42 protein-coding genes and 16 pseudogenes (2 of these 58 running past the window's edge) are annotated in these 57,671 nt (G+C 59.4%); 26 read left to right on the forward strand and 32 right to left on the reverse strand.

Annotation, left to right across the window (positions count from 1 at the left end):
- From H9K75_RS08285 to sbcD, 17 genes and pseudogenes are all read right to left on the reverse strand, one after another.
- Window positions 1-279, reverse strand: the 5' portion of a protein-coding gene (locus tag H9K75_RS08285) for a hypothetical protein (RefSeq protein ID WP_187725409.1). Its footprint begins 1,329 nt before the window's first position; the window shows 279 of its 1,608 coding nt (coding positions 1-279); it begins with the start codon at window positions 277-279; the stop codon falls past the left edge of the window.
- A gap of 7 nt (window positions 280-286) precedes the next feature.
- Window positions 287-952, reverse strand: coding sequence for a class I SAM-dependent methyltransferase (locus H9K75_RS08290; protein ID WP_187725410.1), 666 nt, complete (start codon window positions 950-952; stop codon window positions 287-289).
- The gene (locus H9K75_RS08295; protein WP_264293990.1) at window positions 942-1,832 is read right to left on the reverse strand and encodes a glycosyltransferase; all 891 of its coding nucleotides are present in this window, start codon (window positions 1,830-1,832) and stop codon (window positions 942-944) included. The genes H9K75_RS08290 and H9K75_RS08295 overlap by 11 nt, the downstream gene beginning before the upstream one ends.
- A gap of 84 nt (window positions 1,833-1,916) precedes the next feature.
- The gene (locus H9K75_RS08300) at window positions 1,917-2,567 is read right to left on the reverse strand and encodes a class I SAM-dependent methyltransferase (RefSeq protein WP_187725412.1); all 651 of its coding nucleotides are present in this window, start codon (window positions 2,565-2,567) and stop codon (window positions 1,917-1,919) included.
- Between the two features lie 7 nt (window positions 2,568-2,574).
- Window positions 2,575-2,970, reverse strand: coding sequence for a GtrA family protein (locus tag H9K75_RS08305; RefSeq protein WP_187725413.1), 396 nt, complete (start codon window positions 2,968-2,970; stop codon window positions 2,575-2,577).
- Between the two features lie 2 nt (window positions 2,971-2,972).
- Window positions 2,973-3,665, reverse strand: coding sequence for an NAD(P)-dependent oxidoreductase (locus H9K75_RS08310; RefSeq protein ID WP_187725414.1), 693 nt, complete (start codon window positions 3,663-3,665; stop codon window positions 2,973-2,975).
- Between the two features lie 20 nt (window positions 3,666-3,685).
- Window positions 3,686-6,691: a glycosyltransferase gene (locus H9K75_RS08315; protein ID WP_187725415.1), complete on the reverse strand. Its 3,006-nt coding sequence runs from the start codon at window positions 6,689-6,691 to the stop codon at window positions 3,686-3,688.
- Entirely contained in the window at window positions 6,675-7,559 is an 885-nt protein-coding gene (locus H9K75_RS08320; RefSeq protein WP_226858604.1) for a hypothetical protein, read from the reverse strand. Before H9K75_RS08320 ends, H9K75_RS08315 begins: the two co-directional genes overlap by 17 nt.
- An 8-nt stretch (window positions 7,560-7,567) precedes the next feature.
- Complete coding sequence (locus tag H9K75_RS23735) at window positions 7,568-7,858, reverse strand: FkbM family methyltransferase (protein ID WP_264293991.1); 291 nt, start codon at window positions 7,856-7,858, stop codon at window positions 7,568-7,570.
- Window positions 7,859-7,997: 139 nt separating this feature from the next.
- Window positions 7,998-8,894 (reverse strand): ABC transporter ATP-binding protein, encoded by an 897-nt coding sequence (locus H9K75_RS08325; protein WP_319016898.1) that lies wholly within the window; start codon window positions 8,892-8,894, stop codon window positions 7,998-8,000.
- On the reverse strand, window positions 8,894-9,214 hold the full coding sequence (locus tag H9K75_RS25095) for an ATP-binding cassette domain-containing protein (protein WP_319016899.1): 321 nt from the start codon (window positions 9,212-9,214) through the stop codon (window positions 8,894-8,896). The genes H9K75_RS08325 and H9K75_RS25095 overlap by 1 nt, the downstream gene beginning before the upstream one ends.
- Complete coding sequence (locus H9K75_RS08330) at window positions 9,214-10,017, reverse strand: ABC transporter permease (RefSeq protein WP_226858605.1); 804 nt, start codon at window positions 10,015-10,017, stop codon at window positions 9,214-9,216. Before H9K75_RS08330 ends, H9K75_RS25095 begins: the two co-directional genes overlap by 1 nt.
- Before the next feature lie 9 nt (window positions 10,018-10,026).
- Entirely contained in the window at window positions 10,027-11,493 is a 1,467-nt protein-coding gene (locus H9K75_RS08335) for a mannose-1-phosphate guanylyltransferase/mannose-6-phosphate isomerase (RefSeq protein ID WP_187725416.1), read from the reverse strand.
- On the reverse strand, window positions 11,486-11,869 hold the full coding sequence (locus tag H9K75_RS08340) for a DUF2304 domain-containing protein (protein ID WP_187725965.1): 384 nt from the start codon (window positions 11,867-11,869) through the stop codon (window positions 11,486-11,488). The genes H9K75_RS08335 and H9K75_RS08340 overlap by 8 nt, the downstream gene beginning before the upstream one ends.
- Before the next feature lie 482 nt (window positions 11,870-12,351).
- Complete coding sequence (locus H9K75_RS23740; RefSeq protein WP_226858606.1) at window positions 12,352-12,672, reverse strand: SbcC/MukB-like Walker B domain-containing protein; 321 nt, start codon at window positions 12,670-12,672, stop codon at window positions 12,352-12,354.
- Window positions 12,673-15,260: 2,588 nt separating this feature from the next.
- Window positions 15,261-15,809 (reverse strand): annotated as a pseudogene (locus tag H9K75_RS23745) (AAA family ATPase); the annotation flags it as partial.
- A pseudogene (sbcD, locus tag H9K75_RS25475) lies at window positions 15,806-17,072 on the reverse strand (exonuclease subunit SbcD). The pseudogenes H9K75_RS23745 and sbcD, both read right to left, overlap by 4 nt.
- 278 nt (window positions 17,073-17,350) lie before the next feature.
- On the opposite strand from sbcD, the pseudogene H9K75_RS08355 reads away from it, so the two are divergent.
- A pseudogene (locus tag H9K75_RS08355) lies at window positions 17,351-17,640 on the forward strand (co-chaperone GroES).
- A 111-nt stretch (window positions 17,641-17,751) separates the two neighbouring features.
- Window positions 17,752-19,397: pseudogene (gene groL / locus H9K75_RS08360) on the forward strand (chaperonin GroEL).
- Between the two features lie 169 nt (window positions 19,398-19,566).
- On the opposite strand, the gene H9K75_RS08365 reads toward groL, so the two are convergent.
- From H9K75_RS08365 to tal, 3 genes and pseudogenes are all read right to left on the reverse strand, one after another.
- Window positions 19,567-20,484 carry a transporter substrate-binding domain-containing protein gene (locus H9K75_RS08365; RefSeq protein ID WP_187725417.1) on the reverse strand — a complete coding sequence of 306 codons (918 nt, stop codon included), beginning with the start codon at window positions 20,482-20,484 and terminating at the stop codon, window positions 19,567-19,569.
- 169 nt (window positions 20,485-20,653) lie between these two features.
- Window positions 20,654-22,254: pseudogene (gene pgi, locus H9K75_RS08370) on the reverse strand (glucose-6-phosphate isomerase).
- A pseudogene (tal, locus tag H9K75_RS08375) lies at window positions 22,254-23,203 on the reverse strand (transaldolase). Before tal ends, pgi begins: the two co-directional pseudogenes overlap by 1 nt.
- 262 nt (window positions 23,204-23,465) lie before the next feature.
- Between tal and zwf the strand changes: the two are divergent.
- Window positions 23,466-24,932: a glucose-6-phosphate dehydrogenase gene (zwf, locus tag H9K75_RS08380; protein ID WP_187725418.1), complete on the forward strand. Its 1,467-nt coding sequence runs from the start codon at window positions 23,466-23,468 to the stop codon at window positions 24,930-24,932.
- Window positions 24,926-25,769, forward strand: a pseudogene (locus tag H9K75_RS08385) (MurR/RpiR family transcriptional regulator). Before zwf ends, H9K75_RS08385 begins: the two are co-directional and overlap by 7 nt.
- 33 nt (window positions 25,770-25,802) lie before the next feature.
- Here H9K75_RS08385 and H9K75_RS08390 read toward each other — a convergent pair.
- The 8 genes and pseudogenes from H9K75_RS08390 to H9K75_RS08425 all read right to left on the reverse strand — a co-directional run bounded on the left by H9K75_RS08390 (window position 25,803) and on the right by H9K75_RS08425 (window position 35,100).
- Window positions 25,803-26,306 (reverse strand): YbhB/YbcL family Raf kinase inhibitor-like protein, encoded by a 504-nt coding sequence (locus tag H9K75_RS08390; protein WP_187725419.1) that lies wholly within the window; start codon window positions 26,304-26,306, stop codon window positions 25,803-25,805.
- Window positions 26,307-26,459: 153 nt separating this feature from the next.
- Window positions 26,460-28,359 (reverse strand): annotated as a pseudogene (locus tag H9K75_RS08395) (bifunctional metallophosphatase/5'-nucleotidase).
- A gap of 167 nt (window positions 28,360-28,526) precedes the next feature.
- Complete coding sequence (locus H9K75_RS08400) at window positions 28,527-29,588, reverse strand: ABC transporter ATP-binding protein (protein WP_187725420.1); 1,062 nt, start codon at window positions 29,586-29,588, stop codon at window positions 28,527-28,529.
- The gene (locus H9K75_RS08405) at window positions 29,585-30,571 is read right to left on the reverse strand and encodes an ABC transporter ATP-binding protein (RefSeq protein WP_187725421.1); all 987 of its coding nucleotides are present in this window, start codon (window positions 30,569-30,571) and stop codon (window positions 29,585-29,587) included. The genes H9K75_RS08400 and H9K75_RS08405 overlap by 4 nt, the downstream gene beginning before the upstream one ends.
- 11 nt (window positions 30,572-30,582) lie before the next feature.
- Window positions 30,583-31,503 carry an ABC transporter permease gene (locus H9K75_RS08410; protein ID WP_187725966.1) on the reverse strand — a complete coding sequence of 307 codons (921 nt, stop codon included), beginning with the start codon at window positions 31,501-31,503 and terminating at the stop codon, window positions 30,583-30,585.
- A 35-nt stretch (window positions 31,504-31,538) separates the two neighbouring features.
- Window positions 31,539-32,759 carry a M20 aminoacylase family protein gene (locus H9K75_RS08415; RefSeq protein ID WP_187725422.1) on the reverse strand — a complete coding sequence of 407 codons (1,221 nt, stop codon included), beginning with the start codon at window positions 32,757-32,759 and terminating at the stop codon, window positions 31,539-31,541.
- 1 nt (window position 32,760) lies between these two features.
- A pseudogene (locus tag H9K75_RS08420) lies at window positions 32,761-33,743 on the reverse strand (ABC transporter permease).
- Between the two features lie 319 nt (window positions 33,744-34,062).
- Entirely contained in the window at window positions 34,063-35,100 is a 1,038-nt protein-coding gene (locus tag H9K75_RS08425) for a porin (protein WP_187725423.1), read from the reverse strand.
- Between the two features lie 307 nt (window positions 35,101-35,407).
- Here H9K75_RS08425 and coq7 point away from each other — a divergent pair.
- A pseudogene (coq7, locus tag H9K75_RS08430) lies at window positions 35,408-36,023 on the forward strand (2-polyprenyl-3-methyl-6-methoxy-1,4-benzoquinone monooxygenase).
- A 25-nt stretch (window positions 36,024-36,048) separates the two neighbouring features.
- Here coq7 and H9K75_RS08435 read toward each other — a convergent pair.
- A complete protein-coding gene (locus H9K75_RS08435; protein ID WP_187725424.1) occupies window positions 36,049-36,498 on the reverse strand; it encodes an OsmC family protein in 450 nt (149 codons plus the stop codon).
- A 308-nt stretch (window positions 36,499-36,806) separates the two neighbouring features.
- On the opposite strand from H9K75_RS08435, the gene ilvA reads away from it, so the two are divergent.
- From ilvA to H9K75_RS08450, 3 genes and pseudogenes are all read left to right on the forward strand, one after another.
- Window positions 36,807-38,384, forward strand: coding sequence for a threonine ammonia-lyase, biosynthetic (gene ilvA / locus H9K75_RS08440; RefSeq protein WP_187725425.1), 1,578 nt, complete (start codon window positions 36,807-36,809; stop codon window positions 38,382-38,384).
- Between the two features lie 27 nt (window positions 38,385-38,411).
- Window positions 38,412-39,253, forward strand: a pseudogene (gene cobS / locus H9K75_RS08445) (adenosylcobinamide-GDP ribazoletransferase).
- Between the two features lie 47 nt (window positions 39,254-39,300).
- Window positions 39,301-39,824, forward strand: a pseudogene (locus tag H9K75_RS08450) (histidine phosphatase family protein).
- Window positions 39,825-40,136: 312 nt separating this feature from the next.
- Here H9K75_RS08450 and H9K75_RS25480 read toward each other — a convergent pair.
- A pseudogene (locus H9K75_RS25480) lies at window positions 40,137-40,445 on the reverse strand (type II secretion system protein N); the annotation flags it as partial.
- Between the two features lie 50 nt (window positions 40,446-40,495).
- On the opposite strand from H9K75_RS25480, the gene gspG reads away from it, so the two are divergent.
- The 12 genes from gspG to H9K75_RS08505 all read left to right on the forward strand — a co-directional run bounded on the left by gspG (window position 40,496) and on the right by H9K75_RS08505 (window position 50,039).
- On the forward strand, window positions 40,496-40,948 hold the full coding sequence (gspG, locus tag H9K75_RS08460; protein WP_187725427.1) for a type II secretion system major pseudopilin GspG: 453 nt from the start codon (window positions 40,496-40,498) through the stop codon (window positions 40,946-40,948).
- Window positions 40,949-41,008: 60 nt separating this feature from the next.
- On the forward strand, window positions 41,009-41,434 hold the full coding sequence (locus H9K75_RS08465) for a prepilin-type N-terminal cleavage/methylation domain-containing protein (protein WP_187725428.1): 426 nt from the start codon (window positions 41,009-41,011) through the stop codon (window positions 41,432-41,434).
- Window positions 41,431-41,799, forward strand: coding sequence for a type II secretion system minor pseudopilin GspI (gene gspI / locus H9K75_RS08470; protein ID WP_187725429.1), 369 nt, complete (start codon window positions 41,431-41,433; stop codon window positions 41,797-41,799). Before H9K75_RS08465 ends, gspI begins: the two co-directional genes overlap by 4 nt.
- Before the next feature lie 6 nt (window positions 41,800-41,805).
- A complete protein-coding gene (locus tag H9K75_RS08475; RefSeq protein ID WP_187725430.1) occupies window positions 41,806-42,513 on the forward strand; it encodes a PulJ/GspJ family protein in 708 nt (235 codons plus the stop codon).
- A complete protein-coding gene (gspK, locus tag H9K75_RS08480) occupies window positions 42,513-43,220 on the forward strand; it encodes a type II secretion system minor pseudopilin GspK (RefSeq protein WP_319016900.1) in 708 nt (235 codons plus the stop codon). Before H9K75_RS08475 ends, gspK begins: the two co-directional genes overlap by 1 nt.
- Window positions 43,127-43,525, forward strand: a complete 399-nt coding sequence (locus H9K75_RS25100; protein WP_319016901.1) for a type II secretion system protein GspK — start codon at window positions 43,127-43,129, stop codon at window positions 43,523-43,525. The genes gspK and H9K75_RS25100 overlap by 94 nt, the downstream gene beginning before the upstream one ends.
- 67 nt (window positions 43,526-43,592) lie before the next feature.
- Window positions 43,593-44,081: a type II secretion system protein GspL gene (gene gspL, locus H9K75_RS25105; RefSeq protein ID WP_319016902.1), complete on the forward strand. Its 489-nt coding sequence runs from the start codon at window positions 43,593-43,595 to the stop codon at window positions 44,079-44,081.
- Window positions 44,078-44,824, forward strand: coding sequence for a GspL/Epsl periplasmic domain-containing protein (locus H9K75_RS25110; protein ID WP_319016903.1), 747 nt, complete (start codon window positions 44,078-44,080; stop codon window positions 44,822-44,824). The genes gspL and H9K75_RS25110 overlap by 4 nt, the downstream gene beginning before the upstream one ends.
- Entirely contained in the window at window positions 44,821-45,381 is a 561-nt protein-coding gene (gene gspM / locus H9K75_RS08490; RefSeq protein ID WP_187725431.1) for a type II secretion system protein GspM, read from the forward strand. The genes H9K75_RS25110 and gspM overlap by 4 nt, the downstream gene beginning before the upstream one ends.
- 42 nt (window positions 45,382-45,423) lie before the next feature.
- Entirely contained in the window at window positions 45,424-46,233 is an 810-nt protein-coding gene (gspN, locus tag H9K75_RS08495; protein ID WP_187725432.1) for a type II secretion system protein N, read from the forward strand.
- 7 nt (window positions 46,234-46,240) lie between these two features.
- A complete protein-coding gene (gspD, locus tag H9K75_RS08500) occupies window positions 46,241-48,613 on the forward strand; it encodes a type II secretion system secretin GspD (protein ID WP_187725433.1) in 2,373 nt (790 codons plus the stop codon).
- 64 nt (window positions 48,614-48,677) lie between these two features.
- Entirely contained in the window at window positions 48,678-50,039 is a 1,362-nt protein-coding gene (locus H9K75_RS08505) for a GspE/PulE family protein (protein WP_187725434.1), read from the forward strand.
- Window positions 50,040-50,056: 17 nt separating this feature from the next.
- Here the strand turns inward: H9K75_RS08505 and H9K75_RS08510 are convergent, their stop codons facing one another.
- A complete protein-coding gene (locus tag H9K75_RS08510; protein WP_226858610.1) occupies window positions 50,057-50,617 on the reverse strand; it encodes a CZB domain-containing protein in 561 nt (186 codons plus the stop codon).
- A 327-nt stretch (window positions 50,618-50,944) separates the two neighbouring features.
- Here H9K75_RS08510 and H9K75_RS08515 point away from each other — a divergent pair, with 327 nt between their 5' ends.
- From H9K75_RS08515 to H9K75_RS08525, 3 genes are all read left to right on the forward strand, one after another.
- A complete protein-coding gene (locus H9K75_RS08515; RefSeq protein WP_187725435.1) occupies window positions 50,945-51,946 on the forward strand; it encodes an LLM class flavin-dependent oxidoreductase in 1,002 nt (333 codons plus the stop codon).
- Between the two features lie 112 nt (window positions 51,947-52,058).
- Window positions 52,059-53,288: a type II secretion system inner membrane protein GspF gene (gspF, locus tag H9K75_RS08520; RefSeq protein WP_187725436.1), complete on the forward strand. Its 1,230-nt coding sequence runs from the start codon at window positions 52,059-52,061 to the stop codon at window positions 53,286-53,288.
- 24 nt (window positions 53,289-53,312) lie between these two features.
- A complete protein-coding gene (locus tag H9K75_RS08525) occupies window positions 53,313-54,209 on the forward strand; it encodes a 5'-nucleotidase (RefSeq protein ID WP_187725437.1) in 897 nt (298 codons plus the stop codon).
- 404 nt (window positions 54,210-54,613) lie between these two features.
- Here the strand turns inward: H9K75_RS08525 and H9K75_RS08530 are convergent, their stop codons facing one another.
- A complete protein-coding gene (locus tag H9K75_RS08530) occupies window positions 54,614-55,504 on the reverse strand; it encodes a LysR family transcriptional regulator (protein ID WP_187725438.1) in 891 nt (296 codons plus the stop codon).
- Window positions 55,505-55,607: 103 nt separating this feature from the next.
- Between H9K75_RS08530 and H9K75_RS08535 the strand changes: the two are divergent.
- The 3 pseudogenes from H9K75_RS08535 to H9K75_RS08545 all read left to right on the forward strand — a co-directional run.
- Window positions 55,608-56,527 (forward strand): annotated as a pseudogene (locus tag H9K75_RS08535) (Bug family tripartite tricarboxylate transporter substrate binding protein).
- Between the two features lie 27 nt (window positions 56,528-56,554).
- A pseudogene (locus H9K75_RS08540) lies at window positions 56,555-57,268 on the forward strand (HpcH/HpaI aldolase/citrate lyase family protein); the annotation flags it as partial.
- A 284-nt stretch (window positions 57,269-57,552) separates the two neighbouring features.
- Window positions 57,553-57,671: pseudogene (locus tag H9K75_RS08545) on the forward strand (CaiB/BaiF CoA transferase family protein) (it continues 1,098 nt past the right edge of the window).

Here is a 57,671-nt window from a genome sequence, read left to right on the forward strand (position 1 = left end):
ATTATTTGGAAAGAAATTCAGCAATGCCGCAATAATCAATGTTCCAGATGGCAACATCAAATCGCCATTTGCGGTAATCCAGTTTCGAGGGAAGACGCTACCATGCTGATAGATCTCACGCCCCAACATATTAAGAACAGCTTCGTCGGATGTGAAGTTTTGCGTAGACTCGATCGCCAAATATTTCAGAAACAAAACCGCCAGAAATAACAGGCAACTGAAACCAAAGTATTTGAATGCCAACGGTAAAAATTCACTAGGTAAGGACTTGGAACTCATTTGTATATTAATCGCTCTTTAATGCCAAATAGTACTGAGCCCCAAGAGGGAGCCAGCCGATAAACCGCTCGAGCGGCGCCAGTACTTTGAGCGGACCTGGGAAAAATAGCGTATATTTTGAAGCTCGCTTATTAAATCCAGCTGCCTTCGCGAGTTTCAAAAAATTTGCTTGCCCAATCATTACGGCATCTTGATCAAATATACAGCGCCTGAAAACCATCCGGGTCAGTGGATTGACAGGATTATGTTCGAATATCACAAGGCAGCCGTCAGGATTCAACTGATCCTTAAGCCGACCCAACCATAAAATATGATCTTGCGGATCAATGTGGTGAAATACATTCGATGTAAAAATCAAATCATATTTACGATTTGCTATCTCATTCCACTCCGCACTAAAACTTGCTTGAGGAAGTCTTTCGCGAGCAATAGCTAACGACTCTTCTGAAACATCAAATCCAAAAATTTGAGACCCTGCGAAATCACGTACCAAATATTGCGAGCACTGCCCGACGCCGCAACCAAAATCGAGAATGCATTTTGGTTTGTTCCCTGCCAGCTGTCTCGCCAACTTTACCTTATAGGTGGAGAAATACTCGATTGTTCTCAATCCTGCGGGAATGGAGTTTTTTAAATCCTCTGAATAAGAATCGGCATATTTATCAAATTCCATTTGAGATCTCCTTTTCAGACTTCTGAAAACCTGCAATCTCCCGAATTACATACTGGGGTTTTTTGTTGGAATTAAGATAGAGTCGGCCGATATATTCTCCAATCAAACCCAGAAAAAGCATTTGCACCCCAGATACCGCCAAAATTATAGCCACAATCGACGTCCAGCCTGGCTGCACATTCGGATTCACTATTTTTTCAAAAACCACGTAAACGACCAATAAGAAACTAATAACACCAAATGCGACACCTACAAATATCGCAAGCCGCAACGGTGCGACAGAAAATCCGGTCGCCATTTTCATAAGCAGGGAAACAGATCGCGCCAGGTTATAATTACCTTTACCCGAATAGCGCTCATGATGGACGGCATCAATCACCTGAATACGATTGGTGCTACGTAAAATCAGCCCATCAATATATGGATAAGGGCCTTCATACTGGGCAATAGCATCGCGAATATGTTTGCGAAATGCCTTGAAAGAAGACAAATATAGATCTTTTGGCTTGCTGACCAAATAGCTAGCCAACAAATTATTAAAATTGCTCCCTACTATTTTCCAACCTTCATGTTGACGTTTCTCAAAACGTACAAAACATACATCAGCTTTTTCAAGCGATTGAATCAATTTCCCAATATACGCCGGTGAATGCTGTAAATCGTCATCCATCAAAACCACAAAATCTCCGGTAGCAACACGCAACCCGGCCATTATTGCGTTGTGTTGACCAAAATTCTTTGCAAGATTCAACGCTTTCAAATTGTCATGCTGAAACGTCAATGCTCTCAGGGTTTCCCAACTCTTGTCTGGACTTGCATCGTTTAACAAAATCAATTCTGAATCGTTCCTCAAACCGAGTTTTTCGAGTTCCGAATTCAACTGACGTAGCAACTCAGGTAAAATTTCCGCGCTTCTGTAAACAGGAATGACTATGGAGCATTTCATAATTAATACTGGTTGTATTTATGATTTAAAACATGTCATGACAATCCCAGTATATGGAATTCGCAAGGGGCTTTCGTCGACTAGGATATTTGGCGACGAAAAATATTGTTCCGCTAATTTGAGATATTCATTATCCGTACGTACAGCCTGTCCGCGATCTTTACTCACGACGTACTTCGCAAAACTGGACTGATCTCTCGTGTAAACCGGATCGAGTGTAAGAAGCATCCCGCCACTGGTCAATGCACCTCGCGCAGTCTCGAAAAGCTCTGATGAAATACCGTCGTCCAAATGATGAAGAATACCAATGGCCAGCACTATGTCGAACTGCGCGTGTCCAGCAATGGAATTTTTATTTACATCTTCGCAAATAAATTCCGCGTTTCTATTCACAAATCGTTTTCTCGCCGATTCGATATACTCACTATTGCGATCAAATCCGAAATATAGAGCTTGTCTTGGAAGATATTCTAATATCTCCCCCGTTCCGCATCCTATATCCAATATACGTGTGGTGCCACTACATAAAGGCTTAACGTGTTGCTCTATAACACGCTTTCGCCAGTCATAGGCTCCAACTGCGCGTTGAAAAAAATCATAGAACGTGGACACAGCCAAGACATGGCGTAGTCCACTTCGTATTTCCGATTTTTGCTGCTCTGGTTGCATATCGTTTTCAACTAGTGGTCTGGAAAATATAAAAGCGCATCATCAAATACATGGCAATGACATAACACGCAATAGCCAACATCTGGGCGAGCAGGTCATGTACCAAGCCCTTTGATATAACCAGCACAGCTAAATTTAATGAATACGCAATCGCAAAGCATATGCCATACCGAAATACTTGCTTTTTTGTGTCGGTTTTCTTTTTGAACACAAAATATTTTGAGAGAGTGAAACTTGATACCATGCCCACACCAAAACCCACTATATTGCTCACAATGGGATCTACTTTCATGGCGGTCAAAATAGCAATAGCTCCAATCCCGATAACCGCATTCACCATTCCCGCGCTTATATAGCGAACAAGATATCCCTTCTCTCCGTTCTGTTTGTGTTGACCTGTCATGCTTATCTCAAATAATATTTGCGTAAAACACCCTCTAGATAGCTCTCTGAAAAATGCAGCCCAATTTCTTTATAAATCTCTTCCACGGCGCCGATGGGAATATCATAAAAACTCCCTCCCTCAACTAATTCTATTTTCGCCCTCTTTCCCTTTATTCGTTCCAGCGTCGAGACAATTTCCAAGACCCGTTCACGGCGCAAATTGCAGATATTTACCGTGAGATTTTCGACAGAACTATTATCAAGGAGATGATTCACTGCACGCGCTACATCTTCTACATCGATAATATTTCGTTCCGCATTCCTTGAAATTTTTATAAGAGAATCTGCATCAATACACGAATTCAGGTAATTCAACAGAGTAGTGTTATTTTGGCTATACCCAGCAAGTTGAGGCAAACGGAAAACGTGAGAGTATCTACGCTTGCAAATCAATGCTTCCATATTGAGCTTATGACTAACATAGGCTGAATCTTTCAATGTTGAGTCATAAATACTGCATGTACTGAAATAGGCTAAATGGCAATCAGCGCTCAAAGACTCAATAACATCCTGGAGCAATGTGCGCTCTCGGGCAAACTCATTTTCTTCATTGCATTTTGAATTAGCCACACCCGATGCAAATATGCATACATTACCCATTTCATTCGCATATTTCCCAAAGGCTTTAGCAACCAACCCGGTTCCAACAATCATCATGATATGTCTTCTATCTTTTATGTCGTGGTGCCGCGCCGTTCAAACAGAATACCCCGAACGAATTGAAGAAACGCCGCATCTAAACCGATCTTCCCTTTATCGAGCTGGCCATAATCCAATAAGTCCATGTACTTTACGACCAATCCCTCGCCTTTCATTCTTGAAATCTCGTCAGCTGTCCCATCAACCGCTTGGCCAACATAAAAATCACCAATGGCAAAAGTCACAACCTCATCTTGCAACGGTACATACTGCATATTCAAAACGTCTAGCACAAAGCGCCTTGCATAACGAAATCCATCGTCCTTGAAGCACACCGGTTCAAGTCGTGCACCTGCATTTGGATATTCAACCGACGCAAGCAATGATTTCAGCTGCTCTCGTACAGATGGAAAATTAGTTACATCGTCCAAAATTTCTGTCACATCAATTAAAATTTGCAACTGTAGCAAAGGAGGTTCTATTGAATGAGCAATTGATGCTGCTGCAACTTTTGTTTTTGCGCCAGTGGCGTTAACCTCTGCTACTGCCTTCAGCAGTTGATCAGTTCCCAAGTTCTGCTGAGAATAAAAATGTTCAATCGCTACATAATATTCCGTGGCGCATTTTTTCGGGGAGTGAAGAGTGCAAACAAGATCTTTAGCCTGCAATCCCAGCGCGCGTCGTGCATCAGCATCGTACCGATAATTCAATATGAGACCAGAAAGTTGGGAAATCTCGAAATCATCATCGATCATGGACACCGCGTGCAAAGGAAGATCGGCCATACTTCCATGGCGGTTGACGATTGTGGCCAATCCGTAGTTCAAACAGTCGAGAACAGCCGCCGACGTTTCCCCCCTTGACTGGGTGCGGAGTTGAATGCCTAAATCCGCAATTGCCAAGTAGTCGTGAAATAGATCGTTGCTTGTCCAGCCAGTAATAAGGATTCGATCTTTCGCTGCGCTATTCTTAATCTTGTAAACAAGTTTTTTTGAATACTCGCTATTATCAGCGGCGCCCACAAAAATTAGTACGCAATCTTCATCCTTGGCAAGATCCGACTCGAGCCACGCATCTACAATCTTCTCGCTCAATTTCGTCGAGGCGACGAACCCAAAACTGCAGACGATAAATTGATTATCACTAAGCCCGAGCTCAGTTCTAATCGCGGTTCTTTTCTTCTCGTCCGGAATACGCGCAGGCGAGCGCAGCAACGGAACTACAGCCCACTCATTACTAGCGGAACTACCGTACCATGCATTGGCCAGCTCGCAAGAATGTCGGGAGTGTGTAATAACGCCGTAGGCTGACTCAAGGACTGAAAAGTTACACGGATATTTGGTAACCACATTCGACCAATCTATACTCGGACTGTGGCGTTCAATTATTGCGGCATATCCATGACTGTTATATAATGCCATATCCCATGCTATAGGTATTTGCCCCGAGCGGGATAAATATGATATTATTCCGGATAAATAGAAATCATGAAGTACAATAACTCCGGGAACATCCGCAATAAGGTCAAACATGTGCTGGTGGAAGTGCGAATTTCCAAAGTGATACAGCACCCTGTCGTATTGATCTGCGTGCTCTCTAAGCCATTCTGCATTGCGGATTTTACAATTAGCGTCAACCCAATTTGACGAAACCATTTCCTGACATACGACCACATCTATGTCGTAATACTCAGACAGCACCGGTAGCAAATCTGCGCTGTAGTCGGCGATGCCGCTACGCTCGGGAGGCAACGGAGACACATAGGCAAGTGTTAGGCGTCGATGGTATTTGCTCTTTTTTGATTCATTTTCCGCAATCTGGCGTGAGGAAAATTTTTCCGTAATAGCATTGAGTGCAGATATCGCCGTCGCATCCCAACTAAATTTTTTGGAATGAGCTAGGCCATGACCTTCGAGTTCTGCCCGAAACGCGGAATCATCTAAAACCTGAGCCATTTTTTCGGCAATGGCCCCATGATCATGCGGATCAAAAAGTGCGTCTTCTCGGCCAATTACTTCGGGTATGCTAGAACAGTTTGAGCCAATTACAGCTCTACCACATGCCATGGCTTCAAGAGCAGGCAACCCAAAGCCTTCGTGCCACGAAGGAAATATGAAAAGTTCGCACAAATTATATAGAGCCAGCAGTTCCTCATCTGGCACAAAACCCGTGAAAACTACATCGCTTTGATTCATTCCACAGCTGACAACTAAGTCCGTCAATCTTTTTTTTGTTTCATCCGAGATCGAACACACGATCGCTAACTGTAAATATACATATCCACGCCCCTTTAGGAGTGCAAAGGAATGAATTAGTCCTTCTATGTTTTTTCGATAATCAATTCCCCCTGTGTAGAGAACGAAAGGCTTTGATAAGCCAAATTGACTCTTAAGAGCAAGTTGATCATCGTGATCAATCGATATTGGTTTATATTTCGGATCGATAGCCGCAGAAATATTTACAACATTACTAGCGTTTGTTCCCAAATAATGTATGCTTTCCTCGCGTGAAGAATTAGAAATAGCAAGTTGTAGATCTGCACGGGTCAGATGCGTAAGCTTTTCGCGATACCAGTTCGATACTATTTCATTTTTTAAATAAATATCGGGATAAATATTCGGAATTAAATCATACAGTATGCTGACGACAAAAGATTTTCTATCAAATAGTTTGATGCTTGTGACGCTCTCATCGCCCGGGCCTTCAAATAGGCTAGAAATCAGAATGACGTCAGGTTTAAGGTTGGCAAGAAACGCCTCGCGCAACAACTCGGAGACTTGTCTCGCCCAAGCGTTTGCCGGCTCAAAATAATTTACAGATATGACAGGGTACCAAACCCTAATATTTTCATCTGGTAAAAATTTTTTGAATCTATCGCGTATAGTTGAAACGGAGTCTCGGAATGCCGCGCTCAATGCAATGATAATCTCATGCTCACCTTTGTTCCTCGCGATTCCTTCAGCCAATGCCATTGAATAGCGACCGATACCACGGTTTGCATTACTCGCCTGCGCAGCTTGGAGATCAATTACGATTCGCACTATCGCTCTCCAGCCTTTTCTCGATCAAACGCGAGAGTTTTACATGAATTCGCGCTGCGCGAGCGCTTATTGATAAATCAGATTCACTAATGGAAATTATCGAGTTTGAATTCAAGATATTTTCGCCATATGCGATGCTGCGTAAATGCTGATGTAAGTAAGGAAACTTTTTGATGTGAGTATTTAAATAAACACTTAAGGCTTCATTTCTGAGAACCCTCGACATCGCCGAGTGAATGGGAATTTTGAACAAATTTATTGACGAAAAGACGAATCTATTTGCAAATCTGCGCGGTAATTTTGTGATGGCTAAGACGTGGGTCGAAAGTCCTCTCAGTGGTGACGTCAGACGCCATGACAGACTTTTTTGGATTGCTTTATAGTTTGCACTCAATTCACCATATGCATGTACCAAGTCCATGAAATCAGATTTCTGGCTTTTGTATTCACCCGTCAATCTACTAAGCTTTTCATTAGCAAAATCAATTTTATCGATCAATCTAGAATTCATATTCTTGAGATTAGAAATCGTATTTTTCGCTTCGTCGATAGAGAGCTTCAGTGATTCAACCGTAGAATTAGACTTAATCAGCTTTTGCTGGACAACCTTGTTAAACGGATGCGTTGCCTTGCCACTAAAAGCGAAATTATCAAATACATTTGGGGGTCTATCAAACGCCTTAAATAGCTCAGGATGGGATTCATGGACATAAAATCTGTTCAATCCGTCGAAATAAGCGAGTCGATAGCCTTTGGCGAAAACAATGCGCTCCCACACCTGATGATTTGATATTTGAGTTCCAGGTCGAGTACTTTCCACAACCACAACCCATGGTCTTTTTTGAGACTGAGACCAACTTTCCAGCACGGATGCCTCTAATCCTCAACGTCGATTTTTAGCCAGTGGATTTCTTGCCAGCCATACTTCTCTAATAATAAATCGAGAGTTATTGATTTAACCAGCAATGGTGTCGCAGCCAATCCTTTATCTACGTATTCTTTCGCCAAATCAGCGCTACCAGTAGAAAGTCCCGTATTGGCAATTTCGTAGAAGGTTAAAAGGTCTTTCTCGCTTGCAATAGCAACTTGCTCTAGAATATCATGCGGTCTGGTTTCACGAAATAGCTGAGCATATCGCGGCGACGGCTCGACACTTACCCAAGCCATCCATGTTCTTGGAATGCCATACTCACCGAATCGACACATGGATCTTGGGCCCCGATATCGATATAGAAACCATTTTTGACGGTTTTCAGCGCCCGCCAAAGCATTACATCTTCGAAATTTTGGGCGTATGAAACAAACATCACGTTTTACTTATTTCAATAATTGGATCTATCCATGCACAGCCTGCGAAAGGCGCCTTATTGACATTGATGACTTCAAATAGCAATGCCAAATCTCTCCATTCATAGTTATTCAAAAGATGTGTCTCTGCACTGCACAAGGCTGTTTGTACTGAATAACTCCCCGGACCTAAATTAGCGGCAAAAGATATTCGATAGAATACTTTAATGCCGCCAACTACGTCGTGAATAACTTGTTTTTTTAAATCTGTATTTGTTCCAAAAATGACCTGCCCCAGTCGATCTTTTATTCCATAACCCAGAACCAGCCGCGAGATCGGATTTAATATGGCAACACGTATGCAAAGGGTGACCTCTTGTCCAACATCCAGACATTCGATGCGATCTCCTTGTGTGTCTTCGAGATAGATCTCCTCGACAATTGCTTCGCCCGTTCCAGAAATAATCTGAACCTTTCCGCTTTCAAGAGTGTTTGTAGTTATTGTAGAATTCTCGCGCTCAGCAATTTTTGCGTTATAGTAATCCATTACCTCTTCAGGATTTCCATCTCTTATAATTTTGCCGTTTTCAAGCAGGATTGCTCGGTCACATAGATTTTGAATGGCGGAACGATCATGAGATACAATTAATAAGCTGGTTCCCTGCTCTCTGAATTCTCTTATCTTATTAAAGCTCTTGTGCTGAAAGTACGCATCTCCGACAGATAGTGCCTCATCAACAATTAGCAAGTCCGGTCGAACTGCGGTGGCCACACTAAATGCAAGACGCATTTGCATACCACTTGAATAGAGCCGTACTGGGCGATCTATATATGGGCCAATCTCGGCAAAGGCTTCAATTTGCGGCATACGCTCATCAATTTCGTGAGACGCGATTCCCAATAGTTGTCCTGCCATCAAGACGTTCTGCCGCCCCGTAAAATCAGGGTGAAACCCATTCCCAATTCTAACAATGCAGCAACCCGACCGCTTGTACGCACATTTCCGGCGGTAGGGTGGGTGGTTCCTGTTATTATTTTCAATAGCGTGCTCTTGCCCGCACCATTCACCCCAATAATTCCGACAGCCTCTCCAGGTCCGACGTTGAAATCTATGTCTTTTAAGACCCATGTTTTTTCGTGATTTGGTTTTCGTGCAAACCACTCCCGTACTCTAGCCCACTTGCTAGGGTACCGCTTGTAGGCTTTACTCACATGGCTAACGCTTAGGCTGTTCATCACAATTCATCCACCAATTCACCCACTCGTGCGGAAAAGAACCAAGCCGCCAGCGTCAGCAATATCAAGGTCGCTATTGTCAAAGGAATAAGTGGTTTCAACGACACAAAACTATGCATCAGAAATATTTGCTGAAACCCCTGCATTAAGGGCACCATAGGATTGAACCCCATGAAAATTCGGACTTTTTCAGTCAATGCGCCAAATGTATACACAATAGGCGTGAGCCAAAACCAAAATTGGAGTATTACACCCGTCAATTGTCCAACGTCGCGAAAAAATACGTTCAACGTACCAAGAAGCACTCCTAGCCCAACTGCAAATCCTGTCAATATTATAAGTAGTGGGATTATTGACAGCAATGACCATCCAGGCCAGTATCCAATAATGGCCAAAAACGCTAAATATATTGCCATCACAATCCCAAAATTAAGAAATGCCGATGTCACTACAATCGCGGGAAGGCAAATTCTCGGAAAATTTGATTTTTTTATCAAATTCCCGTTATCAACAAAGACCCCGTTCAACCGGGAAACGATATCGGCAAACAGATTCCATGTAATCACACCTGCGCATAGATATATTGGAAACGCAAAAGGAGTTTTTTCATATCCGGGTAACGTAGGGCGCATCAACTGCCCCATCACCAAGGTATAAATCAGAATCATGGCGAGTGGGTTCGCCACTGACCAAAATGCCCCCAACAGCGATTCACGGTACTTACCATGAAACTCGCGCATCACGCTACTCCACACAAATCCGCGATAAGCCCAGAGGGCGCGAAACATAACTAAACCAGGCATCTAGCTTCCTTAGGATCCCGTTGTTTCTGCAACACGGCCGTAGGTATCTTCAAAACGAACAATATCGTCCTCGCCCAGATAACTCCCCGATTGCACCTCCACAATCTCAAGCGGCATCTTCCCGGGGTTACGCAAGCGATGCATGTGCCCCAAGGGGATGAAAGTAGATTCGTTCTCGCCCAACAACTGAAGCTTGTCGCCATTCGTGACTTCTGCCGTTCCGCGAACCACCACCCAGTGCTCCGCCCTGTGATGATGCATTTGCAGGCTCAAGCTTGCGCCGGGATTCACCACAATGCGTTTGACTTGGAAACGGTCTCCGTAGTCGATGCTGTCGTACCAACCCCAAGGGCGATGCACCTTGCGATGGGAATGTGCCAGGTCCTTGCCGTGTTTTTGCAGGTGGGCGACGATTTGCTTGACCTCCTGCGTGCGGCGCAGGTCGGCAACGAGGATGGCATCGGGCGTTTCGACCACGGCAATGTGGTCGAGCCCTACACCGGCGACGAGGCGGCTGCTCGAGAGAAACAGGGAGTTTGTGCATCCGTGCTGTACCGCGTTGCCGATGATCGCGTTGCCGTCCCTGTCGTGATCACGAACGCTCCACAACGCGTCCCACGCTCCGACATCGGACCAGCCTGCCTTGAGCGGAATGACGCGCGCCGAGATGCCGAGCTCGGGCGCCTTGGATAAACGCTCCATGACCGCGTAGTCGATGGAATCTGACGGGCTCTGCTGGAACGCGTTCGCCTCGGGACGCACGAAATCCGCATCACGCTGGGCATTGGTCATGGACTGCTCGCACGCGGCCAGGATGTCCGGGCGGAACTGCTTCATGGCCTTCAGCCAGACACTTGAGCGTACGACGAACAGGCCGCTGTTCCAAAGGTAGTTGCCGGCTGCCAGATAGGCTTTCGCATGGTCCAGATCGGGCTTTTCGACAAAGCTCTGAACCTCAAAGGTTCCGTTGTCTTCATCCGTGCCGTGCTGAATATAGCCATAGCCGGTTTCCGGGCGGTCGGCGACGATGCCGAAAGTGACCAAGTGGCCAGCGCTCGCTACGCGGAACGCGCTTTGCACGGCACTGTGGAATGCAGGCTTGTCCGCGATCACGTGGTCTGCAGGCATGGCCAGCATCACGGGATCCTGGCCGTCGGCTTGAGCCTGTAAGGCTGCGATGGTTAGAGCCGGAGCCGTATTGCGACCGCTGGGCTCAAGCAAAATGCGTGCGTTGTCGATGTTCGATTGCTGCAACTGGGTGGCGACGAGAAACCGATGCTCGAAGTTGCACACCAGCAAGGGCGCCGCCAGTTCCACCTCGGAGGAGATGCCAACGAGCCGCGTTGCGGTGTCCTGCAGCATGCTCGCCGTGCCAGCAAGCGCATGAAATTGTTTGGGATAGGTTTCGCGCGACAACGGCCACAGACGCGTGCCCGAACCGCCGCAGAGAATGACGGGAAGTAACTGATCAGTCATGGTAGGAGAAGGTTGCCGCAGTTGCCGTGGGAGAACGCGGAAGGCTTTCCATGTCCGCTTCCAACATGGCAAGGCGTTGATTCAGTCGGCGCACATCGCGCTCTATGCGGGTGTTCACCATGTCTGCGTGCAGCGCCTTGACGAACAGGACAATGCATGCGAAGAGCAAAAGCAGCGCTGGCGGGTACGAGATCCCTACCGAGTAAGCGATGCGATCCACCAGACCCGGCCAGGCACCCAATAGCGCTGCCACTGCTGCCACGGCCACCCAGAAGAGGCCGTGCATCAGATAGAGATGATCGCGGCGAATCAGATACAAGATCAGAATCGCCAACCCCACGCCGAGAAGCATGGTGGTGGTTTGCAAGGACGCCATATCAGCCTGTGATTTCAGCAGGAGCGCGGCAGTGCGTACGACCAACAGACGGTCGTTCCGTTGCCATGCGCTCGAAATTCAACTGCGACACGGCCGACGCCACGTTTCCCACTTACCCTATTGGAACCGATTCCTTATCGGGGCAAAGCCGTCAATTGTAGGCGGAACGCCGAGCAGGCGAATCCCTTTGTGATTCAATAGCTTATACCTATTGAATGCTGTGATTTTCTGCGTTTTTCTTGATTTGTGTAAAACTTCGGTGACGCGCGCCAGAATTAACTTCCAGAGGCACGTCAGCACAGGGCATTCATGCAAGCCCGGAGATGGATTTCAACTAATTACGTTTTTAACCAAAACATACCATAGCTATTTATATGGGTAAAAAGGTATGTCTCGACCGTAGTGAATAGCGTTTGTCAGGACTTCATGGTGCTTTGGCTTTCTTCGGACGAACGGCCAGTCGTTGGAAGCCCGAGAAAACCTCAAGCGCAAATGCTCAACCGCGAGTGCCCCACTCCACCGCCTTTGTCTACGCGGATCTGGGTGGCGATGCGGTCTTTGAGTCCTTCGACGTGGCTGATGATGCCGACCATTTTTCCCGATGCGTTCAAGGTGTCGAGCGCGTCGAGCGCGACGTCGAGGGTTTCGGCGTCCAGCGTGCCGAAGCCTTCGTCCAGAAACAGGGAATCGATTGACGTCTTGTGACTGACCAGATCAGAGAGCGCCAGCGCGAGAGCAAGGCTGACCAGAAAGCTCTCGCCGCCGAGAGCGTGCGCGTGTCGCGTGTCGCGTCGGCTTGCCATTGGTCGACGATTTCGAGTTCCAGTTCGCCCGATGATTTGCGACGCAGCACATAGCGGCCATGCAGTCGTTCGAGCTGGCGATTGGCAAGCTGGAGCAAGTGGTCCAGCGTCAGCCCTTGCGCGAATTTGCGGAATTTGTCGCCCTTGGACGAGCCGACCAAGGCATCCAGATGCTGCCAGATGTCGGATTCGCTGGCCTGCCTGGTGATCTGCGCGAGCAGTTGTTGCTGACTGGCTCGCAAGGCGGCGTCGCGTTCGAGCGTCGCGAGTTTGCCGCCCAGTTGCTGGTTGAGCTGCGTTGATTCGGCTTCGAGTCGCTCGATGCCTTGCTCCAGTTCGGCGCGACTGGCCTCGCTCGCGTTGCGTGATCGCAGTTCGCTGAGTCGGGTCTGCTGGCTCCGCAGCAACTCGCTGGCGATCTGGCGCTCCTGCTCGCGCTGCTGTTTGCGAAGCTGCATCTGGTCGCGCTCTGCGGGCGTCAGGAGCGCATGCAGAAACGCGTCCTCGCTCGCAAACGGGCTGCCCTCCAGAGCGCTCTGCCAGCGTTGTACGGCTGTGCCCTGTGCCTCTCGGTGATGTGCCAGTGTTTCCCGCAGCACGCGCAAGCTGCCTGCGAGCGCATCCACAGTGCGATTGATGGCCGCAACGCGCGAGCCGCAGTCACTCAGTGCACGTAATGCATCTACACCGTCCAATGGCTCCATCACCTCGTCGCTGGCGAATGCCGCAGCGCGCTCGCGCCATTGCGCAAGCTGCGCGTCGGTGTGCTCACACGCGGCACGCTGGCGTTCGAGTTCCATGCCGATGGCCTGCATGCGTTCCTGCGTTTGTTGCCAGACACTGCGGTCGTCTTCGCGCGCTCGCAGCCAGTCCTGGGCGTTGGCCGGCAGGGCCGGGAGTTCCGCAAATCCGGCGCGATGCAGGACTTCAAGCAGCCGCGCCTGCTGCGCGTCCAGGTTCACGCGCTGCTGCGTGAGCAAGGCTTGCGTGTCCTGCTGTTTCTGCGCAAGCGATTCGACCTGCTGCTGAATGCGCAAAGCGTCTTCGCTGGCCGAGTGCAGGGCATGGAACAGCTCCGCCTGGCGCTTGCTCGCCGCTTGCATTTGCTGATCCAGCGCTTCCGCGGATTGCAGTTGTTCGTTCAGCTCAGCCGCATGTTGTCGGGACGACGCCAGCGTCTGTGACAGGCGGTCGGCCAGTTCCCAATCCTTGGCTTGCAATGAGTCGCCGTGCTGCGACTGGGCCAACCGCGCGCGCAATTCATCCCACGCGATTTGATTCGTCCGCCCCTCCTCGACGAGCTGCTGCTCGCGGGCTTGCAAGTGCTGCATCTGGGTTTGCGCCGCCACGAGCGCCGACTCGCCTTGGCGCAAAGTCTTCTCGCCTTGCTGCTGGGCCAGCGTCAAACGATCCAGTTCGGCGCGCGTGGCCGAACTGTCCAGCCGCGTGTAGCGCTCGATGGCGGGATGTTCCTTGGCACCACACAGTGGGCAGGCTTCGCCCGGTTGCAGGTTGGTGCGATGCTCGGAGAGACTGCGAATGACCTGCTCTTGCTCGAGCATGCGCTGCTTGTCGGCGACGCGTTCGTTCATGACTTGCTGCGCCGCCAGAAGCTCGATTTGCGAAGACTGCTGGGTCTGCGCCTTTTCCGCCGCCTGTACGCGCTGATCGCGCACCTCGAAATACTGCGCCTTCATTGCGCGCTGCCGCCGCGCATTCTCGTCGAGCCGCTCGGTGAGGGCGAAATTCTTCTGCGCAAGCTGAGCCTGCTCACGCAGCGCAGACAACGTGTGAACGCCCGCCAATTGCTGCTGCTGGCGCTGAAGAAGCGCCTGCAATTGTCCCTCGCCCTCGGCATGCGCCTTGGCAACTTCTCCGCTTTTCGCGGACTGCTCAGACAGCCGGGTTCGGGCCTCGTTTAGCTTGCTGCTCGTCGCGGCGAGCGTTTCTTCGTTCGCGCGAATGTCCGCCTGTGCCTTGGCCTGCTGCGCGAACTGCTCGCGCCACACGCCCAGGTGCTCGGCCAATTGCGCATGGTGCGCGTGCTCGCCAGACCACACACCCAGCGCTGCTTGTTCGCTTTCAAGGCGGTGCAATTGTTGGGTGGATTGCGCGTGCAGTTGTTGGGCCAGCGCCAACGCCAACGCATGCTCGCGCGTTTGCGCAGCACTTTGTTCGTCGAGTTCGCGCTGCCGAGCTGCCAACTGGCTCGCGGCGTTCTCTGTTGCCGCATGTGCCGATTGCATTGCGAGGTGAATCGGTTGCAGTGCATGCGCCGGTTCGCTCGCGGCCAGTTTTTCCAGTTCTGGCGCGGCGTGTGTTATCGCAGCTTCGGCCTGGTCAAGCCGCTGCTGCGCGCCCTGCAGATTCTTTTCACCGTCGGCCACGGCATTGCGCCACTGCAACTGTTCGCGCAATGCGCTCGTCTGTGCCGCGAGCCCCGACCGTTGCGTCTGGATCGTGCTGACCTCGTTCTGGATCACGCTGCGTTGCTCGTCGGCGAGCAACTCCATGCCGTCGGCACGCGACTGCATGAGCTTGAGCTTTTCCCGTTCCTCGCGCGCACGTTCAAAGACTCTTTGCGAAATCTCGCCGTAGATTTCCGTGCCGGTCAGCTCTTCGAGCAATTCCGCGCGGTCGTTGGCGTTGGCGTTCAGAAAGGCAGCGAAGCCGCCCTGCGCAAGCAGCATGGAGCGCGTGAAGCGCGGAAAATCGAGGCGCGTGATCTCGGTGATCTGCTTGAGCTTCTCGCTCACATGGCGCGTGATGACCGTGCCGTCGCCCTTCGCCAGCTCGACCTGCGGCGACTGCAACGCGCCGTCCACGCGGTCGCGCGCGCGCCGCTGGCTCCACGATGCACGGTAGACCTCGCCACGCACCTCGAATTCCAGATGCGCGCTGCATTCCGCAGTATGCCGCGTCATGATGTCGTTGACCGCCTTGGATTGCGTGCCAAGGCGGGGCGTCTCGTGATAAAGCGCGAGGCAGATCGCGTCCAGGAGAGTCGACTTGCCCGCGCCGGTGGGGCCGGTGATGGCAAACAGTCCGCTTTCCGAAAGCGGTGGCGCGGTGAAATCAATGCTCCATTCGCCCTTGAGCGAGTTGAGATTCTTGAGTTGCAGGCGGCGGATTTTCATGCAACGCCCTCGTCCTGGCTCTCGCCATCCCTCACGGTGCGAACGACCTCCAGATAGCGCTGCGTGATCGCGCCGCGCAATCCGCCGTCCATGCCGGTCTCCAGGCTCAGCCGACGCTCGAACACGTCGTGAGGGTCGAGTTCGTCAAGCGTCACGCCGCTGCTGTCGAAAAGCTGCGCCATGGCCGGTCCGCGTTCGCGACGGATGCGCAGCACTTCAAGCGGCAATCCATCGACCAGCTTCTGAATGCGCGCGGGCAGATCGGCCAGATAGTCGTCGGTGGTGACGGTGATCTCCAGCCAGACACTCTGCCCTTCGCCTGCCTGCTCGGCGATGCGCGGCAGCGCTTGCGTGATGTGACCCAGATCGCCGCGCAGGCTCGCCATCGGCTGAAAAATCGGCACCGGCAATTCGGTCACCGAGCGCAGGCCGGTGGCGTCGAGCTCCACAAGCAGCATCTGCTTTTGCTGGCCCATTCGTCGAAGCTCAGCGTGATCGGCGAGCCCGAATAGCGAATATGCTCCTGACCACCCACTTTCTGCGGCTTGTGGATGTGGCCAAGCGCGAGATAGTCCACGGGAGGAAATGCGGCCGTGGGGAACGCTTCCAGCGTGCCTACGTAGATCTCGCGCACGGACTCGCTGCTGCTCGCCCCACGGTCGTGAGATGGCCGGTGGCGATGATCGGCAGCCGTTCACCGGTCTGCTGCTCGATCCGGTCGCGCTCGGCACACGCGGCCTGATACACGTGGTCGTAGTACTGCCTGATGGCCTCGAGCAGTTGCTGCTGGCGATCCTGCGCACTCTGGCCGAATTCGGAGGTGACCACGTCGCGGGGCCGGATGAACGGGATTGCACACACGATGCAGCCGGGCTGAAGTGGGTCATGCTTTTCAGTGGCCCGGCGCGGCAACACGCGCACATGCGACGCGGGCGCGCTCGCAGCGGGATACACATGGGTGGACAGGCGCGCCAGCAGCCCGCTGCTCTCGCGCAGCGTGGCGACCGAGTCGTGATTGCCGCCGAGCAGCAGCAGCGCCACGCCCGCCTCGTGCAGACGCACGACGAGGTCGCCGTACATCTCGCGCGCATAGCTGGGCGGCGTGCCGGTGTCGAACACGTCGCCGGCAATCAGCACGGCGTCCACGGCGTGAACCTGCACCTGCTCGAGCAGCCACGCAATCAGCGCCTGATGCTCTGCCTGCCGGGACTTGCCCATGAAGTTCTGGCCCAGATGCCAGTCGGAAGTATGAAGAATTCGCATTGCTCGTGAAATCGGCTCGCAACGTGTCCGAATCTGTCGACGGGAGGTTGATCTGCCGCCATTGTCTCGCGGCCCAAACATCCTTTTCTTCGCCCATCCGGAATGACCCATCTCTTGAAATTCCAGAGAATTGCCTTATTATTAGCACTCGATGCCCGCGAGTGCCAAAAGGCACGCTCAGGCACCAAGTTGTAATGTGGACCCGGGACAATCCGGATCGGCGTTCTTCTTGCTCATCTTTCTCATCAATCCATTCAGTTGATACATCAGGAGTTGATATGAACCTGCGTCCCCTGCACGATCGCGTGATCGTCAAGCGCCTCGAAAACGAAACCAAGACAGCTTCGGGCATCGTGATCCCCGACAGCGCCGCCGAGAAGCCTGATCAAGGCGAAATCGTGGCCGTCGGCCCGGCAAGCGTGACGACAAGGGCGCTCTGATCGCCCTGAACGTGAAGGTCGGTGACCGTGTCCTGTTCGGCAAGTACTCGGGCCAGACCGTCAAGGTCGACGGCGACGAACTGCTGGTGATGAAGGAAGACGACCTGTTCGCGGTCGTAGAGAAGTAATAGTTACAGGAAATAGCGACAGGGGTCCGCGCTGCGGGCCAAGCCCCTGCGCTTTTTCTTTCTCTCTTCATCGCATTTTTCAAGTATCCCATTCTTCTTTAGGAGCCAAAAATGGCAGCAAAAGACGTAGTTTTCGGCGGCGAAGCACGCGCCCGCATGGTTGAAGGCGTGAACATTCTCGCCAACGCAGTCAAGGTCACTCTGGGCCCAAGGGTCGCAACGTGGTTCTCGAGCGTTCGTTCGGCGCTCCTACCGTGACCAAGGACGGTGTGTCCGTGGCCAAGGAAATCGAACTCAAGGACAAGCTGCAGAACATGGGCGCGCAGCTCGTGAAGGAAGTGGCCTCCAAGACCAACGACATCGCCGGTGACGGCACCACGACCGCTACCGTGCTGGCCCAGGCCATCGTGCGCGAAGGCTCCAAGTACGTGGCCGCCGGTCTGAACCCGATGGATCTGAAGCGCGGCATCGACAAGGCTGTTGCAGCCCTGGTCGAGCAGCTCAAGAGCCAATCCAAGGCCACGACGACTTCCAAGGAAATCGCTCAAGTGGGTTCCATCTCGGCCAACTCCGATGAGTCCGTGGGCAAGATCATTGCCGACGCGATGGACAAGGTCGGCAAGGAAGGCGTGATCACCGTGGAAGACGGCAAGAGCCTGGACAACGAACTCGACGTCGTTGAAGGCATGCAGTTCGACCGTGGCTACCTGTCGCCCTACTTCATCAACAATCCCGAAAAGCAGGCCGCGATTCTGGACAACCCGTTCGTGCTGCTGTTCGACAAAAAGATCAGCAACATCCGTGACCTGCTGCCTACGCTCGAGCAAGTGGCAAAGGCTGGCCGTCCGCTGCTGATCATCGCTGAAGAAGTCGAAGGCGAAGCGCTGGCGACTCTGGTGGTCAACACCATCCGTGGCATCCTGAAGGTCGTGGCCGTCAAGGCTCCCGGCTTCGGCGACCGTCGCAAGGCCATGCTGGAAGACATCGCCATCCTCACGGGCGGCAAGGTCATCGCCGAAGAAGTCGGCATGTCGCTCGAAAAGGTCACGCTGGCCGATCTGGGCCAGGCCAAGACCATCGAAGTGGGCAAGGAAAACACCATCATCATCGACGGCGCTGGCGCTGGCGCTGACATCGAAGCCCGCGTGAAGCAGATCCGCGTGCAGATCGAGGAAGCGACTTCCGACTACGACCGTGAAAAGCTGCAAGAGCGCGTGGCCAAGCTGGCCGGCGGCGTGGCAGTGATCAAGGTGGGCGCTGCCACCGAAGTCGAAATGAAGGAAAAGAAGGCCCGCGTGGAAGACGCGCTGCACGCTACCCGCGCTGCCGTCGAAGAAGGCATCGTGGCCGGTGGCGGTGTTGCGTTCCTGCGCGCCAAGCAATCCATTGGTGACCTCAAGGGCGACAACCCCGAGCAAGACGCCGGTATCAAGCTGGTGCTCAAGGCCATCGAATCGCCACTGCGCGAAATCGTTGCCAATGCCGGTGGCGAGCCTTCCGTCGTGGTGAACACCGTGCTGAATGGCAAGGGCAACTACGGCTACAACGCCGCCAACGACACCTACGGCGACATGCTCGAAATGGGTATCCTGGATCCAACCAAGGTGACGCGCACTGCCCTGCAGAACGCCGCTTCCGTGGCCTCGCTGCTGCTGACGACCGAAGCCATGGTGGCTGAGGCTCCGAAGGATGATGCGGCCGGCGGCGGCATGCCAGACATGGGTGGCATGGGCGGTATGGGCGGCATGGGCATGTAATGCCCCGGCAGCCGGCGATTGGTGGGTAGAGGCTCCAGTCGCCCACAAGATTTGTTCTTGTAAAAACCCCGCAGGTTTTTGGACCTGCGGGGTTTTGTTTTTGCTTTCTTACGAAGCCTTGCAGGCACGCTCCGGCTCTCGGATGCGGTGAGCCGCGCCCTTCTCTTTTTCAGTTCGCGTAGGCTTCGAGGGGCTTGTCGTTGGGGTCTTGCATCAGCTTTTTCAACGTGTCGCTCATCGGCAGGTTGAGCGGCTTGTTGGCGGGCGGGATGGGTTGCATGAACCACTTGTCGTAGACCTTGGCGACCTCGCCGGATTTCATCATGTCGATGAGTGCGCCATCGACCGCGCGCTTGAATGTCGGGTCGTCCTTGCGGAACAGCAGCGCAATGGGCTCGGAGCCCAGCACTTCGCCGACGATCTTGTAGCCGTCGGGGTTCTTGCTGCTGGCGATGACGCCCGCGAGCAGGTTGTCGTCGAGCACGAAGGCGTCGGCGCGGCCCGATTCGAGCATCAGGAAACTTTCGAAGTGATCCTTGCCGAGCGAGGTGGGCAGGTTGACGTTGTTTTCCTTGCCGAACTTGCGCAGCAGTTGCACGGCGGTGGTGCCGGCCGATGCGGCGATGTTCTTGTTGTCGAGCTGCTTGAGCGAGGTGATGCCCGAATCGGCACGCACCGCCATGCGCACCTGGCTCACGTAGGTGGTGACGGCAAATGAAACCTGACGCTGGCGCGCGAGGTTGTTGGTGGTGGGGCCGCAGCCCATGTCGACCGTGCCATTTTCAACCAGCGGCATGGTGTTCTGCGCCGTGAGCGCCATGTATTCGATCTTCGCCTTCGGGGCAATGCGCGCCACCACCTTCTCACACAGCTCGACGTGGTAGCCCGCGTATTTGCGATCTGCGCCAATCGCATAGGCCATCGGGGCCGAGCTTTCGCGCACGCCGAGCACGATCTTTCCGCTGCTCTGGATCTTGTCGAAGGTGCTTCCGCCTTGTGCCTGAGGCGCGGCGGGCGGCGTGGTCTGCGCGTGCGCGCCGGTGGCCAGCATGCCTGCCAGCGCGATGCTGGTCCAAACGAGCTTCATGAGGTCTCCTTGTTGTTGGTGTGAAGCGCAAGCCTTCTCGACCCCATGGATCGTGATCGATCATCGGGGCGCGGGCTTGCGCCACCACTATCGTTCAGAAGCGCCTTGCAACCCAATAGAGGTTTGCACCAAGGAAGCGCATTTTCGTGGCCCGATGCAATCGCCGCGTTCAGTCGCGCTGCTTGGTGCCGTGAGCCTGCAGGTGATGCAGCAGACCTGCCGTGGAGGGATCAAGCCTGTCGCCGTGGCCGTCGGCCAACAGCGGCTCAAGTTCTCTGGCAAGCACCTTGCCCAGCTCCACACCCCACTGATCAAAGCTGTCGATCCCCCAGATCGCACCGCTGGTAAACACGCGGTGTTCGTACAGCGCAATCAACGCGCCGAATGCCGCCGGATCGAGGCGGTCCAGCACGAGGAATGTGCTCGGCCGGTTGCCGCTGAAATAGCTGTGGCCGCGGCTTTCGGGACGCCCGACCATCAAGGCCTGGGCCTGCGCCAGCGCGTTCGCGAGCAGGCGCGGATGGTGATCGGGTAGATCGTGGCCCCTTCACGCAGAGCGATGAACTCCACGGGCACGATGTCCGGCCCCTGGTGAATCATCTGGAAAAAAGCGTGCTGCCCGTTGGTGCCCGGCTCACCCCAGATCACTGGCGACGTGGCATAGGGCAGCGGCTCGCCCCTGGCGTCGACGCCCTTGCCGTTGCTCTCCATCTCCAGTTGCTGGAGATAGGCCGGAAGGCGGCGCAGGCCGTGGCTGTAGGGCGCAATGTTGCGGCTCGTGAAACCATGAAAATTGCGATACCAGACGTCGAGCAGGCCCAGCCGCACGGGCAGGTTTTCTTCGAGTGGCGCGGTGCGGAAATGCTCATCCATCAAATGCGCGCCATGCAGCATCGCGCGGAAGTTCTTCTCGCCAATGGCAATCGCGATTGGCAAGCCAATCGCGGACCACATCGAATAGCGGCCACCGACCCAGTCCCAGAACCCGAGCGTGGTGTCGATGCCGAATTCCGAGGCCGCCTCCAGATGGGTCGTGAGCGCGATGAAATGCCGACTCAGCGACAGCCGTGCATCGCGTTGCAGCGATCCGCCATTTGCGAGAAACCAGCGGCGCGCGGCGTGCGCGTTGAGCATGGTCTCTGCCGTCGTGAAGGTCTTGGACGCAATCAGGAACAAGGTGCTTTCCGGCCTGATCCGGCGAAGCACGTTGCCAAGCTCCATGCCGTCCACGTTGGAGATGAAGTGCAGGGTCTTGCCGGCGTGTGCGAAATCTTCGAGCGCCTTCACCGTCATCGCGGGGCCGAGATCCGAGCCTCCGATGCCGATGTTGACGATGTCGGTGATCGCATCGTCGGCGCGCACGCGCTCGGCGATCCGGAGCATCGCATCCAGGTTCTCGTGCACCTCGGCGAGGCTTTCGGCGACGAAGGCATTCGCCGTCGTCGCGTTCGCCGGACTGCGCAGCAGCCAGTGCATCACGGCCCGGTTTTCGGTGTTGTTGATCGGCTCGCCCGCAAACATCGCGTTGCGATAGGCCTCGACACCGCTCTCGCGCGCCAGTTGCGTGAGCAGCTCGCGGGTCTCCGCCCCGATCAGGTTCTTCGACAGATCGGCGAACACCAGCGGCGCATGCTGACTGAAGCGCGCAAACCGGTCCGGATCGTTATCGAACGCGCTGCGAACGTCGAAGCCGCGACCGGCACTCTCGAAATGGCGCTTGAGCAACTGCCACGCGGCCGTCCGGTCACAGCGGGTGCGCGGGTCATTCATCATGCAGAGGCCAGCATCATCTGTTCAAGTTTTGCCGCATCTGCGGCGAAGGCGCGAATGCCTTCGGCCAGCTTTTCGGTCGCCATCGCGTCGGCGTTGAGCGCATAACGAAAGCCCGCCTCGTCGTAGCTCACCGCAGTCAGTTCCAACTCGCTTGCGGCCTGCGGATCAAGCGCACGGGTGACGGGCTCGTTGCTCTCGGCGAGTTTGGCGAGCAGCTCGGGGGCGATGGTCAGCAGGTCCGATCCCGCAAGCGCAATGATCTGGCCCACGTTGCGAAAGCTCGCGCCCATCACCTCGGTCCTGATGCCGAAATGCTTGTAGTGGTTGTAGATCGCGCGCACGGACTGCACGCCCGGATCGTTGGCCCGGCCATCTCGGCCTCGTTCCACTGGGCACCGGCCTGCTTCTTGTACCAGTCATAGATGCGGCCGACGAATGGCGAGATGAGCTGCACCTTGGCCTGACCGCAGGCCACCGCCTGCGCGAATGAAAACAGCAGCGTGAGATTGGTGTGAATACCGCGCGCCTCCAACTGCCTGGCCGCCTGGATGCCCTCCCAGGTGGAAGCAATCTTGATCAGCACGCGGTCGATGTGCACGCCCTCGGCCTGGTACAGCTCGATGATGCGCTCCGCGCGCGCCACCGTGGCCTCGGTGTCGAACGACAAACGGGCATCGACCTCGGTGGAGACGCGGCCGGGAATGATCGACAGGATTTCGCAGCCGAAGCGCACGATCAGGCGATCCATGATTTCTTCGATCTCCCGGCCCTTGAAACGCGTGACGCAGTCCTGCATCAGCGGCGCATATTCGGGCTTCTGGACGGCCTTGAGGATCAACGAGGGGTTGGTCGTCGCATCCTGCGGCTGGAACGCGCTCAGTTGGTGGAAATCGCCGGTGTCGGCAACGACCGTGGTGAACTGTTTGAGAGCTTCTAGTTGATTCATGGCGATTTCCCCATCAATGACATCCGGATTCCTCTTTCGGACGACCGACGAGGCGTGACAACCCAAGAGTGTATTCGCAGCAATGCCATTGGTTAAACCCGTATTGTCTGCGGATGAAACTCGGTAACATCGATACTAGGGCCTGTTTACACAACCCTCGGGGTCGCGCAAGCCCGAAGGGTTGCGCAGTCTTGGGCGGTCTGCGGCGTTGGGTGAACAGGCCCTCGCCTTCAAGTTACAACTACACAGGTATTTCTGCGCCATGAGTTTCGATCTGGTTTTGTTTGGCGGCACCGGCGACCTGGCCTGGCGCAAGCTGCTGCCCGCACTCTTTCAGGCCTGGCGACACGGATCGTTGCCACCGGACGGCCGCATTCTGGGCGTGGCGCGCGATGATCTGAGCGACGAGGCGTATCGCGCACTCATTGCCAGCCGCCTCGATGCCGTCGAATCCGACAAGCGCCCCAAGAGCGAGGAATTCGAGAAATTTGCGGCCCTGCTGCAATATGTGCGCGTCGATCTGTCCGCGCCCAAGGACTACGAACGCCTCGCCCAGGTATTGCGCGAGCGCGCCGCCGATACCGTGGTGCTGTATCTCGCCACCGCTCCCAATCTCTTCACCACGGCCTGCGAACAACTGGGTTCCGTGGGACTGAACACGCCCAACACGCGCATCGTGCTGGAAAAACCGCTGGGCCATGATCTCGCGTCCAATCGCGCCATCAACGCCGCCGTGCGCAAGGTGTTCGACGAGTGGCAGATCTTCCGCATCGATCACTATCTCGGCAAGCCGTCGGTGCAGAACCTGCTCGCGCTGCGATTCGGCAACGCGCTGTTCGAGCCCCTGTGGCGCCGCGAGACCGTTGCCAGCGTGGAAATCACCATGGCCGAGAAGATCGGCGTTGAAAAGCGCGGCGCGTTCTACGAGGGCACCGGCGCGCTGCGCGACATGGTGCAGAACCATGCGCTACAACTGCTGTGCGCCATCGCCATGGAGCCGCCCATCAACGCGCACGCCGACGCAATCCGTGACGAGAAGCTCAAGGTGCTGCGCTCGCTCGCGCCATGGACCGCAGCCACGCTTTCACGCGACGTGGTGCGTGGTCAATACACCGCAGGCACCCTGAGCGGAGACCGCGTTCCCGGCTATCTGAACGAGCCCGGCGTGGCGCCCGACAGCCGCACCGAAACCTTCGTCGCCCTGCGCACCGAGATCGCCAACTGGCGCTGGGCAGGCGTGCCGTTTTATATCCGCACCGGCAAGCGCCTGGCCGCGCACGAGGCGCACATTGCCGTCAATTTCCGGCCCGCGCCGCATCCCATCTACCGCACGCCGCTTGGCATGGCCAATCGCCTGGTGATCCACCTTCAGCCGCGCGACGGACTGGCGCTGCATCTGTTTTCTTCGGGCAATGACAAGCGCGGACTGAAGATTTCCGATGCGCAGTCGCTCGCGCCGGTGCAGCTCGATCTGGATTTCGACAAGCGCTTTGGCAGCGAACGCGTGGGCGCCTACGAACGGCTGCTGCTCGACGTGATCGCGGGCCGCCTGAACCTCTTCGTGCGCGCCGACGAACAGGAGGCCGCATGGCGCTGGGTCGAGCCCATCATGCAGTCGTGGCGGAACTCCGACGACAGCCCACGCCCCTATGCTGCGGGCACCTGGGGCCCGAGCGCCGCGAGCGCGCTGGTTGCGCGTGACGGCAATACGTGGATGGAAGAATGTTAGACCGGATCACCGCTTCTCTGCCCTCTCTCGCCCCGGCTGAGCAGCGCGTTGCGCAACTGGTGCTCGATGATCCCGCGCGTTCTCGCATCTGCCGGTGCGCGAACTGGCCCAGCGCGCCAGCGTGAGCAAACCCACGGTGGTGCGCTTTTGCCGCAGCATGGGCTATGACGGTCTTGCCGATTTCAAGCTCAAGCTCGCGGGCAGTGTGAGCGAGGGCGTGCCCTTTATCCACCGCAGCGTGGACGCGGACGACAAGACCGGCGACGTGCTCGTGAAGGTCGTGGACAACGCGGTCGCGGCATTCCTGCAATACCGCAACGCGGCGAGCACCACCGCGCTGGAGCGCGCGGCCAGGGCCATCGCCTCGACCTGGCAGACCGGCAAGCGCATCGAGTTCTACGGCGCAGGCAATTCGGGCATCGTCGCGCAGGATGGCCAGCACAAATTCTTTCGTCTCGGCATCACCAGCATCAGTGCCAGCGACGGGCACATGCAGGTGATGAGCGCCACCCTGCTCGGCAAGGGCGATTGCGCGGTCATCATCAGCAATTCGGGTCGCACGCGCGACCTGATGGACGCCGCCGACATCGCGCGCAAGAACGGCGCGACCACCATTGCGATCACGGCGAGTGGCTCGCCCCTCGCGCACACCTGTGAAATCCACCTGGCCGCCGATCACCCGAGGGCTACGACCGCTACAGCCCGATGGTCTCGCGCCTCCTGCATCTGCTGATCATTGACGTGCTCGCCACGGCCGTGGCATTGCAGATCGGCGAGCCGCTGCAGCCGGTGCTGCAGCAGATGAAGAACAATCTGCGGGCCAAGCGCTACACCTGATTGTCGGGTAGCCGCCGCTTCAAACGAAGGGACTCAGGCGGCGCGCCCGTAAGTGCCCGTGAAGCTGAACTTGGCGAGCGTATTGGCGTTCACCATGAAGCCTGCCAGCGCACAGCTCGCATCGTCGGGAATATCGAGCGTGCCGACCGACAGCGCATGCAGCGTGAAGACATAGCGATGCGGCTTGTCGCCGGGCGGCGGGCAGAAGCCGCCAAATTCAAACAGGCCGTAGTCGTTGCGCACATGCCGCGCGCCCTCGGGCAATTGCGCGCCACCCCTGGCTCCGGCATTGGCCGCGAGCTGAGCGACATCCGCAGGAATGTCCACCACAAACCAGTGCCACCAGCCCGACCCCGTGGGCGCGTCGGGATCGTAGACCGTCAGGGCAAAACTTTTCGTGCCTACCGGAGCGTCGCTCCAGTCCAGCACCGGCGACTGGTTCTGGCCGTTGCAGCCAAAGCCATTGAATTCGAAACGTGGATCGACGCTCGCGTTGTTGGCGATGTCGGGACTCGTCAAAGTGAATTGCTTGCTCATATCACCTGCATCCTTTCAGACATGAATGAACCGGACGAAAAATACCGTATTGCGCAAGCATAGCGCGACAAGGCCCCGACACCGCCATGCGAAGCCGGGGCCTGTAGGCCAAAGCGGGAATGGCTGCAAGCCCCGGCGCACTCACCGCACTTTTTACTTCTTCACGTCAACGAACGTCTTGGTGCTATATAGCTCGGTCGGCAGACGTTGCAGCAGTGGCAGCTTGGTTGCCGCGTCACGCGCCTGCTTCTCGATATAGGTGAAGAATACGTCAGCGTCGAGCACGCCGATGTCCAGGCGCCGTGCAGCGGGCACGGCCGCGAGCGTCTTGTAGCCGTCGCCGCCCGTGGCGTTGAAACTCAGCACGAACAGGCGATAGCTCCGCTCGGATGCCAGCGGCTCCCACAGACCGCTGGTGCGGTTGCGCACCTCGATGCCGGAGACGCGCTGCCCCGTCGCCATGCCCGCGTTCACGTCGAAGCGCAGACCGCCGGTGTAGGGATAAGGTCCAGTGGAGCCGCCCTTGCCGTAGACCGCTTCCAGGCCATCTTCGAGCATCGCCTTCACTTCGGCACCGGTGATGTCCAGCCGGAACAGCATGTTGCCGAACGGCAGGACCTGAATCACCTGCGCCGCAGTCACGTTGCCCGTGAGCGGAATGCGCACGCCGCCACCGCTTTGCAGCGAGATGTCGGCACCGCCGTACTGCGCATTGGCTACTTCAAGATAGGCCTGTGCGACGAGTTGCTGAATGTCACCGCCACGCGCGCTCACGCTGCCTTCGGCGTTGCAGGCGGCGCTGGAGCGCCCGTAGTCGGCTGAGCCTTCACCACCGGGAACGCGGCGCGAGCACAGTTCCTTGGGCGCGGTCGCCGACAGCGTCTGGTTGAACGCGGCGATGCGCTCCTTGAATGGCTTGAGCACCTGATCGGCCGCCGCAGCAGGCGCCGTGGTGCGCAGGAATCCGGCGTTCTTCACGCTGGCCTCGATGGCCTTTGCCTGATCGGCGGTGGGCTCCTTGCCGCCCACGGTGAAGTTGTTGCCAATGAGCACGTGCGGCGTTCCGGTGCACTGCTTGACGTCGCCATTCGCATCGAACGACACCTTCAGTTCGCCGACGACCTGCGCGTACTCCCACGCCTGCACGATGCAGACCGGCTTGCCGTCCTTGTTGGTCACGCGCGTGGGATAGGCACCCGAGGGCGTGCCCACGCCGAGCGTCTTGAGCGCGTCGGGCCGAGCAGCGTGTGCGAGTCACCGCCGACGATCACGTCCACGCCGCTGAGTTTGGCGGCGACCTGCTTGTCGTATTCATAGCCGATATGGCTCATCACGATGATCTTGTTGATGCCTTGCTTGCGCAGCACATCGATCTCGCGTTGCGCGGCCGTGGCCTCGTCCTCGAACATCGTCTCGGGTCGGGGCTTGACGACGCCTTGGTCTTCTGCGCGATGGTCAGGCCCACGATGCCGATCTTCTGGCCTCCGCGCTCAAGCACCTTCGACGGCGAGACCAGCCCCGGCGCCTTGGATGCGTTCAAGGCGGAGGACGGACCGAACTTCACATTCGCGCTGAGCACCGGCGTCTTGCATGCGCCCTTGTGCAGCCGGTCGATGAAGCCCTTGAGACCGGTGTCGCCCTTGTCGAATTCGTGATTGCCGAGCGTGAAGGCGTCAAAGCACACGGTATTCATCATCGCGGCATCGGCCTCACCATCGGCTCCGGCGCGATTGAAGTACAACGTGCCGGTGAGCGCGTCACCCGCGTGCAGCTTGAGCACGTTCTTCGAGGATTTCTCCAGCGCCTGGATCGCGGCGGTCACGCGCGGGAAACCGCCCGCCTCGACCGCAACGGCCACCGGCGCCGCACCGCCCGCATTCAGTTGCAGCGTCCTGGATTTCGAATCGAGCGTGGAGTGATGGTCGTTGATGTGAAGGATGCTGAGCTCAAGCGGCTCGTTGCTGGAAGCATCCGGCCCATCGCCGCCACCGCCGCATCCGGCCAGCAGCCCGATCAACACGGCGCTTGCGACTCCTTTCGGCAACTTGCGCATTGCGCGATTGCCCGACCATCCCGAATATGCTGACATGCTCTCTCCACAGTTGTCTGGAAAGATTGCATCCTCAGAAGACGGCATGACAGGCCTGTGACCCAAGACTAAGCCCCTGCGCCGTCCCCGGAAATCCGGAAGTCTTCGCTACCGGCCTTGTGTGCAGAGATTCAGTCCAGGGCAACCGGAACGACGGTCTCTGGGAGGCCGATGCGGCCTTCCTCGATGGCGTGGCATGCGACCTTCGTGCCGCCATCGTCAAGCAGTTGCGGGCGCTCCACGCGGCAACGTTCGTTGGCGTGCGGACAACGCGGATTGAACGCGCAGCCCGTCGGCGGGTTGAGTGGATTGGGCACCTCGCCGCGAACCGGTGTACGGGCATGGCCGGTATCGTGCATCTTCGGAATCGCATCGAGCAGCATGCGCGTGTAGGGGTGGCGGGGCCGCACAAACAGCTCGTGCTTGTCGGCGATTTCCACCAGCCGCCCGAGGTACATCACGCCCACCTGATCGCTCACGTGGCGCACCACCGCCAGGTTGTGGCTGATGAAAAGATAAGTCAGGTGGCGCTCGCGCTGCAGGTCCTTCATGATGTTGAGGACCTGTGCCTGCACGGACACATCGAGCGCCGACGTCGGCTCATCGCACACCAGAAATTCCGGCTCGGTGGCCAGTGCGCGCGCAATCGAAATGCGCTGCCGCTGGCCTCCTGAAAACTGGTGTGGATACTTGTCCATGCAATCGAAGGTCAGACCCACCGATTGCAGCAATTCACCCACGCGCTGCGTGAGCGCATCATCGTCGCTGAGTAACCCATGCTCGATCAACGGCTCGGCAATGATGTCGCGCACCAGCCAGCGCGGATTGAGGCTCGCATACGGGTCCTGGAAGATCATCTGGATGCGACGGCGCATCTCGCGCATGGATCGCCCGGCAAATGCCGCATGCGCGTCCTGCCCATCAAAGGTGAAACTGCCACGCGTGGGCTCGTACAGCCCCACGAGCAGACGCGCCACGGTGCTCTTGCCGCAGCCGGATTCACCGACCAGCGCAAGCGTCTTGCCTTTCTGGATTTCGAAGCTGACGCCATCGACGGCATGCAGCAGCGCACGCGGCTTGCGTTCCAGCACACGGTTGAGCCAGGGAGCGGACACGTCAAAGGTCTTGGCCAGATCTTCTGCGCGCACCAACGGTGCGGAGGACGAACGGGTGTGGATGTCGGCTGCGCTCATGCAATGGCTCCTGCGGCGACAGCCGCGTCTTCGCGCAACCAGCAGGCGGCCTGCGTGGCGCCCGCGGGAAGCAGATCGGGCCGCTCGACGCGGCAGCGGTCAAACGCGTACTGGCAGCGCGGATTGAAGGCGCAACCCTTGGGAATGGCGTTCAGGCGAGGCATCGCGCCATCGATCTGATTGAGACGTTCGCGTTCCTCCTGCATGTCGGGAATCGACGCCATGAGACCCGCGGTGTAGGGATGCGCCGGATGATTGATGACCTCGTGCACCGGTCCGATTTCCGCGATCCGGCCGGCATACATCACGGCCACACGGTCACAGGTTTCGGCGATCACGCCCATGTCGTGCGTGATCAGCATGACGGCCGCGCCGCGCGACCGGCAGATGTTCTTGAGCAGCGTGATGATCTGCGCCTGAATCGATACGTCGAGCGCGGTCGTGGGCTCGTCGGCCACGATCAGCTCGGGCTCGGCGGCGAGCGCCAGCGCAATCACGACGCGCTGGCGCATGCCGCCCGAGAACTGGTGCGGATAGTGATCGATGCGCTGCTCCGCCGCCGGAATGCCGGTGTCCTTGAGCAGGCTGATGGCCCTGTCGCGCGCCTGCGCGGCGTTCAGGGGAAGATGCGTGGTGATGGTCTCGATCAACTGCCTGCCGACGGTGTACAGCGGATTGAGCGAGGTGAGCGGATCCTGGAAGATCGCGCCAATGCGGCGGCCACGAATGTGGCGCATCTTCTGGTTGGGCAGGTTGTCGATGCGCTCGCCGTTGAGCAGAATCTGGCCCGAGGCGATCCGCCCGGGTGGCTCGAGCAGACCGATGATGGACGCGCCGGTCAGCGATTTGCCCGCGCCGGACTCGCCCACAACGCCGAGAATTTCTCCGGGGGCAATCGAGAAGGAAACATCGTCGAGTGCACGCAAAGTGCCTTTGCGGCCCGGAAATTCGACGACGAGATTTTGGACATCAAGCAGGGACATGGCTTTTCACCTCAACGAAGACGCGGGTTGAGGGCATCACGCAGCCAGTCGCCCAGCAGGTTCACCGACAGTGCGATCAACACCAGCATGGCACCGGGAAAAACGGTGATCCACCATTCGCCGGAAAACAGGTAGTCGTTGCCGACGCGGATCAGCGTGCCGAGCGACGGCGACGTGGGTGGAGCGCCGACGCCGAGAAACGACAGCGTGGCTTCGGTGATGATCGCCGTGGCTACCTGTATGGTGGCGAGCACCATGACCGGGCCGAGCACATTGGGCAGCACGTGTCGGCGCATGATGCGCAGCGGCGGCACGCCCGTGACGCGCGCGGCCTGCACGTATTCCTTGCCGTATTCGACCATGGTGCTGGCGCGCACTGTGCGCGCATATTGCACCCAGCCATTGCTGCCCGCAAACGCAATCGCCAGCACCAGCACAGCGAATGCGACGCCCTCGGCGGCATTGGGATAGACGGCGCGCGCCACGCCCGCAATCAGCAGCGCCACGAGAATCGCGGGGAACGAGGACACCACATCGCAGGCGCGCATCAACAGCGCGTCGATCCAGCCGCGCTTGGCCCCGGAGACCAGGCCGAGCGACACGCCGATCACGATCGACAGCGCCACCGAGACCAGCCCCACAATCAGCGAGATGCGTGCGCCATAGATCAGCGCGGAAAGAATATCGCGTCCCTGGTCGTCGGTGCCGAGCGGATATTTCCACGTGCCGCTCTCGCTCCATGCGGGCGGCAGCCGCGCGTCGGACAGCTCGAGCGTGGTGAGATCGAACGGATTGTGCGGCGCCACCCAGCCCGCAAAGATCGAGCAGAACACGCAGATGAATGCGATCACCGCGGCACCGATTGCGACCGGGGACGAGCGGAAACTGTGGGCGACATCGCTGTCCCACCAGTGAGCTAGGGTTTGTTGAATCGACATGGCTTTGGGGCTCTCTGTTGGTCGTCACGTCACTGCGCTGCGGCGAGCGGCATGCCTTGTTCGATCAGTCCCGCGTGCAGGGCAGCACCGAGCGGCAGGATGTCGTCGTTGAAGTCGTAGCGGCTGTTGTGCAGCGTGCTGTTGCCCGCGCCCATGCCCTGGCCGATGCGCAGGTACGCGCCGGGCTTGTTCTGCAGCATGAACGAAAAATCCTCGGCACCCATGCTCGGTTCGAGGTCACGCTCGACGTTCCCGGCGCCGACGATGGACGCGGCCACATCACCGGCAAAGCGGGCCTCGCTCTCGGTGTTGATGGTGGCCGGGTAAATGCGTTCGTAGCGCACGTTCACGCTCGCACCAAAGCCCATCGCAACGCCGTTGCAGACTTCCTGGATACGGCGCTCCACCATCTCCTGCACGGCGGGATCGAACGAGCGCACCGTGCCCACCAGCGTGGCGCTTCCCGGAAGCACGCTGAATGCACCAAGGTCGCCCGCCTGCACCGCGCACAGGCTTACCACCGCACCATCGAGCGGGCGCACATTGCGCGAGACAATGCCCTGCACCGCCGTGATGATGTGACCCGCGACGAGCACCACGTCCACAGTCTGGTAGGGATGCGCCCCGTGGCCGCCACGGCCGGTGATCTCGATGGTGATGCGGTCGGCGGCCGCCATCATCGCGCCGTCGTTGAGGCCGACGGTACCTGGCTTCATCTGCGGCCAGTTGTGCATCGCGAACACGGTCTGGATCGGGAAGCGCTCGAACAATCCGTCCTCGATCATCACGCGCGCGCCGCCGTGGCCTTCCTCGGCCGGTTGAAAGATCAGCGCCGCAGTGCCATCGAATTGCCGCGTGCTCGCAAGATAGCGTGCAGCCCCGAGCAGCATGGTCACGTGACCATCATGCCCGCAGCCGTGCATCAGGCCGGGCTTGCTGGACTTCCAGGTGAACTCGTTGTTCTCCTGCATCGGCAGCGCATCCATGTCGGCCCGCAGGCCGATCATGCTGCCGCTCGCGCGGGTCTGTCCGTGGATCAGCGCCACCATGCCGGTCTTGCCGATGTGCTCGTGCAATTCATCGACACCGCACAGCCTGAGCGCCTGCGCAATGCGTGCGCTGGTGTACTGTTCCTCGAAACCCAGTTCCGGATGCGCATGCAGGTCGCGCCGGAATGCGGTGAGCTCGGGATGAAATTTGGTGATGTGCGCAAACGCACGACCACCGGCCTTGAAACGCGCCGCCTGCATCTCAGTGCCCTCCCGCCTTGCCACCCACGCGCAGACGCGGGTCGACGGCGAAATAGAGCAGGTCCACCACCAGATTGATGATCACGAAAATCAGCGCGATCAGACACAGATAGGCCGCCATCACCGGAATGTCGGCGAACGTCACCGCCTGGATGAACAGCAGTCCCATGCCGGGCCACTGGAACACGGTCTCGGTAATGATCGCGAACGCAATCAGGCCGCCAAGTTGCAGACCCGTGATGGTCATCACCGGCACCAGCGTGTTCTTGAGCGCATGACCAAAATAGATTGCGCGATCCGTCAGACCCCGCGCCCGCGCGAATTTGATGTAGTCGGTGCGCAGTACTTCGAGCATCTCGGCGCGCACGAGGCGCATGATCAGCGTGAGCTGAAAGATCGCCAGAGTGATCGCAGGCAAGGTGATGTGATGCCAGCCTTTTGCCGTGAGCAGTCCGGTGCTCCACCAGCCAAGCTGCACCACATCCCCCGCCCGAAGCTCGGAAACCAGCCCAGCGTGACCGAGAACACCAGGATCAGCAGGATGCCGATCAGAAAGGTCGGCAGCGAGACCCCGAGCAGCGAGATCGTCATGAAGACCTGGCTCAGAAACGTGCCGCGTCGCAGTGCCGCGTAGACGCCCATGGGCACACCGACGACGAGCGCGATGACGGCGGCCACCATCGCCAGCTCCAGCGTCGCGGGAAAGCGCTCGCCAATCAGTTTCGAGACCTTGGCACCCTGACGCAGGCTCAGGCCGAAGTCGCCCTGAGCCGCATTGAGCAGAAAATGCCAGAACTGCACAAAAAAGGGTTGGTCGAGCCCCAAAGCAGCGCGCAGTTCCTGAATCTGCTGAGGCGTTGCATCCTGTCCGAGCATGGTGACGACCGGGTCACCGACGAACTGAAACAGGACGAACGAGATGAAGGCAACCGTCACCATCACGATCACGGCTTGAAGGAGTCGGCGCAGTATGAAGGCAAGCATGTATTCGAGTTCGAGTCGCTTTGAATCTCTGACGTGGATGAAAGGTGCAAATCTAGCTGCTCATGAGCAAAAAGCATGCTCGGGAAAACCACCAAGCGCTCCATCGATTGGAAAAGAAGCCGAAATCTTGCATTTCAGACAGAGGGGCGCGATGCAGCAGCGCTCCCCGGCATAGCTGCGCGTTCACCGGATTGTCAGTACCCAATGCCCCGTCGCGCTTCGGGCCTCACGCAAGAAAAACCCCCCCAAAAAAAAACCGCCACTCCGAAGAGCAGCGGTTTTTCACCTCTAACCGAAGCTGGCAGATGCCAGCCAGTAATTAGAAGGAGTGGCGAACGCCAACTTGCACGCCGGTCTGTGCCTTGCCAGCGCCAGGACCTTCGGTGTTCAGGTTCTTGGAAGCCAGACCCAGGTTCGAGCCGTCCTTGTTCTTCAGGTACGACACGTTGCCGTACACAGCAGTGCGCTTGGACAGGTTGTACACATAACCCAGGCTCAGCTGGTGTGCCTTGCCGTCGTCGAAAGCCTTCTGATCGTACAGAGCGTACTGGATCTTGACTTCGCCAGCGCCCACTGGAGCGGAAGCACCCAGCATGTAGGCGTTAACCTTCTGGTTAGGAGCGCCGTCGATCTTGTCGCGAGTCTGTTGAACGATACCGTTCAGCTTCACAACGTTCAGGTTGTACGAAGCGCCGATAGTCAGGGCGTTGCGATCGCGGTTAGCGGCAACGGTGTCACGGTCGTCGTACGACACAGCAACGCTCAGAGGGCCGTTGTCATATGCAACGTAACCACCCATGTAGCGACCAGCGTGGCCCGAGGTTTGCTCGTCGAAGCCGTAACCGATGGCGCCGTTGAAGCCACCCATGTTAGGCGTGTAGTACGAGATCATGTTGCTGGAACGGATGCCGTTTGCATCGCCAGCAGTGCCGTACCAGTTGGACCAGCCACCGAATTGGCCGATACCAGTCTGGTTGAACAGATCGTAGGAGCTGGTCTTGGTGTAGCCAGGGGTCAGGTCACGGCCCAGACGCACTTCACCGAAGCCGCCAGACAGGCTGACAGTCGAACGACGACGGAAGTTGAAACCAGCAGCATTGCCATCATCAGCGAACAGTTCGCCTTCCAGCCAGAAACCAGCCTTCAGACCACCGCCCAGATCTTCCACGCCGCGGAAGCCGATGCGGCTGGTGTAATTGCCGCTGGTGTACAGACCGTACTTGCTGTCGCCAGCTGCGTTGGCCTTGTTCACATAGCCGATACCAGTGTCGACGATACCGAACAGGGTCACGGAAGATTGAGCCATCGCAGCGCCGGAGGAAGCCAGCACAGCCAGGGCAATCAGTGATTTTTTCATTGCGAGTTACTCCAAGGTTAAACAGAGGGCCCTGGATCAAGGGGACTAGAGGCACATACTTTTGTGCAGCCCGCCGGTTCCCCCGGGCCAACCTCCTGGTGGGGAAGTTAGTTCTATTGCAACAGAGCCAGCGATGTTTCGCAAAGGAATTCCCTCACAAAGTGCATAAATGCCGCAATTCCGTTGCAGCACTGCAACACCCAGGAATGCATGCGAGAACACTCAAATCGCAGTCCGTCAACCCGTGAACATGGCTATTTTTGTCAACAAACGACACGCAATCCGATCCTGCCGACAATAGAACGCAATGGATCATATTCTCAGAACGGCAGACGCCGCACTCCGCACGCTTTTTGCATCACCCCAGGCGCATGAGCCCTCGCCCGCCCAGGGCGGGACGAGCCCAGGTTGAGCCGCGAGGAGCGCAACCTGTCAGGCGCGCTGATGCGTGTAAACCACGTTGGCGAGGTGTGCGCCCAGGCGCTCTATCTGGCGCAGGCCACGGTGACCCGTGATCCGCAACTGCGCGAAAGCCTGCTCACATCCGCTCGCGAGGAACTCGACCATCTGGCCTGGACGCGGGATCGCCTGGACGCGCTGGGCAGCCGCCCCAGCCTGCTGAATCCACTGTGGTTCGCTGGAGCGTTCGCGATCGGGCTGGCTGCCGCCAAGGTGAGCGACAAGGTCAGTCTGGGGTTTGTGGTGGAAACGGAACGCCAGGTGTCCGAGCACCTGCAGGGCCATCTGGGTAGCCTGCCCGAGGCCGATCTGCCATCGCGCGAAGTAGTTGCGCGCATGCAACAGGACGAGGAGCGCCACGCGGCCCAAGCGCTGGCTGCGGGGCGGCGGAACTGCCTGCACCCGCGCGTCTGCTGATGAAGGTGGCCGCCAAGGTGATGACGACCACGGCTCACTTCATATAAAAAAGCACGAATAGCGCGCCAAGTCTCAACCCTCGACGATCTCGAAGCCGGTGGTGATTTCCGCGGTCTTGCCCAGCATGATGCTGGCCGAGCAGTATTTGTCGTGGCTCATGGCGATTGCGCGCTCGACTGCCGTAGCCGGAATGCCCTTGCCCGTGACGGTGAACTGCATGTGGATCCGGGTGAAGACCTTGGGATCCGTCTCGGCGCGTTCGGAGGTGAGCTTGACGCTGCACCCGCTCACCTCATGGCGACCCCGCTTGAGGATCAGCACCACGTCGTAGGCCGTACACCCGCCGGTGCCGGCCAGTACGGTTTCCATCGGGCGTGGAGCCAGGTTCTGGCCGCCGTTCTGCGGATTGTTGGCGTCGGGCGCGCCGTCCATGGTCAGGACGTGGCCGCTACCGGTCTCCGCCACAAAGCCCATCGCCGAGCGCGTGCCCGAGTTTCCGGTCCAGCTGACTGTGCATTCCATCGTTTTTCCTCCAGAAAATGACTCTTTAGCGCAACACCACATCGCGTAATGAAAATTTCACGCTGATTTTGCTGCATCGCAGCAACTTTTGGGAGTAGAATTCAATTCAAGCGCTGACCCAAGGTTGGCGCACCCATTGTCTCCTCCATCTCCTCAAAGGATGGATTTGGCCCCAAGCTTCACGGCTAGGGGCCATTTTTTTGCCCTGTTGAACATCGATTGTCCGCGCCGAGCCTGCGCAGCGGCCAGCTTGTTTCTATGATGGCGGCCCATGCACTGCCATCGATCAGTGCCTTCCGGATCGCCAGATGCCCAACCCACAACAGACACTCAGCCCGTTCGACTACCTCAAGAAGATCCTGACCGCCCGCGTCTACGACGTGGCCGTCGAGTCCGATCTGCAGGTCGCGAAGGCCCTCAGCCGTCGCCTGCACAACAAGGTGTTGCTCAAGCGCGAAGACCAGCAACCGGTGTTCAGCTTCAAGCTGCGCGGCGCCTACAACAAGATGGCGCAACTCACGCAGGAGCAACTGGCGCGCGGCGTGATCTGCGCCTCGGCCGGCAACCATGCGCAGGGCGTTGCCATGAGCGCATCCAGGCTTGGCACGCGCGCCGTGATCGTGATGCCCACCACGACACCGCAACTCAAGATCGACGCGGTCAAAACGCTCGGCGGAGAAGTCGTGCTGAGCGGCGAAAGCTACAGCGATGCCTATGAACATGCGGCGCGTCTGCAGCAGGAACAGGGCCTGACCTTCGTCCATCCGTTCGACGATCCCGACGTGATCGCCGGGCAGGGCACGATCGCCATGGAGGTGCTGCGTCAGTTGCAGTCGCTCGGCAGCAACCGGCTCGACGCGGTGTTCGTCGCCATCGGCGGCGGTGGCCTGATCTCGGGCGTGGCCAACTACATCAAGGCCGTGCGCCCCGACATCAAGGTGATCGGCGTGCAGATGAACGACTCCGATGCCATGGTGCAATCGGTGGCACGGCATGAACGCGTGACGCTGCCCGACGTGGGCCTGTTCTCCGACGGCACGGCCGTGAAGCTGGTGGGCGAGGAGACGTTCCGCGTGGCCAGCAATCTGGTCGATGAGTACCTGCTGGTGGACACCGACGCCGTGTGCGCCGCCATCAAGGACATCTTTGTCGACACACGCTCGATCGTCGAGCCGGCCGGCGCGCTGTCCGTGGCGGCCATCAAGCAATACGTGGCGAAAAACAAGACCCGGGGCGAAACCTACGCGGCGATCCTGTGCGGCGCGAACATGAATTTCGACCGCCTGCGCTTTGTTGCCGAGCGCGCCGAGGTCGGCGAGGAACGCGAGGCGCTGTTCGCCGTGACGATTCCCGAGGAGCGCGGCAGCTTCCGGCGCTTCTGCGAAGTGGTCGGCGCTCTGCCCGGCAGCTCGCGCAACGTGACCGAGTTCAACTACCGCATCAGCAATGCGCGGCGCGCCCATGTGTTCGTCGGCCTGACCACGAATGGGCCCGGCGAATCGGAAAAGATCGCCAGGAACTTCCGCAAACAGGGGTTCGACTCGCTCGATCTCACGCACGACGAGCTTGCCAAGGAGCATCTGCGCCATCTCGTTGGCGGCAACTCGTCACTCGCGCAGGACGAACGCCTGATGCGCTTTACCTTCCCCGAGCGTCCGGGCGCTTTGCTCAAGTTCCTGAGCCTGATGCAGCCGCACTGGAACATCAGCCTGTTCCACTATCGCAATCAGGGCGCGGACTATGGCCGCATCCTGGTCGGCATGCAGGTGCCGCCCGAGGACGCGGCGGAGTTCGACCAGTTTCTTGCGACGCTGGGTTATCCGTATGTCGAGGAGACGCTCAACCCCGCCTACCGCCTGTTCCTTCAGGCCAACGGCGACGACTAACCGGCACGCAGTGCACGCCGTCTCGATATGCAAGCGATTCGCCACTATCTGCTGGCTGTCCAGTTCTTCACGCGCATCCCCGTGAACGGCCGGTTGGCGGACTGGGTTGGCTACAGCCCGGCCATGCTGCGCGCAAGCGCCGCGCATTTTCCGGGCGTGGGCTGGCTGGTTGGAGCGATTGCGGTCGTCGGTTTCGGCGCGGCCAGCGCTTTGCTCGGCCAGGGGCAGGTCTTCACTCCCTTGGTCGCCGCCGTGCTCAGCACCATCGTCACGGTGCTGGTCACCGGTGGGTTCCATGAGGATGGGCTGGCCGACGTGGCCGATGGTCTCGGGGGAGCGTACCAGCGCGACCGCGCACTCGAGATCATGAAGGACTCGCGCGTCGGCGCATTCGGCGCGATGGCGCTGGTGCTGGCGTTTTCGGCAAAGTTTGCGCTGCTAGCGCAGCTTGGCGGTCAACACCTTGGCGTGGCGCTGTGGTCGCTGTTTTGCGGCCATGTGATGTCGCGCTTCTGGCCGCTGCTGGCCGTGCGCATGCTGCCGCACGTGGGCGACACCGCAACCTCCAAAAGCAAGCCCCTCGCCGACCAGATCACCCTGGGGCCCTGCTCACGGCCGGGCTGTGGTGCGCGGTTCCCGTATTGTTTTTCACGCTGGCTCTCGGATGGCAAGCGGTGGCTATGGCGATTCTGTGCAGCGCGCTGGGCGCGGGCTGGATGCTCTGGCGATTCCACCGGCGATTGCAGGGCTTCACGGGCGACTGCCTCGGCTCGATCCAGCAGGTGAGCGAAATCGCTTTCTATCTGGGCGTTGCCATTGCCGCTGGACGGCACGGGGTTTCGCCGATTCTTCCCTGGCTCGCGCCGTGAACGGCATCGCCCGTCGCCTGTGGCTGGTACGGCATGCACGGCCACTGGTGGCAGAAGGCACTTGCTACGGCCAGTCTGAGATTGCCGCCGACGCCGACCACACCCGCGCCAGCGCGCACCAACTGCACGCGGCCCTGCCTGTCGGCAGCGCTGCGTTCCACAGTTCGCCGCTCGGGCGTTGCCGGCAACTGGCGCACGAACTGGCGAAGCTCAGACCCGACGATCCGCCGCCAACCATCGACGCACGACTCGCTGAGATGCATTTTGGTGCCTGGGAGGGCCGCCGCTGGACAGCATTGCACGCGCCGAACTCGATGCGTGGACCGCAGACTTCACCAGCTATTGCCCGGGCTATGGCGAATCACTCGGTGCCATGCTCAAGCGGGTGAATCAGGCGTTGAATGAGGCGCGCGAGCAGCGCAATGACGTGGTCTGGATCACGCACGCGGGCGTGATCCGCTGCGTGCGGTGGTTGATCGAACATGGCGAGCGGCTACCGCAGGCCAGCGAATGGACGATGCCGGCATGCGGGTTCGGCGAATGGTTTTCGCTGCCCCTTGACCCTCCTTGATGCCTGCTTGATTGCAAGCACTCATTGCCCTTGCGCCGGGTGTGTGGCGGTGGGCATTGGCGAGATGCCCGGCGTCGTGCCCTGCGGCATCATCGGAGACTGCACACCGGTCACAGGAACCACGGCGGGCGGGGCAACGGCTGGCACGGAGGGCGGGGAAAACGCGGAAGGCGCGCTCGACACCACTTTGAGCGGCATTTGCAGCGTCATCGACACCGGGCCGTCGGTCGCGGCACCGAGGCGCGCCTCGCGCTTGTTGACCGATTGCAGCACCAGTCCGTCGGCCACCTGTGCGCCAATGCGAAAAGGCTTGGCGGGCTTGCCATCCACCTCGATCAGCGCAGCACCACGGCCACTGCGGGTACCGGCGAGCACCCCGACCAGCGTATAGCGCGTCGGCTCCACCGGCGCTGCCTTGGCGACCACCTCCGTGCCACCCAGCAGGCGCACAAGCGCGGGCACGTCCACCACGGTTGGCACGGACGGAAGCGCGGGCGCTCCCTGCCCCAATGGCGAGGCCGAGAGCCTCAAGCCCCAGAAGACCACGCAGGCAATCGCGAGGAACCACAAAACAAAGGTTCCGGCACTGACCTTCCAACGGCTATATGTGTTTGTCACCATCGCGCGATTATGATTGACCGGATCACCACATTCCAAGTCGATTCGACGACATGCTCCAAACTGCTCACGCCCTCGCCCGTTCCTCCCGCCGCCGACTCCAGCGCGGTTTCACCCTGATCGAGCTGATGGTGGTGCTGGTCATCATCGGCGTGCTCGCCGCGCTGATCGTGCCCAACGTGCTGGACCGCGCCGACGACGCGCGCAGCACCGCCGCGCGCACCGACATCACCAACCTGATGCAGGCGCTCAAGATGTACCGCCTCGACAACCAGCGCTACCCTACCGCCGAGCAGGGGCTTCAGGCGTTGATCGCCAAGCCCGGCAGCGGCCCGGTGCCGACCAACTGGCGCCCGTACCTGGAAAAGCTGCCCAACGACCCCTGGGGCCGCCCCTACCAGTTCCTGAGCCCCGGCGTGAAGGGCGAAGTGGACGTGATGTCCTTTGGTGCCGACGGTCAATCCGGCGGCGAGGGCAAGAACGCAGACATCGGTAGCTGGCAGTAAGCCCCATCCTGGCCGCGTTTCGTGCAGTCTTTTCTTCCCGGTTCTCCACCAGCTCTGTCGATGGCGCGCGCAAACCGGGGTTTCACGCTGCTCGAGTTGCTCGTGGTGCTGTCCATCGTCGCACTGGCGACCGTGGGCGTGAGCTTTGCCATCCGCGACAGCGGCGCGACCGAGTTGCAGCGCGAAGGCGAACGGCTGGCCGTGCTGCTGGAGACGGCCCGCGCGCAATCACGGGCGTCGGGAACCGCCGTGCGCTGGCGCGCCACCGAGCAGGGGTTTGTGTTCGAAGGCCTGCCCCATTTGAAACTGCCCGAGCGCTGGCTGCTGAACGGCACGCGCACCAATGGCCCGGCGCAACTGTGGCTCGGGCCCGAGCCCATCATCAGCGCGCAGCAGGTATGGCTGGTCAACGAGTCCTATCCTGATCGCACCATCCGCATCGGCACGGACGGCGTTCGCGCATTCACGGCGGAGGCCATGCAATGAGTGCGCGTCGCCCGCTGCAAACCGGATTCACGCTCGTGGAGGTGCTGGTTGCGCTCGCCATCGTGGCTATCGCACTCATGGCCGGATCGCAGGCCACGTCCGCGCTGGTGACCAATGCCACGCGCCAGAGCGACGTGATGCTTGGCCATATCTGTGCGCAGAACGAACTCGTCAAGGCCCGCCTGATGCGCGAGCTGCCTTCCTATGGTGATCAGCAAAGCCAGTGCGAGCAGGCCGGACGCAGCTACCAGGTGGTGACCACGGTATCGCCACTGCCCAACCCGCAGTTCCGGCGCATCGATGCGCAGGTGTTCGACGCGCGCTATCCGGTGATCCGCGTGTCCACCATCGTCGGAAGGTACTGAACGGCGATGCGCACGACTCTCCACCTCCCTCGCGTCGCTCGCACGCGTGGCTTCACGCTGATCGAACTGCTGGTTGCGATCACCATCATGTCGCTGATTGCGCTGCTGAGCTGGCGCGGTATCGACGGCATGGTGCGCTCGCAGCAGATCACGCGCGAACGCTCGGACCAGTTGGTCGTGATCCAGAACGCACTCGCGCAATGGCAGGCCGACCTCGATTCCATTCAAGCCGTGGACAGCACACAGCCCATCAGTTGGGACGGCCAGGTGCTGCGCATTACGCGCCGCGTGGCGCAGCAGCCCGATCAGGGCGTGGTCGTGGTGGCCTGGGCGCGGCGCACCGCCTCGAATGGCGGGCAGCAATGGCTGCGCTGGCAATCGCCGCCCGTGAACACCCGCGCCGCTTGGAACACCGCGTGGCAGACCGCCGCGCAATGGGCGCGCACGCCTTCGAGCAGCGAGGCGCAGCGCGAGACCCAGCTCTTCCCGCTGGCGGACTGGCAGCTCTACTATTTCGTTGGCGGCGCGTGGGCAAATGCGCAGTCGAGCACCGGTGGCTCGTTCGCCGAGCAGACGCTCGACGGCCTGAGCGCCGCCGCCGCTGCGGTACCGGAAGGCGTGCGGCTGCAGATCACCCTGCCCGAGGGCGGCGCGATCACGGGCGCGATCACGCAGGACTGGGTCAACCCCGCGCTCGGCGGCAACAAGTCATGATGGCGAAGCACGCGTCCCGCCCCCCACGCATTCGACTGCATGAGCGCGGTGCCGCGCTGCTGGCGGCCATGCTCACGGTGGCGTTGGTGGCGACCTTTGCGGCATCGGCGATGTGGCAGCAATGGCGTGCCATCGAGGTCGAATCCGCAGAGCGCGCGCGCATTCAGTCAGCGTGGATTCTGGTCGGTGCGCTCGACTGGTCGCGCCTGATCCTGCGCGAGGATTCGCTGGCGCGCGGCGACGGCACCGACAACCTGACCGAACCCTGGTCGATTCCGCTAGAGGAGGCGCGGCTGTCGAGCTTTCTCTCCGCGCAGAACAACGTCTCGCAGATCGAAGACGCCAGCGCGCAGACCGACAACGCCTTTCTCTCGGGCCGCGTGACCGATCTGCAATCGCGCATGAATCTCGCCAATCTGGTGAGCAGCAAGACGATCAACGAGGCAGCGCTCAACCAGTTCACCCAGTTGTTCAACTATCTCGGCCTGCCTCCGAGCGAACTCACGCTGATCACCAACCACATGCTTGAGGCGAGCACGCCGACGAGCGACGGCGCACAACGTGCTCCGATTCCGCTGATGCCGCAGACCGTGAGCCAACTGAGCTGGTGGGGGTGTCGCAGAACACCATCGCCAAGATCGCGCCGCATGTCACCATCCTGCCCGCGGTCACCAAGCTCAACATCAATACGGCGTCGGCCGAAGTGATCTGGGCGAGCGGCAGCGGCCTCGACATGTCGGAGGCGCAGCGCATCGTCCAGTCACGTTCCAACCAGTATTTCAAGTCGGTCAGCGATGCGGCCAAACTGCTGAGCAAGCCGGAGGCACTGCCCGCCGGGCTCTTTGAGGTGTATTCCGAGTATTTCGAGGTGCGTGGACGCATGCGCATCGACCAGACCATCGTCGAGGAACGTTCGCTGGTGCACAAACAACGCGGCAAGGTGCGCACGCTCTGGCGTGAGCGCGGCGGGTTTCTGCGCACCGAGTCTGCCGACGCGATGAGGCCATCTTGAGCATCGGGTACAAACGATGTCAGCCACCGTCACGCGCCACGCCTAAAATGGCGCGCGAACACCAGTCATGAGCACCCTCATTCTTTATCTGCCTCCGGGCACGCCCGAGCCGACCACCGAATTCAGCTACACGCTGACCGCCGACGGCCATACCGCAACCCGCCAAGCCAGTGCCAGCGCCACGCGGCTGCCCGATCCGGGCCGCACGGGCGAGGTCGTGGCCGTTGTGCCCGCGCGCGCACTTTCGTGGCAGCGCGTAACCCTTCCGCAGGGCTCGACCGCTTCCGCCCTGCGCCTGCGCTCGGTGCTTGAGGGACTGCTCGAAGAGCAACTGCTGGACGAGCCCACGCAGTTGCATTTCGCGCTCGAACCCGACGCGCAGATCGGCTCTCCCGCATGGGTTGCCGTGTGTGACCGCAACTGGCTGCGCGCCAACCTGCAACTGCTGGAGTCGGTGGGCCGCAGCGTGGGCCGCATCGTCCCCGAATTCGCACCCGGCGCGTCCGAATCACGCGCGCTGTACGCGCTCGGGTTCCAGAGGACGCGCAGCTCGTGATCACCTCGCCGAGCCCCGAACAGGCGGTCAACGTGCTGCCGCTGAATGCCGCCACGCTGGCACTTGGACTGCAAGACACCGACCCCGATCAACCCACGCGTGTGAACGCCGAACCGGCTCTCGCCGCAATGGTCGAGAAGCTGGCCCACCGCCCGGTCGAGTTGTCCACCAGCGGCCAGCGCTCGCTGTCGGCGGCTCGCGGCAACTGGAACCTCGCGCAGCTCGAGTTTTCCAGCACGGGCCGCACGCGTGCGCTGCGCAGCCTGAGCGGCGGCTTCAACGCATTCCTGCGTGCCCCGCAGTGGCGCGCGGCGCGCTGGGCGCTCGGATTGGCCATCGTCGCGCAGATCATCGGACTGAACGTGGCGGCCTACAAGGAGCGCCAATCCCTTGCGGCCAAGACCACCGGCGTTCGCGGCGCGTTGCAGCAGACTTTCCCGAACGTCAAGGTGGTCGTCGATGCGCCCGTGCAGATGGAGCGCGAGGTCGCCCAGTTGCGCCAGGCCGCTGGAAGCCTTTCACACCGTGATCTGGAGCCGATGCTGGCGGCCATGGGCACGGCCCTGCCGACGGGACAGATCCCTTCGCTGGTCGAATATGCGGACTCGGAACTGCACCTGACGGGAATCACCCTGAGCAACGAGGAACTGACCCAAGTGAACCAGCGCCTACAGGCCAATGGATTCACGGCCCGATCACAGGGCCAGCAACTCTGGATACGTGCGGCGGAGGTGCGGCCATGAAAAAGCAGCAAGCCAAGGGTTCGAGCAACAGGCTCGCCGCAGTCGATGTGTTGCGCGCGCGCTGGAAAACGCTGGCAGCCCGCGAGCAGACGCTGGTGCTGATCGCCGCCAGCGTGGTGGGCCTCGCCGTGCTTTGGTGGCTGCTGCTCTCACCCGCAATCAAGACCCTGCGCAACGCGCCAGCGGAGCATGCACAGCTCGATCGCCAGTTGCAGCACATGCGCAGCCTGCAGCAGGAAGCGCTGGAACTGCAGAAGGCTCCACGCGTCCAGGGCGATGATGCGACACGCGCGCTGCAAAGCTCACTCACGCAGGCCATGGGCGCGACCGCGCAGGTGACCTTCGTGGGCGACCGCGCCACCGTCACGCTTAAGGCCGCACCGGCGGCCGCGCTCGGCCAGTGGCTCGCGCAGGTGCGCGGCACGGCACGCGCGATTCCGATCCAGGCCAAGCTGGTTCGTACCAATGGCGCGGGCAAAACCGGCAGCAATGCATCGACCACGCTGCCCGCATTCTGGGACGGCACGCTGGTGCTCTCGATGCCGGTGGCGAACTGATGATCATGATGACGATGACCAACCACGGGCAGCGCTGAATCCATGGCTCGCAAGCAACGCACCACCCACCGTCCGGCATCCGCCGTGCGCTCACCGCGCGGCTGGGCCTTGCTTGGCGGATTGCTCGGCGGCCTGACCGTGTTCACGCTGACGGCGCCCGCGACGTGGCTGGCCTCGGGCGTCAACGGCGCCACCAACGGTCAGGTGCAACTGCAGCAGGCGCGCGGCACGCTCTGGAATGGCTCGGCGCAACTGGTGCTCACCGGCGGTGCGGGCAGCTCCGATCAGGTCGCGCTGCCCGGTCGCCTGAACTGGCAACTGCGCCCGGCCTTCGTCGGAGCCAACGTCGAGCTGAATGCCGATTGCTGCACCACGACGCCGGTGAAATTGCATGCGGCGCTTCAGTGGAACGGCATGCAGCTAAAGGTTGCCAACAGCCAGAGCCAGTGGCCCAGCGCGGTGCTGAGCGGGCTGGGAACGCCGTGGAATACCATTCAACCGCAGGGACGGCTGTCGCTACAGACAACCGACCTGCAGATCACCTGGAACGCCGGACGCATGGCAATGCAGGGCGACCTGCAACTCGATGCGCTGGACGTATCCTCCAAGCTCTCCACCCTGAATCCGATGGGCAGCTACCGCGTCAGCGTGCGCGGCGGCGACAGTCCAACGCTTGCCCTGTCGACACTGAGCGGCGCGCTGCTGCTCAATGGCTCGGGACAATGGGTGGGCCAGCGCCTGCGCTTTACCGGCGAGGCCCGGGCCGCGCCGGGGCGCGAAGCGGCGCTCGCCAATCTCTTGAATATCATTGGGCGGCGCACCGGCGACCGTTCCATTCTCACCGTGGGTTGAACCGACCATGACTCTCTTGCCTTCTTACCGCCTGCGGACTGCCTTGCACTCCATCGCTGCCAGCACTCTGGTGCTGTGCGCCAGCGTTCCCCTGCAAGCCATCGCCGCGCCGCAAGGCAGCGTCCAATCCAACGAACCGGTCACGCTGAACTTCGCCAACGCGGACATCGAAGCCGTGGCCCGCACCATCGCAACCATCACCGGACGCAACGTGGTGGTCGATCCGCGTGTGAAGGGTCAGCTCACGCTGGTGACCGACAAGCCCGTCGCACCAAGTGCCGCATTCCAGCAGTTTCTCTCGGCGCTGCGCCTGCAAGGCTTCACCATCGTCGAATCCGCCGGGCTCTACAAGGTCGTTCCCGAGGCCGACGCCAAGCTGCAATCGGGCGGCGTGACCGTCACGCAAGGCAGCTCGGGCACCGCACCCGGCGGTGGCCAGATCGCCACACAGATCTTCAAGCTCAATTTCGAGAACGCCAACAACCTGGTGCCGGTGCTGCGCCCACTGATCAGCCCCAACAACACCATCAACGTGAACCCCGGCAACAACTCGCTGGTGATCACCGACTACGGCGACAACCTGCAGCGCATCGCGCGCATCATCGCCGCGATGGACGTCTCCAACGCAAGCGATGTGGAAGTGATTCCACTGCAAAACGCCATCGCCTCCGACCTCGCACCGCTGGTCCAGCGGCTGGTTGACGGCTCCGGCAGCGCCACCACCGCCACCGGCACACCCACCCCGGCGGCCACGGGCCAGACCGACAGCGCCTATCGCACGACGCTGCTCGCCGAGCCTCGCAGCAACGCGCTGATCGTGCGCGCGGCCAATCCGGCGCGGCTGGCGCTGGTGCGCTCGCTCGTTGCCAAGCTCGATCAGGCACCGGTCGTGGGCAGTGCCGCTTCCACCGGCAACATCCACGTCGTCTATCTGAAGAACGCCGATGCGGTGAAACTCGCCGCGACCCTGCGCGCCGCCATCTCCAACGGCTCCGTTGGCGGCGGTGGCAGTGGCAGCAACAGCGGCTCGGGCCTGCCTTTCAGCGGCAGCGGCGGCGGCATGTCGGGTGGCATGACCAACACCAGCAGCACCAGCCCCACGCAGAACTCGGGGCTCGGCGGCAATGCCTCGGGTGGCGGACTCGGCGCGGGCTCGATGTCCGGCATCGGCAATTCACAGAACAACGCGAACCAGGGCTCGACCGGCGGACAGATCCAGGCCGACCCATCGACCAACTCGCTGATCATCTCCGCGCCCGAGCCGCAATATCGTCAGATCCGCGCGGTGATCGACAAGCTCGATGGCCGCCGCGCGCAGGTACTGATCGAAAGCCTGATCGTCGAAGTTTCCGCCAACAAGGTGGCCGAATTCGGCATCCAGTGGCAGGGCATCATTGGCAAGTACGGCAGCACGCTGGGCCTGCTCGGCGTGAATTCGAGCCAGACCGGCACCAACATTCTCGATCTGGCGCTCGCTGCGGCCAGTGGCAACGTCAGCAGCATCGGCTCGGCGCTCGGGAACAACAAGCCCAATGGCGGCACCATCGCGGTAGCGCCGCGCATCAATGGCAACTACTACCTCGGCGCGCTCGCGAACTTCCTGGAAAACACGGGCGATGCCAACGTGCTGTCGACGCCGAATCTGCTCACGCTCGACAACGAGGAAGCGCAGATCATCATTGGCGAGAACGTGCCTTTCGTGACCGGCTCATACGCCAACTCGACCGGAAGCGCCACCGTGAATCCGTTCACCACCGTGGAGCGCAAGGACGTGGGCCTGATGCTGCGCGTGCGCCCGCAGATCAGCGAAAACGGTACCGTGAAGCTCACGCTGTACCAGGAAATCTCCAAGGTCAACAACGGAACGGTCACCAACGCCAACGGCCCGACCACCAGCAAGCGCGCGATCGAATCGTCGGTGCTGGTGCAGGACGGCAACGTCATCGTGATCGGCGGCCTGCTCGAGGATGCCTACCAGCTCGGCCAGGACAAGGTTCCGCTGATGGGCGATCTGCCCTTGGTCGGTGGCCTGTTCCGCAACGAATCGCGCTCGCGCAGAAAGACCAATCTGATGGTGTTCCTGCGCCCCGTTGTGATCCGTGACGATGCCACCAGCGACGCACTGGTTCAGGACCGCTACGACGCCATTCGCGCGCTGCAGATGAACACCCAGCCCGCCGACAGCGTGATGATGCGCTCGGTCAACAACGCGCCCATCCTGCCGCCACTGAGCACCCAGACCAGCCCCTCGCAAAGCGGCCGTGCATCCAGCAAACCGGTTCCCGCGCCGATGCTGCCGATGAACACCGAGCCACCGAGGCAGGCACGTCCGGGCCAGAGCGACTGGTCGGTGCAGGACCCGAATTTCAAGCCCCAATGAGCCGCGACAGCCGCCGCCACGCCCGACCGATTCACTGACTGATTGACTCACTGCCAGACCGCCCATGCGTCACCCCCTGCCATATACCTTCGCACGCTCGAACCAGTTGCTGCTCGAGGACGATGGCCATCAACTGGTGCTGTGGCACGGCATGGCGCCCGACATGGGCGCGATGTCCGAAGTGCTGCGCAAGCACGCCGTGCAGCAGCTCATGCCGCTGGACAATGCGGCGCTGGCGCAGCGCATCAGCGCCGCCTATTCGCAGTCGGATTCCAGCGCCGCGATGGTGGTCAGCGAGGTCGAATCCGATGCCGATCTCTCGCGCATGATGCAGGAGCTGCCGGCGGTCGAGGACTTGCTCGAATCGGCCGGTGATGCGCCCATCATCCGCATGCTCAATGCGCTGCTCACGCAGTCCGTGCGCGATGGCGCGAGCGACATCCACATCGAGCCCTACGAGCGCCATTCGAGCGTGCGGTTCCGCGTGGACGGCACGCTGCGCGAGGTCGTTCAGCCCAACCGCGCGCTGCACGCCGCGCTGATCTCGCGCCTGAAGATCATGGCCGATCTCGACATCTCGGAAAAACGCCTGCCGCAGGATGGCCGCATCTCGCTGCGCCTTGGCACGCGCGCCATCGACGTGCGCGTCTCCACCCTGCCCAACGCCCATGGCGAGCGCGCCGTGCTGCGTCTGCTCGACAAGAGCGAAAACAAGCTCAGCCTCGAATCGGTCGGCATGCAGGGCCAGATGCTCACGCAATTCGAACGCCTGATTTCGCAGCCGCACGGCATCATCCTCGTGACGGGCCCGACCGGTTCGGGCAAGACCACCACGCTGTATGCGGCGCTCGCGCGCCTCGATGCGACGAGCAGCAACATCATGACGGTGGAAGACCCCATCGAATACGAGCTGCACGGCGTCGGTCAAACGCAGATCAACAGCAAGATCGACCTCACCTTTGCCAAGGCGCTGCGCGCCATCCTGCGGCAAGACCCGGACGTGATCATGATCGGCGAAATCCGCGATTTCGAAACGGCGCAGATCGCCATCCAGGCCTCGCTCACCGGGCATCTGGTGCTCGCCACGCTGCACACCAACGATTCGACCAGCGCCATCACGCGCCTGACCGACATGGGGGTGGAGCCGTTTCTGCTCTCGAGTTCGCTGCTCGGCGTGCTCGCACAGCGGCTGGTCCGCAAGCTCGACGCCAACGAGCCATCGGGCTACCGCGGGCGCACGGGGATATTCGAGCTGCTGGAAGTGGACGACAACATCCGCGCGCAAATCCACGCGCAGGTCAGCGAATCGGCGATCCGCGATCAGGCGCTCGCCAACGGCATGTCGCTCATGCGCACCGACGGAGATCGCCTCGTGGCCGCTGGCATCACCAGCGCCGAAGAAGTGCTGCGCGTCACGCGCGACTGAACGGTCGCGAGGACGCTTCAGCTACGCGTATTCTGTGCGACCTTCCGGGCCGTGGCTGAACCCGATGCCGCGCTGCGCACCAGCCCGCGCTTGAGTTCCTTGAGCAGCAACACGATCTGGCGCGAAGCATGTTCACACTGGCGGAAGGTGCGTTCGGCGTCCCCCATTTCACCCTGTTCGATCAAGGTGATCAGCTCGGCCGCCTTCAAATGAAAGTAGCGGTTGCGCAGCAGCAGCATGTCGTAGGTCGGCAGATGTCCCAGCGCCTTGCGGCCCGCGTCATGCAACCAGGCGCCCAGCTCGGAACTGCGGTCGTCGCAGATCACTTCCGGGCGCAACTGCTCATCGACCTGGCCTTCAAACGCGTGCCACAGCCATGGCAGCCAGCGTTCGTGGCTCACGATCAGCGCCTCGATGTCGAACTCTACGGAGAGGCGACTGACCTCATCGCCAAACGCCATCAGCTCGCTGGCCAGCAAGGAGGGCACGGTCGACCAATCCTCCGGCCTTTGCGCTGCGGCGCGACGCCTGGATGTCGATGAGTCCGTCGTCGAAAACAACCGTTTGATGATGCTCATACCCTGCTCTCCCTCTCCACGTCGGATTCCATGGCATAGCAGTCGACACGTTCCGGTATCCATCGCCTCAAGTGAGCCATGTTAATTAACAATTGCATTATTTTTGGTAATTGATTATACCTATTAAAAAGGCGATTTATTTCTGCTACCACCAACATGAAACGATTGTTGTGAAAGCCGGGTAGTCTAGAAAGTTAACCATTGTTTGCATATACCTCGTTCTAGGTATACGAAGCTGATTTCGCGTCCTTTTGACAGTTATTCACAATTAGCCGGGCTCAATCCCTTTTGGCAGCGCGATCTTTTTGGTTCTCTCAGAATCAGGGCATGAGTTCACAATTTCGCCCCGCCCTCTCGATGCTCGATCTGGTTGCCGTTCGCCAAGGCGGTACCGTGGCCGACGCGCTGTCCATTGCCGTTCGCACGGCCCAACGCGCGGAGCAGTTAGGCTTCAAGCGCTACTGGCTCGCCGAGCATCACAACATGCCGGGCATTGCCAGTTCCTCCACCGCCGTGCTGATCGGACACATCGCCGGCCAGACCAACAGCATGCGCATCGGCTCGGGCGGCATCATGCTTCCCAACCATGCGCCTCTGGTGGTGGCCGAGGCGTTCGGCACGCTCGGCGAACTCTATCCCGGGCGCATCGATCTGGGTCTGGGCCGCGCGCCCGGCACGGATGGCCCGACCATGCGCGCGCTGCGCCGCGACCGCGTCGAGACCGAGGAGGATTTCCCGCGCGACGTCACCGAGCTTCAACACCTGCTCGGCCCCGCGCAACCCGGCCAGCGCATCACCGCCGTTCCCGGTGCCGGAACCAATGTGCCGATCTGGCTGCTGGGATCGAGCATGTTCTCGGCGCAACTGGCCGCTGAAAAAGGCCTGCCCTATGCGTTCGCCTCGCACTTCGCGCCACGCTTTCTGATGCCCGCCATCGAGATCTACCGCGCGAACTTCAAACCCTCCGCAACCCTGGCAAAGCCCTATGTGATCATCGGCGTGCCGATGATTGCGGCACCCACCGACGACGAAGCGCAATATCTGGCGAGCAGCACGTTCCAGCGCGTGCTGAGCATTCTCACCAACCAGCGCGGACTGCTTCAGCCGCCGATTCAGGACTACATGCAGCAGCTCGGCCCGCGCGAGCGCGAGGCGATTGCCGACTTCCTCGCCATCGGCGTGATTGGCGGTCCGGAGACGGTGAAGGCGGGTTTCGCCAGGCTGGCCGAAGTGACCGAGGCCGACGAATTCATGCTGGTGAGCGATGTCTACGATCCGGCGCTGCGCTTGCGTTCGCTGGAGATCGCCGCAGCCGTCATGCGCGATTGACGCTCGCGGGCGCCGCTGCGTCACGGCAACCGGCTACCATCAGGGCATTGGCGCCGTGCCACATGGTTTGTTTTGAACCAGCACGGCGCGGCTCCCATCCTGAAATCACCGCATGCCCGCCTTTTCCTTTGAAGCACTGGACGCCGCAGGCCAGACCCGCAAAGGCACGATCGACGCCGACAGTCCCAAGGCCGCCCGCAGCCTGCTGCGCGCGCAGGCGCTCGTGCCGCTGGCCGTCGATGCGCTGGCCTCGAACACGCCCGCCGGGCAAGCACCTTCGTTCGGCCAGCGCCTGCTCACAAGGCCGGTATTCAATTCCACCCAGCTCGCGATCTGGACGCGCCAGCTCGCCGGGCTCGTGGTCTCTGGCCTGCCGCTCGAGCGCGCGCTCAGTGCGTTGAGCGAGGAAGCCGACACCGAACGCCAGCACCACCTGGTCGCTGCATTGCGCTCGGAAGTCAATTCCGGCTCGACCTTTGCCAAGGCGCTCTCTCAGCACCCACGCGAGTTTTCCGACATCTACTGCGCGGTGATCGGCGCTGGCGAACAAAGCGGCCATCTCGGCGAGGTGCTGGACAAGCTGGCCGACGATCTCGAACAGCGTCAGGCCCTGCGCGCCAAACTCATCGGCGCATCGCTCTATCCGGCCATCGTCACGCTGGTGGCCATCGTCATCGTGCTGTTTCTCGTCGGATACGTGGTCCCGCAGGTCGCCAACGTGTTTGCCGGAAGCAAGCGCGCGCTGCCAATGCTCACCGTCGCCATGCTCACCATCAGCGATCTGGTGCGCAACTACGGATGGCTGATGCTGGGCGGGGTCGTGCTGTTTGCGGTCTTCATGCGCACCGCCTTGTCGCGCCCCGGATTTCGCGCCATGTTCGATGCTTGGTGGCTCAATCTACCCATCATCGGCAGACTCGCGCGCGGCTACAACGCCGCGCGGTTTACGGGCACGCTGGCCATGCTCGCGGGCGCGGGCGTGCCGATTCTGAAGGCACTGCAGGCCGCCGCCGAGACACTCAACAACCGCGCCATGCGTGCCGATGCGCTCGATGCACTGGTACTGGTGCGCGAGGGCGCACCGCTCGCCTCGGCCATCTCGCAGAAGAAACGCTTTCCGGGGCTGGTGTCGATGTTTGCGCGCCTTGGCGAGCAGACCGGCCAGTTGCCGCTGATGCTGCAGCGCGCCGCCAACCAGCTATCCACCGAAGTGCAGCGCCGCGCCATGCAACTGGCGACGATTCTGGAGCCGCTGCTGATCGTCGGCATGGGCATGATCGTGATGCTGATCGTGCTGGCCGTGCTCATGCCGATCATCCAGTTGAACCAGTTCGTGAAGTGACCAAAGGGAAGACACAGCCAAGCCATGCCCATCACGCTCGATGATCAGTTGGTGGTCGCGATTTCGTCTCGCGCGTTGTTCGACTTCGAAGAAGAAAACCGATTGTTCGACGCCGAGAACCCGCAGGCTTACATGCAACTGCAATTGCAGCGGCTCGACACGCCCGCGCGCCCCGGCGTGGCGTTTTCGCTGGTCAAGAAGCTGTTGGCTTTCAACACCGAGGGCGTGCAGCGCGTCGAAGTCGTGATGCTCTCGCGCAATGATCCGGTCAGCGGCATGCGCATTTTCCGATCCACGCAGGCCGCGAACATCCCGCTGCAACGCGGCGTGTTCACGCAGGGCGGCGCGCCGTTCAAATACCTGCGCCCGCTCGGCGCACACCTGTTCCTTTCGGCCAACGCACAGGACGTCACGCAGGCCCTGCGCCTTGGCCATCCCGCTGCACACGTGTTCACCGACTCGGTGCGCGCAAGCGACTCGCATCCGCACGAGGTGCGCATTGCATTCGACGGCGATGCCGTTCTGTTCTCCGACGAGGCCGAGCAGGTCTACCAGCGTGACGGCCTCGAAGCCTTTCAGCGCCATGAACTGGACAAGGCCACCCAGCCGCTGCCCGGCGGCCCATTCAAACCACTGCTCGCGGCGCTGCACCGCCTTCAACAGGCAAGCAGCCAGGGCATGCGCATCCGCACCGCACTGGTGACGGCGCGCAGCGTTCCGGCCCACGAGCGCGCGATCCGCACCTTAATGGAATGGAACATCGCAGTCGATGAGGCCATGTTCCTCGGCGGTCTTGAAAAAGGCCCCTTCCTGCGCGAATTCGAACCCGACTTCTTCTTCGACGACCAACCCGGCCACGTCCAGTCCGCCGCCCGCCATGTCCCCGCGGGCCACGTAAGCAGCGGAATCGCGAATCCTTGAAGCGGGGCTCCTCTCCTCGGTTCTTTCGAAGCACTGCGGAAGCCACTTTGGGAAAACAACCAACGACCATTCGCCGAAAATCATATTGGACGAACGGTTATCAGCGGAGCACCCCTATGCAGAAATGGATTTCGATAGCAATAGATCCAGATATTTGATGGGCACATGCATGCAGAAAGATGATGTTGTCGCGACTCGTTACGAGCGATGCACCAAGAAGGAACTGGACGCGCTTCAATGAAAATCGAGGCGAAGCATTTTCAACACATCTTGGCCTGAGTCGGCTGTTCAGCGAATCTGAAGAATCGCTCAGCAAATTGCATCAATGCGGCTCTCTGCGTACCTAGACTTGTTTTCATCAAGTCATTGGGTCCGAGTTGCTCAGAATGCCAAACCGCTTCGCTTCAAATCGCTTCACGCACGTACGAAAGCAATTGCTGCGCTACCGGAGACAGTGCGCGTCCACGAACGTTAATGATGCTGATGTCTCTGATCAGTCCGTCATCCGTCAAATTGATAATCTTCAACGGAAACTGCGCAGCGGTTTCTGCGGCGATCTTGGGGGCTATTCCGATCCCCAATCCCTCGGCCGCCATCGCTATCAGCGTTTGCATCTGCTGCACCTCGTATTGCACGTTCAGCCTGACTCCCGCTGTTCTTGCGGCCGCATCTACCGACTTTCTTACCGCTGCAAAACTCGACAACATGACACACGGAACTCCCGCGAGGTCGGCGAGCGACAGTCGATTCAATTTGGCGAGCGGATGGGTTCGCGGGACCAGCGCGCACAAAGGATCGTGCAGCAGCGTCGTGAATTCAAAGTCGGTCGCGTTGCTGGTTGCGGGCCCGATCCCGAAATCCACTTCTCCGGCCTGAATCAGCTTGAGGATGTCCTCCAGCCCGACTTCCCGCAGCCGGACGGTCACTCGCGGATAGGCCTTGCCAAATCGCGCCAGCACGTTCGGCAACAGGGTACAGGCCACGGTCGGCGACGAAGCGAGAGAAATCAGTCCCTGCCGCAAGACGGCGGCGTCGCGCAATTCCAGCAGCCCGTGATCGAGATCCGTCAACGCCTGACGGGTCTTTTCCAGCAAATATGCGCCTTCAAGAGTCAATTCCACCGAGCGTGTGGTCCGCCTCAGCAGCGTCAGGCCAGTTTGATCCTCCAGTTGCTTGACCTGCATGCTCACCGCAGATGGCGTGCGATTCGATGACTCCGCCGCCTTTCGAAAACTTTTGAGTTCCGCGACCAGCATGAAGGTCTGCAACAGCTTGAGGTTGACGTTTGCGGACATGGCAACAGACATCTTATGTGACAGCTTTCAACACAAAAGGAGACATATGAAAAATCGCCGTGCCCTTCTGGCTTGCGCAGCACTGCTGGCGGTCACGCCTGCAATGCGCGTCGTTGCGCAGAGCAGCTATCCGACCAAGCCCATCAGGCTCATCGTCCCGTTTCCACCGGGGCAGTCTAGCGACATTCTTGGCCGCGTGATCGCAGAAGAACTGCATGCGACGCTTGGGCAACCCGTCGTCGTAGACAACAAGGCGGGCAGCGGCGGTGCCATCGGCATGGAGATCGCGGCGCGCTCTGAGCCCGACGGCTACACACTGCTTACCGCCAGCAGTGGCCCCATGGCCATCAATCCCAGCCTCTACCCCAACCTTCCGTATGACCCCATCAAAAGCTTTGCGCCCATCATGAATGTCGCCGCGATACCGCAGGTTCTGGTGGTGTCCGCAGAGTCTTCATGGACCGACGTAAAGCAGTTTGTTGCGGCCGCCAAAGCATCGCCAGGCAAACTCACGTTTGGCTCGGCCGGAGCCGGATCGACCCAGCACCTCACGATGGAAATGCTCCGCTCGCGTCTAGGTCTGGAGATGCTGCACTCGCCATACAAGGGCGCTCCCCAGCCATCAACGATTTGATGGGTGGTCACATTCAGGTGCTGTTCGATTCGCTTCCTTCCGTACTCAGTTTCATCAAATCAGGGAAGCTGCGCGCCATTGCGGTTTCCTCTGCCGAGCGCTCACCGTTCCTGCCCGACGTCCCGACGATTTCGGAAACGGTGTCTCCCAATTTCAAGACCATGGCCTGGATCGGCATTGCTGCACCTGCGGGGACGCCAGCGCCCATCGTCCAAAAAATCAACGCTGGACTCTCGAAAGCCATGGCGACTCAAAAAGTGAAGGATCGGCTGAACTCCCTCGCATTCAGCCCCGTCGGAGACACGCCGGAGCAATTCAGCCAATACATCAAATCGGAGGTCGGGAGTTGGGCCAAGGTCGTCAAGGACTCCGGCACAAAGCTCGACTGATTCACCATCCATCACAAAGGGATTTGAATGACTGCAACCACCGGTTCGCCGCGAAACAAGAGACTCCAGCGATCAGAACTCGCTGTGCCCGCCACGTCGCCGCGATTCTTCGAGAAGGCCGTACAAAGTGCGGCCGATGTCATCTTTCTGGATCTGGAGGACGCTGTCGCCGACAGGATGAAGGACGGCGCGCGGGCCCAGGCCATCGATGCGATCAACAACCTGGACTGGGGAAATAAAAGCATTGCGGTTCGTGTCAACGGACTCGATACCCCGTGGGCGCTCAAAGACATCGTCGACGTGGCCCGCATGTGCCCGCGACTGGACATGATCTTGCTGCCCAAGGCCGGCTCGGCATTCGACGTACAGTTCGCTGCGCACCTGCTCACTTTGGTCGAGCGCGAAGAAAAAAGAGACAAGCAGATCGGTATCGAGGTGCTGATCGAAACCTCTCTTGGTGTCGCCAATGCCGAAGAAATCGCCGCCTCGTCCCCGCGCCTTGAAGCAATGATCTTTGGCGTTGGGGACTACACGGTGGACATGCGAACGTTCGACACCGTTTTCGGCAGTCCGTCCCAGCGCTATTCGATGCTGACATCACCCAATGGCGACGGAGTTCGCGAGACGCACTGGAACGATCAATGGCACTTCGCGATGGCGCGCATCGCGAATGCCTGCAGAGCCAACGGAGTTCGTGCCATCGACGGACCCTTTGCCGACTTTGGTGACACCGACGGATACATCGCATCCGCGCAACGTGCAGCCGCACTGGGCTTTGAGGGAAAGTGGGCCATACATCCGTCGCAAGTGGATCTCGCCAATACCGTATTCACACCGACCCAGACACAAAAGGATTGGGCAGCCCGAACCTTGAAGGTGCTGGACGAAGCGGCTGAACGCGGTGACGGGCGGTGGGTGACAAAGGCGTGCTGGTCGATCTGGCCCACGCCAAGTTGGCAAGATCCATTCAGAGTCGGCTGGATCACATTGCCTCGGCCTCCACAAAGCGTTGACACCAGCTTGTTATGGCAGAGCTCACTCAAACACAGAATTCCGCGTTGCACGGCGTGCGCGTACTGGATATTGCAACCTTTCTGGCTGCTCCATTCTGCGGAACCATCATGGCCGACTTCGGGGCGGAGGT

The sequence above is a fragment of the Diaphorobacter aerolatus genome (assembly GCF_014489535.1).
Classification (GTDB): domain Bacteria; phylum Pseudomonadota; class Gammaproteobacteria; order Burkholderiales; family Burkholderiaceae_C; genus Diaphorobacter_A; species Diaphorobacter_A aerolatus.

Excerpts from the sequence above, each read along its gene's own strand:
- gspI (WP_187725429.1), top strand. The coding sequence starts at position 41,431 with ATGAGTGCGCGTCGCCCGCTGCAAACCGGATTCACGCTCGTGGAGGTG.
- H9K75_RS08310 (WP_187725414.1), bottom strand. The coding sequence starts at position 3,665 with ATGATTGTTGGAACCGGGTTGGTTGCTAAAGCCTTTGGGAAATATGCG.
- gspF (WP_187725436.1), top strand. The coding sequence starts at position 52,059 with ATGCCCGCCTTTTCCTTTGAAGCACTGGACGCCGCAGGCCAGACCCGC.
- H9K75_RS08325 (WP_319016898.1), bottom strand. The coding sequence starts at position 8,894 with ATGGCAGGACAACTATTGGGAATCGCGTCTCACGAAATTGATGAGCGT.
- H9K75_RS08290 (WP_187725410.1), bottom strand. The coding sequence starts at position 952 with ATGGAATTTGATAAATATGCCGATTCTTATTCAGAGGATTTAAAAAAC.
- gspK (WP_319016900.1), top strand. The coding sequence starts at position 42,513 with ATGGCGAAGCACGCGTCCCGCCCCCCACGCATTCGACTGCATGAGCGC.
- H9K75_RS08475 (WP_187725430.1), top strand. The coding sequence starts at position 41,806 with ATGCGCACGACTCTCCACCTCCCTCGCGTCGCTCGCACGCGTGGCTTC.
- H9K75_RS25095 (WP_319016899.1), bottom strand. The coding sequence starts at position 9,214 with ATGAACAGCCTAAGCGTTAGCCATGTGAGTAAAGCCTACAAGCGGTAC.
- H9K75_RS08505 (WP_187725434.1), top strand. The coding sequence starts at position 48,678 with ATGCGTCACCCCCTGCCATATACCTTCGCACGCTCGAACCAGTTGCTG.
- H9K75_RS08400 (WP_187725420.1), bottom strand. The coding sequence starts at position 29,588 with ATGAGCGCAGCCGACATCCACACCCGTTCGTCCTCCGCACCGTTGGTG.
- H9K75_RS08405 (WP_187725421.1), bottom strand. The coding sequence starts at position 30,571 with ATGTCCCTGCTTGATGTCCAAAATCTCGTCGTCGAATTTCCGGGCCGC.
- H9K75_RS08300 (WP_187725412.1), bottom strand. The coding sequence starts at position 2,567 with ATGCAACCAGAGCAGCAAAAATCGGAAATACGAAGTGGACTACGCCAT.
- H9K75_RS08330 (WP_226858605.1), bottom strand. The coding sequence starts at position 10,017 with ATGCCTGGTTTAGTTATGTTTCGCGCCCTCTGGGCTTATCGCGGATTT.
- H9K75_RS08340 (WP_187725965.1), bottom strand. The coding sequence starts at position 11,869 with ATGGCGTCCTTGCAAACCACCACCATGCTTCTCGGCGTGGGGTTGGCG.
- H9K75_RS08305 (WP_187725413.1), bottom strand. The coding sequence starts at position 2,970 with ATGACAGGTCAACACAAACAGAACGGAGAGAAGGGATATCTTGTTCGC.
- H9K75_RS08435 (WP_187725424.1), bottom strand. The coding sequence starts at position 36,498 with ATGGAATGCACAGTCAGCTGGACCGGAAACTCGGGCACGCGCTCGGCG.
- H9K75_RS08515 (WP_187725435.1), top strand. The coding sequence starts at position 50,945 with ATGAGTTCACAATTTCGCCCCGCCCTCTCGATGCTCGATCTGGTTGCC.
- gspD (WP_187725433.1), top strand. The coding sequence starts at position 46,241 with ATGACTCTCTTGCCTTCTTACCGCCTGCGGACTGCCTTGCACTCCATC.
- gspL (WP_319016902.1), top strand. The coding sequence starts at position 43,593 with ATGAGCACCCTCATTCTTTATCTGCCTCCGGGCACGCCCGAGCCGACC.
- H9K75_RS08390 (WP_187725419.1), bottom strand. The coding sequence starts at position 26,306 with ATGAGCAAGCAATTCACTTTGACGAGTCCCGACATCGCCAACAACGCG.
- H9K75_RS08510 (WP_226858610.1), bottom strand. The coding sequence starts at position 50,617 with ATGAGCATCATCAAACGGTTGTTTTCGACGACGGACTCATCGACATCC.
- H9K75_RS23735 (WP_264293991.1), bottom strand. The coding sequence starts at position 7,858 with ATGGCTTGGGTAAGTGTCGAGCCGTCGCCGCGATATGCTCAGCTATTT.
- H9K75_RS08530 (WP_187725438.1), bottom strand. The coding sequence starts at position 55,504 with ATGTCCGCAAACGTCAACCTCAAGCTGTTGCAGACCTTCATGCTGGTC.
- ilvA (WP_187725425.1), top strand. The coding sequence starts at position 36,807 with ATGCCCAACCCACAACAGACACTCAGCCCGTTCGACTACCTCAAGAAG.
- H9K75_RS08415 (WP_187725422.1), bottom strand. The coding sequence starts at position 32,759 with ATGCAGGCGGCGCGTTTCAAGGCCGGTGGTCGTGCGTTTGCGCACATC.
- H9K75_RS23740 (WP_226858606.1), bottom strand. The coding sequence starts at position 12,672 with ATGGCAAGCCGACGCGACACGCGACACGCGCACGCTCTCGGCGGCGAG.
- H9K75_RS08425 (WP_187725423.1), bottom strand. The coding sequence starts at position 35,100 with ATGAAAAAATCACTGATTGCCCTGGCTGTGCTGGCTTCCTCCGGCGCT.
- H9K75_RS08335 (WP_187725416.1), bottom strand. The coding sequence starts at position 11,493 with ATGACTGATCAGTTACTTCCCGTCATTCTCTGCGGCGGTTCGGGCACG.
- H9K75_RS08465 (WP_187725428.1), top strand. The coding sequence starts at position 41,009 with ATGGCGCGCGCAAACCGGGGTTTCACGCTGCTCGAGTTGCTCGTGGTG.
- H9K75_RS08365 (WP_187725417.1), bottom strand. The coding sequence starts at position 20,484 with ATGAAGCTCGTTTGGACCAGCATCGCGCTGGCAGGCATGCTGGCCACC.
- gspG (WP_187725427.1), top strand. The coding sequence starts at position 40,496 with ATGCTCCAAACTGCTCACGCCCTCGCCCGTTCCTCCCGCCGCCGACTC.
- H9K75_RS08525 (WP_187725437.1), top strand. The coding sequence starts at position 53,313 with ATGCCCATCACGCTCGATGATCAGTTGGTGGTCGCGATTTCGTCTCGC.
- zwf (WP_187725418.1), top strand. The coding sequence starts at position 23,466 with ATGAGTTTCGATCTGGTTTTGTTTGGCGGCACCGGCGACCTGGCCTGG.
- gspN (WP_187725432.1), top strand. The coding sequence starts at position 45,424 with ATGGCTCGCAAGCAACGCACCACCCACCGTCCGGCATCCGCCGTGCGC.
- gspM (WP_187725431.1), top strand. The coding sequence starts at position 44,821 with ATGAAAAAGCAGCAAGCCAAGGGTTCGAGCAACAGGCTCGCCGCAGTC.